The 57,671-nt window shown below is 54.8% G+C and carries 54 protein-coding genes and 2 tRNA genes (2 of these 56 cut by a window edge); 30 read left to right on the forward strand and 26 right to left on the reverse strand.

Going from position 1 to position 57,671, the window contains the following annotated elements; all coding sequences use genetic code 11:
* The 7 genes from M495_RS15375 to pdxR form a co-directional block, all read left to right on the forward strand.
* A protein-coding gene (locus tag M495_RS15375; protein ID WP_020827602.1) for a 3-hydroxyacyl-CoA dehydrogenase crosses the window boundary here: on the forward strand, positions 1 to 490 show its 3' portion. 1,031 nt of this gene lie to the left of the window's left edge; the window shows 490 of its 1,521 coding nt (coding positions 1,032–1,521); its start codon lies beyond the left edge, outside the window; the stop codon is at positions 488 to 490.
* A complete protein-coding gene (gene paaI / locus M495_RS15380) occupies positions 490 to 930 on the forward strand; it encodes a hydroxyphenylacetyl-CoA thioesterase PaaI (protein WP_020827603.1) in 441 nt (146 codons plus the stop codon). The genes M495_RS15375 and paaI overlap by 1 nt, the downstream gene beginning before the upstream one ends.
* Positions 927 to 2,132 carry a 3-oxoadipyl-CoA thiolase gene (gene pcaF, locus M495_RS15385; RefSeq protein WP_020827604.1) on the forward strand — a complete coding sequence of 402 codons (1,206 nt, stop codon included), beginning with the start codon at positions 927 to 929 and terminating at the stop codon, positions 2,130 to 2,132. Before paaI ends, pcaF begins: the two co-directional genes overlap by 4 nt.
* 14 nt (positions 2,133 to 2,146) lie before the next feature.
* A complete protein-coding gene (paaK, locus tag M495_RS15390; protein WP_041414726.1) occupies positions 2,147 to 3,454 on the forward strand; it encodes a phenylacetate--CoA ligase PaaK in 1,308 nt (435 codons plus the stop codon).
* Positions 3,455 to 3,532: 78 nt separating this feature from the next.
* Entirely contained in the window at positions 3,533 to 4,471 is a 939-nt protein-coding gene (gene paaX / locus M495_RS15395; RefSeq protein WP_020827606.1) for a phenylacetic acid degradation operon negative regulatory protein PaaX, read from the forward strand.
* Positions 4,472 to 4,483: 12 nt separating this feature from the next.
* Complete coding sequence (gene paaY / locus M495_RS15400; RefSeq protein ID WP_020827607.1) at positions 4,484 to 5,080, forward strand: phenylacetic acid degradation protein PaaY; 597 nt, start codon at positions 4,484 to 4,486, stop codon at positions 5,078 to 5,080.
* An 81-nt stretch (positions 5,081 to 5,161) separates the two neighbouring features.
* A complete protein-coding gene (pdxR, locus tag M495_RS15405) occupies positions 5,162 to 6,643 on the forward strand; it encodes a MocR-like pyridoxine biosynthesis transcription factor PdxR (RefSeq protein WP_020827608.1) in 1,482 nt (493 codons plus the stop codon).
* Positions 6,644 to 6,668: 25 nt separating this feature from the next.
* Here the strand turns inward: pdxR and M495_RS15410 are convergent, their stop codons facing one another.
* The 6 genes from M495_RS15410 to M495_RS15435 all read right to left on the reverse strand — a co-directional run bounded on the left by M495_RS15410 (position 6,669) and on the right by M495_RS15435 (position 12,577).
* Positions 6,669 to 7,541, reverse strand: coding sequence for a DMT family transporter (locus tag M495_RS15410; protein WP_046375019.1), 873 nt, complete (start codon positions 7,539 to 7,541; stop codon positions 6,669 to 6,671).
* A 140-nt stretch (positions 7,542 to 7,681) separates the two neighbouring features.
* Positions 7,682 to 9,082, reverse strand: coding sequence for an amino acid permease (locus M495_RS15415; RefSeq protein ID WP_020827610.1), 1,401 nt, complete (start codon positions 9,080 to 9,082; stop codon positions 7,682 to 7,684).
* A 17-nt stretch (positions 9,083 to 9,099) separates the two neighbouring features.
* Entirely contained in the window at positions 9,100 to 10,287 is a 1,188-nt protein-coding gene (locus M495_RS15420) for an amino acid aminotransferase (protein WP_020827611.1), read from the reverse strand.
* Between the two features lie 59 nt (positions 10,288 to 10,346).
* Positions 10,347 to 10,718 carry a RidA family protein gene (locus tag M495_RS15425; protein WP_020827612.1) on the reverse strand — a complete coding sequence of 124 codons (372 nt, stop codon included), beginning with the start codon at positions 10,716 to 10,718 and terminating at the stop codon, positions 10,347 to 10,349.
* Between the two features lie 3 nt (positions 10,719 to 10,721).
* Entirely contained in the window at positions 10,722 to 11,516 is a 795-nt protein-coding gene (locus tag M495_RS15430) for an alpha/beta hydrolase (protein WP_020827613.1), read from the reverse strand.
* A gap of 161 nt (positions 11,517 to 11,677) precedes the next feature.
* On the reverse strand, positions 11,678 to 12,577 hold the full coding sequence (locus tag M495_RS15435) for a LysR family transcriptional regulator (RefSeq protein WP_020827614.1): 900 nt from the start codon (positions 12,575 to 12,577) through the stop codon (positions 11,678 to 11,680).
* A gap of 98 nt (positions 12,578 to 12,675) precedes the next feature.
* On the opposite strand from M495_RS15435, the gene M495_RS15440 reads away from it, so the two are divergent.
* Together M495_RS15440 and M495_RS15445 are read left to right on the forward strand one after the other, a co-directional pair.
* Positions 12,676 to 13,293 carry a glutathione S-transferase family protein gene (locus tag M495_RS15440; protein WP_020827615.1) on the forward strand — a complete coding sequence of 206 codons (618 nt, stop codon included), beginning with the start codon at positions 12,676 to 12,678 and terminating at the stop codon, positions 13,291 to 13,293.
* A 5-nt stretch (positions 13,294 to 13,298) separates the two neighbouring features.
* Positions 13,299 to 14,219, forward strand: a complete 921-nt coding sequence (locus tag M495_RS15445) for a PNPOx family protein (protein ID WP_020827616.1) — start codon at positions 13,299 to 13,301, stop codon at positions 14,217 to 14,219.
* Between the two features lie 30 nt (positions 14,220 to 14,249).
* Here M495_RS15445 and M495_RS15450 read toward each other — a convergent pair whose 3' ends face one another.
* On the reverse strand, positions 14,250 to 14,465 hold the full coding sequence (locus M495_RS15450; protein WP_020827617.1) for a glycogen synthase: 216 nt from the start codon (positions 14,463 to 14,465) through the stop codon (positions 14,250 to 14,252).
* Between the two features lie 228 nt (positions 14,466 to 14,693).
* Between M495_RS15450 and gabD the strand changes: the two genes are divergently transcribed.
* The gene (gabD, locus tag M495_RS15455; protein ID WP_020827618.1) at positions 14,694 to 16,169 is read left to right on the forward strand and encodes an NADP-dependent succinate-semialdehyde dehydrogenase; all 1,476 of its coding nucleotides are present in this window, start codon (positions 14,694 to 14,696) and stop codon (positions 16,167 to 16,169) included.
* Positions 16,170 to 16,251: 82 nt separating this feature from the next.
* Positions 16,252 to 16,620: a glyoxalase superfamily protein gene (locus M495_RS15460; RefSeq protein WP_020827619.1), complete on the forward strand. Its 369-nt coding sequence runs from the start codon at positions 16,252 to 16,254 to the stop codon at positions 16,618 to 16,620.
* 12 nt (positions 16,621 to 16,632) lie between these two features.
* On the opposite strand, the gene M495_RS15465 is transcribed toward M495_RS15460, so the two are convergent.
* Both M495_RS15465 and M495_RS15470 read right to left on the reverse strand, forming a co-directional pair.
* Positions 16,633 to 17,043 carry a (R)-mandelonitrile lyase gene (locus tag M495_RS15465; RefSeq protein WP_041415485.1) on the reverse strand — a complete coding sequence of 137 codons (411 nt, stop codon included), beginning with the start codon at positions 17,041 to 17,043 and terminating at the stop codon, positions 16,633 to 16,635.
* A 120-nt stretch (positions 17,044 to 17,163) separates the two neighbouring features.
* On the reverse strand, positions 17,164 to 18,153 hold the full coding sequence (locus M495_RS15470; protein WP_020827621.1) for an aldo/keto reductase: 990 nt from the start codon (positions 18,151 to 18,153) through the stop codon (positions 17,164 to 17,166).
* Positions 18,154 to 18,612: 459 nt separating this feature from the next.
* Between M495_RS15470 and M495_RS15475 the strand changes: the two genes are divergently transcribed.
* A complete protein-coding gene (locus M495_RS15475; RefSeq protein ID WP_020827622.1) occupies positions 18,613 to 20,988 on the forward strand; it encodes a glucose/quinate/shikimate family membrane-bound PQQ-dependent dehydrogenase in 2,376 nt (791 codons plus the stop codon).
* A gap of 321 nt (positions 20,989 to 21,309) precedes the next feature.
* The gene (locus M495_RS15480) at positions 21,310 to 21,504 is read left to right on the forward strand and encodes a hypothetical protein (protein ID WP_020827623.1); all 195 of its coding nucleotides are present in this window, start codon (positions 21,310 to 21,312) and stop codon (positions 21,502 to 21,504) included.
* 12 nt (positions 21,505 to 21,516) lie between these two features.
* Here the strand turns inward: M495_RS15480 and M495_RS15485 are convergent, their stop codons facing one another.
* Together M495_RS15485 and melA are read right to left on the reverse strand one after the other, a co-directional pair.
* Positions 21,517 to 22,773, reverse strand: a complete 1,257-nt coding sequence (locus M495_RS15485; protein WP_020827624.1) for an MFS transporter — start codon at positions 22,771 to 22,773, stop codon at positions 21,517 to 21,519.
* Between the two features lie 81 nt (positions 22,774 to 22,854).
* Complete coding sequence (melA, locus tag M495_RS15490; protein WP_020827625.1) at positions 22,855 to 24,162, reverse strand: alpha-glucosidase/alpha-galactosidase; 1,308 nt, start codon at positions 24,160 to 24,162, stop codon at positions 22,855 to 22,857.
* A gap of 200 nt (positions 24,163 to 24,362) precedes the next feature.
* Here melA and M495_RS15495 point away from each other — a divergent pair, with 200 nt between their 5' ends.
* A complete protein-coding gene (locus M495_RS15495) occupies positions 24,363 to 25,220 on the forward strand; it encodes an AraC family transcriptional regulator (protein WP_020827626.1) in 858 nt (285 codons plus the stop codon).
* Between the two features lie 3 nt (positions 25,221 to 25,223).
* On the opposite strand, the gene M495_RS15500 is transcribed toward M495_RS15495, so the two are convergent.
* From M495_RS15500 to M495_RS15510, 3 genes are all read right to left on the reverse strand, one after another.
* Entirely contained in the window at positions 25,224 to 26,687 is a 1,464-nt protein-coding gene (locus tag M495_RS15500; RefSeq protein WP_020827627.1) for an EmmdR/YeeO family multidrug/toxin efflux MATE transporter, read from the reverse strand.
* A 145-nt stretch (positions 26,688 to 26,832) separates the two neighbouring features.
* On the reverse strand, positions 26,833 to 27,195 hold the full coding sequence (locus tag M495_RS15505; RefSeq protein ID WP_020827628.1) for a diacylglycerol kinase: 363 nt from the start codon (positions 27,193 to 27,195) through the stop codon (positions 26,833 to 26,835).
* A gap of 228 nt (positions 27,196 to 27,423) precedes the next feature.
* Positions 27,424 to 28,548, reverse strand: a complete 1,125-nt coding sequence (locus M495_RS15510) for a hypothetical protein (protein WP_020827629.1) — start codon at positions 28,546 to 28,548, stop codon at positions 27,424 to 27,426.
* A 790-nt stretch (positions 28,549 to 29,338) separates the two neighbouring features.
* On the opposite strand from M495_RS15510, the gene M495_RS15515 reads away from it, so the two are divergent.
* The 4 genes from M495_RS15515 to spt are packed head-to-tail and all read left to right on the forward strand — an operon-like array spanning position 29,339 to position 33,441.
* Positions 29,339 to 31,078, forward strand: a complete 1,740-nt coding sequence (locus M495_RS15515) for a fatty acyl-AMP ligase (RefSeq protein ID WP_230090323.1) — start codon at positions 29,339 to 29,341, stop codon at positions 31,076 to 31,078.
* Entirely contained in the window at positions 31,075 to 31,989 is a 915-nt protein-coding gene (locus M495_RS15520; RefSeq protein WP_020827631.1) for an NAD-dependent epimerase/dehydratase family protein, read from the forward strand. The genes M495_RS15515 and M495_RS15520 overlap by 4 nt, the downstream gene beginning before the upstream one ends.
* 32 nt (positions 31,990 to 32,021) lie before the next feature.
* Entirely contained in the window at positions 32,022 to 32,282 is a 261-nt protein-coding gene (locus tag M495_RS15525) for an acyl carrier protein (RefSeq protein ID WP_020827632.1), read from the forward strand.
* A complete protein-coding gene (gene spt / locus M495_RS15530) occupies positions 32,269 to 33,441 on the forward strand; it encodes a serine palmitoyltransferase (protein WP_020827633.1) in 1,173 nt (390 codons plus the stop codon). Before M495_RS15525 ends, spt begins: the two co-directional genes overlap by 14 nt.
* 127 nt (positions 33,442 to 33,568) lie before the next feature.
* Here the strand turns inward: spt and M495_RS15535 are convergent, their stop codons facing one another.
* Positions 33,569 to 34,300, reverse strand: a complete 732-nt coding sequence (locus M495_RS15535) for a nucleoside/nucleotide kinase family protein (RefSeq protein ID WP_020827634.1) — start codon at positions 34,298 to 34,300, stop codon at positions 33,569 to 33,571.
* Positions 34,301 to 34,673: 373 nt separating this feature from the next.
* Here M495_RS15535 and M495_RS15540 point away from each other — a divergent pair, with 373 nt between their 5' ends.
* The 7 genes from M495_RS15540 (at position 34,674) to lptG (ending at position 41,634) form a co-directional block, all read left to right on the forward strand.
* A complete protein-coding gene (locus M495_RS15540) occupies positions 34,674 to 35,384 on the forward strand; it encodes a nucleoside/nucleotide kinase family protein (protein WP_232807852.1) in 711 nt (236 codons plus the stop codon).
* Positions 35,385 to 35,414: 30 nt separating this feature from the next.
* A complete protein-coding gene (locus M495_RS15545) occupies positions 35,415 to 36,170 on the forward strand; it encodes a nucleoside/nucleotide kinase family protein (RefSeq protein ID WP_020827636.1) in 756 nt (251 codons plus the stop codon).
* Between the two features lie 445 nt (positions 36,171 to 36,615).
* Complete coding sequence (locus tag M495_RS15550; protein WP_041415487.1) at positions 36,616 to 37,953, forward strand: lipopolysaccharide biosynthesis protein; 1,338 nt, start codon at positions 36,616 to 36,618, stop codon at positions 37,951 to 37,953.
* The gene (locus tag M495_RS15555) at positions 37,950 to 38,786 is read left to right on the forward strand and encodes a hypothetical protein (RefSeq protein WP_020827638.1); all 837 of its coding nucleotides are present in this window, start codon (positions 37,950 to 37,952) and stop codon (positions 38,784 to 38,786) included. The genes M495_RS15550 and M495_RS15555 overlap by 4 nt, the downstream gene beginning before the upstream one ends.
* A 64-nt stretch (positions 38,787 to 38,850) precedes the next feature.
* Positions 38,851 to 39,417 (forward strand): YtfJ family protein, encoded by a 567-nt coding sequence (locus M495_RS15560; RefSeq protein WP_041414735.1) that lies wholly within the window; start codon positions 38,851 to 38,853, stop codon positions 39,415 to 39,417.
* A gap of 70 nt (positions 39,418 to 39,487) precedes the next feature.
* On the forward strand, positions 39,488 to 40,558 hold the full coding sequence (lptF, locus tag M495_RS15565; RefSeq protein ID WP_020827640.1) for an LPS export ABC transporter permease LptF: 1,071 nt from the start codon (positions 39,488 to 39,490) through the stop codon (positions 40,556 to 40,558).
* Complete coding sequence (gene lptG / locus M495_RS15570) at positions 40,555 to 41,634, forward strand: LPS export ABC transporter permease LptG (RefSeq protein WP_020827641.1); 1,080 nt, start codon at positions 40,555 to 40,557, stop codon at positions 41,632 to 41,634. The genes lptF and lptG overlap by 4 nt, the downstream gene beginning before the upstream one ends.
* Positions 41,635 to 41,693: 59 nt before the next feature.
* Here the strand turns inward: lptG and M495_RS15575 are convergent, their stop codons facing one another.
* The 6 genes from M495_RS15575 to M495_RS15600 form a co-directional block, all read right to left on the reverse strand.
* A complete protein-coding gene (locus M495_RS15575) occupies positions 41,694 to 42,563 on the reverse strand; it encodes a MipA/OmpV family protein (protein ID WP_020827642.1) in 870 nt (289 codons plus the stop codon).
* 436 nt (positions 42,564 to 42,999) lie between these two features.
* Entirely contained in the window at positions 43,000 to 43,584 is a 585-nt protein-coding gene (locus tag M495_RS15580) for a hypothetical protein (protein ID WP_230090324.1), read from the reverse strand.
* A gap of 229 nt (positions 43,585 to 43,813) precedes the next feature.
* A complete protein-coding gene (locus tag M495_RS15585) occupies positions 43,814 to 44,641 on the reverse strand; it encodes an acid phosphatase (RefSeq protein WP_020827644.1) in 828 nt (275 codons plus the stop codon).
* A gap of 218 nt (positions 44,642 to 44,859) precedes the next feature.
* Complete coding sequence (locus tag M495_RS15590) at positions 44,860 to 45,873, reverse strand: DUF1254 domain-containing protein (protein WP_020827645.1); 1,014 nt, start codon at positions 45,871 to 45,873, stop codon at positions 44,860 to 44,862.
* 331 nt (positions 45,874 to 46,204) lie between these two features.
* A complete protein-coding gene (locus M495_RS15595; RefSeq protein ID WP_041414736.1) occupies positions 46,205 to 47,185 on the reverse strand; it encodes an AraC family transcriptional regulator in 981 nt (326 codons plus the stop codon).
* 270 nt (positions 47,186 to 47,455) lie between these two features.
* Positions 47,456 to 48,142: a cysteine hydrolase family protein gene (locus M495_RS15600; protein WP_020827647.1), complete on the reverse strand. Its 687-nt coding sequence runs from the start codon at positions 48,140 to 48,142 to the stop codon at positions 47,456 to 47,458.
* Positions 48,143 to 48,304: 162 nt separating this feature from the next.
* Between M495_RS15600 and M495_RS15605 the strand changes: the two genes are divergently transcribed.
* Positions 48,305 to 49,267 carry a GlxA family transcriptional regulator gene (locus tag M495_RS15605; RefSeq protein WP_020827648.1) on the forward strand — a complete coding sequence of 321 codons (963 nt, stop codon included), beginning with the start codon at positions 48,305 to 48,307 and terminating at the stop codon, positions 49,265 to 49,267.
* Positions 49,268 to 49,352: 85 nt separating this feature from the next.
* Here M495_RS15605 and M495_RS15610 read toward each other — a convergent pair.
* Positions 49,353 to 49,442, reverse strand: a tRNA-Ser gene (locus M495_RS15610).
* Positions 49,443 to 49,534: 92 nt separating this feature from the next.
* Between M495_RS15610 and mtfA the strand changes: the two genes are divergently transcribed.
* The gene (mtfA, locus tag M495_RS15615; protein ID WP_020827649.1) at positions 49,535 to 50,323 is read left to right on the forward strand and encodes a DgsA anti-repressor MtfA; all 789 of its coding nucleotides are present in this window, start codon (positions 49,535 to 49,537) and stop codon (positions 50,321 to 50,323) included.
* 101 nt (positions 50,324 to 50,424) lie between these two features.
* Positions 50,425 to 50,500: transfer RNA gene (locus M495_RS15620), tRNA-Asn, on the forward strand.
* 193 nt (positions 50,501 to 50,693) lie between these two features.
* Here M495_RS15620 and M495_RS15625 read toward each other — a convergent pair.
* The gene (locus M495_RS15625; protein WP_020827650.1) at positions 50,694 to 51,311 is read right to left on the reverse strand and encodes a dTMP kinase; all 618 of its coding nucleotides are present in this window, start codon (positions 51,309 to 51,311) and stop codon (positions 50,694 to 50,696) included.
* A 408-nt stretch (positions 51,312 to 51,719) separates the two neighbouring features.
* Positions 51,720 to 52,637, reverse strand: coding sequence for a LysR family transcriptional regulator (locus M495_RS15630; RefSeq protein WP_020827651.1), 918 nt, complete (start codon positions 52,635 to 52,637; stop codon positions 51,720 to 51,722).
* 103 nt (positions 52,638 to 52,740) lie between these two features.
* Between M495_RS15630 and M495_RS15635 the strand changes: the two genes are divergently transcribed.
* Positions 52,741 to 53,937 carry an MFS transporter gene (locus M495_RS15635; protein ID WP_041414739.1) on the forward strand — a complete coding sequence of 399 codons (1,197 nt, stop codon included), beginning with the start codon at positions 52,741 to 52,743 and terminating at the stop codon, positions 53,935 to 53,937.
* Between the two features lie 224 nt (positions 53,938 to 54,161).
* Here M495_RS15635 and M495_RS15640 read toward each other — a convergent pair whose 3' ends face one another.
* Positions 54,162 to 55,355, reverse strand: a complete 1,194-nt coding sequence (locus tag M495_RS15640; RefSeq protein WP_041415494.1) for an MFS transporter — start codon at positions 55,353 to 55,355, stop codon at positions 54,162 to 54,164.
* Between the two features lie 143 nt (positions 55,356 to 55,498).
* Positions 55,499 to 56,635, reverse strand: a complete 1,137-nt coding sequence (locus tag M495_RS15645; RefSeq protein WP_041414741.1) for an alpha/beta hydrolase — start codon at positions 56,633 to 56,635, stop codon at positions 55,499 to 55,501.
* Positions 56,636 to 56,809: 174 nt separating this feature from the next.
* Here M495_RS15645 and M495_RS15650 point away from each other — a divergent pair, with 174 nt between their 5' ends.
* Positions 56,810 to 57,671, forward strand: partial view of a LysR family transcriptional regulator gene (locus M495_RS15650; protein WP_020827655.1) — the 5' portion only. 23 nt of this gene lie beyond the right edge of the window; 862 of the gene's 885 nt are visible here — the first part of the coding sequence; it begins with the start codon at positions 56,810 to 56,812; its stop codon lies off the right edge, out of view.

Consider the following 57,671-nt stretch of genomic DNA (forward strand, 5'->3'; position numbering starts at 1 on the left):
GATCGATGAAGTTACATTTATGTTAACAAATGGTAAAACAGCCAGCCAGGTCGCCGATGAAACCGGAACCCCCGTGGTGCTGTTTGATCTGTCCGCCCAGTATGCCCAGGCCTCCACCGTCGCCATCAGCTGCGCGGCGCAAAACGATGCCAGACACAACGCCACTGTGGTACGTCTGCTGCAATCCCTTGGCAAGAAAGTGATCCTGTTGCCGGACTACCCGGGCCTGCTGGTGATGCGCACCCTCGCCATGTTGGCGAATGAAGCGCTCGACGTGGTGAACAAGGGCGTCGCCAGCGCCGCCGATACCGACCACGCCATGCGCTGCGGGGTTAACTACCCGCGCGGCCCGCTGGAATGGGGTGCGTCATTAGGCTGGCGACACATCCTGACCACGCTGGAAAATCTGCAACGCTTCTACGGCGAACCCCGCTATCGCCCGATGCCGTTGCTGCGCCACTACGCATCCCTTTATTCAGGAGCCCAATGATGAATGCCAATACGCCCCACGCGCTGGCGCAACGCTGCGCCGAACAGATGTTTCAGCAGGACACCTGCGCCCAGGCGATGGGCATGCGGGTGGATGCCGTCGACGCCGGGTTCGCAAAAGTCAGCATGACCGTCGGGCCGCAGATGCTCAACGGACACCAGACCTGCCACGGCGGGCAACTGTTCAGCCTGGCGGACACCGCTTTCGCCTACGCCTGCAACAGCCAGGGGCTGGCGGCGGTAGCGTCCGGCTGCAGCATAGACTTTATCCGCCCGGCGCTGGCCGGCGATCGCCTGACGGCCAGCGCTGAGGTGCGCCATCAGGGCAAAACCACCGGTCTGTATGACGTGGAGATTGTCAATCAACTGGGCAAGACCGTCGCCTGGTTCCGCGGCCGCGCACATCGGCTCGGTCACGCCATTTTAGGGGAGCAAGCATGAACCAGGCTTTTATCTGCGACGGCGTCCGCACGCCGATTGGCCGTTACGGCGGCGCCCTGGCCAACGTCCGCGCCGATGACTTGGCTGCACTGCCGCTGCGCGCCCTGTTGGCCCGCCACTCGCAGGTGGACTGGTCGAGGGTTGACGACGTGATCCTCGGCTGCGCCAATCAGGCCGGGGAAGACAACCGCAATTTGGCCCGCATGGCGGCATTGCTGGCGGGCCTGCCGGTTAACGTTTCCGGCACCACGCTCAACCGCCTGTGCGGCTCGGGATTGGACGCGCTGGCGACGGCGGCCCGCAGCATCAAGGCCGGTGAAGCCGGTTTGGTATTGGCCGGCGGCGCAGAATCGATGACCCGGGCCCCGTTGGTGATGGGTAAGGCCGACAGCGCCTTCAGCCGTCAGACGCAGCTGTATGACACCACGCTCGGCTGGCGGTTTATCAACCCGCTGATGCAGGCGCAATACGGCACCGAATCCATGCCCGAAACCGCCGAAAACGTAGCGGAAAAATTCAACGTCAGCCGCGCCGATCAGGACGCCTTCGCTCTGCGCAGCCAGCAACGGGCCGCGCGAGCGCAAGCGTTGGGGATATTCACGCAGGAGATCGTGCCGGTCAGCCTCAGCGGCAAGAAAGGCGCGGTCACCCTGTTTGACCAGGACGAACACCCGCGTGCAGATACGCGGCTGGAACAGCTGCAGGCGCTGAAAACCCCGTTCCGCCAACCCGGCACGGTGACCGCCGGCAACGCTTCCGGCCTGAACGACGGCGCAGCGGCGCTGATCGTCGCCTCGGAGGCAATGGCAGTGAGTCAGGGATTAACACCGCGTGCGCGTATCGTCGCGACGGCAACCTGCGGCGTCGAACCCGGTTTAATGGGCATAGGTCCGCTACCGGCCACCCGTAAAGTGCTGGAACTGGCCGGGCTGAGCCTGGCGCAAATGGATGTCATTGAACTGAACGAGGCTTTTGCCGCCCAGGCGCTGGCAGTATTGCGCCAGCTTGGGTTGCCTGACGACGCCCCGCAGGTGAACCCCAACGGCGGCGCGATCGCCCTTGGCCATCCGCTGGGCATGAGCGGCGCGCGTCTGGCGTTAGCTGCCCTGTTCGAACTGGAACGGCGTTCCGGCCGCTACGCGCTTTGCACCATGTGCATCGGCGTCGGCCAGGGCATCGCCATGATTATTGAGCGAGTCTGACCCCGAGGCTAACTATGACAATGAATCCACAGCCACTCGACGCCATTGAGTTCGCCTCGCGCGATGAGATTGAGGCGCTGCAACTGGAGCGCCTTAAATGGACGCTGCACCACGCCTACAACAATGTGCCGATGTACCGACGCAAGTTCGATCAGGCGGGCGTCCATCCCGACGATCTCAAACAGCTGAGCGATCTGGCTCGTTTCCCTTATACCACCAAGCAGGACCTGCGCGACAACTACCCGTTCGACACCTTCGCCGTGCCGATGGAACAGGTGGTGCGTATTCATGCCTCGTCAGGGACCACCGGCCGACCGACGGTGGTCGGCTACACCCAGCGGGATATCGATAATTGGGCCGATATCGTCGCGCGCAGCCTGCGTGCCGCCGGCGCTACCGCCAAAGACAAGGTACACGTGGCATACGGCTATGGCCTGTTCACCGGCGGGCTGGGGGCTCATTACGGCGCGGAGCGACTCGGGGCGACGGTGATCCCGATGTCCGGTGGGCAAACCGAAAGGCAGGCGCAGCTGATCCTGGATTTCAAACCCGATGTGATCATGGTGACACCGTCCTACTGCCTGACGCTGATCGACGAGCTGGAACGCAAAATGGGCGGCGACGCCCGTGGCTGCTCGCTGCGCCTCGGCGTCTTTGGTGCCGAACCCTGGACCGAAGCGCTGCGGCATGAAATTGAAAGCCGCATGGGCATCAAGGCGCTGGATATTTACGGCCTGTCCGAAGTGATGGGGCCGGGCGTGGCGATGGAATGCGCCGAAAGCGGCGGCGGCCCGACCATCTGGGAAGACCATTTCCTGCCGGAAATCATCTGTCCGGAAACCGGCGTGACGCTGCAGGACGGCCAACACGGCGAGCTGGTGTTTACCACGCTGACCAAAGAAGCGCTGCCGGTGATCCGCTACCGTACCCGCGACCTCACCCGCCTGCTGCCGGGCGACGCGCGCCAGATGCGTCGCATGGGGAAAATTACCGGCCGCTCCGACGACATGCTGATCATCCGCGGCGTCAACGTGTTCCCGTCGCAGGTGGAAGAGCAAATCATGCAGTTCGAACAGCTGTCGCCACACTATCAGCTGCAGGTCAGCCGCAGCGGGCACCTGGATACCCTGGCGGTGCGCGTTGAATTGAAGGAAGCGGCGCTCAGCCTCAGCCACCAGCAACGCTGTGAGATTTGCCACCAGTTACGCCACCATATCAAGTCGATTATCGGCGTCAGCACCGACGTCAGCATCGCCAACTGCGGCGACATCCCGCGTTCAGAAGGCAAGGCCCAGCGCGTGGTCGATCTGCGGCCTCGCTGATTGCCCCGGCGTCACGGATGACGCCCGAATGATTTGTGGTAATGTTGTGCTTCACCGTCGGCTAACCCATGGAAAAATATGGAACATAAACTGGATGAGTTTATCCGCCATGCTATAGAGGCTCAGCCGATCAGCGGCACCTCGCTGATTATCTCCCTCTACGGCGATGCGCTGAGCCACCGGGGCGGCGAAGTCTGGCTTGGCAGCCTGAGCGCGCTGCTGGAGGCCCTGGGTTTTGGTGACCGCTTCGTGCGCACCTCGGTATTTCGCCTGCAGAAAGAGGGCTGGCTGGAGGTTGAAAAAATCGGCCGTCGCAGCTTCTATCGGGTGACCGATCAGGGTATGCGTCAGTTCCGCCATGCCGAGTCGAAAATCTATCTCAGCGAACCGCCCGCCTGGGACGGGAAATGGGATTTGCTGTTGCTGGAAAGCGCGGAAAAGGAGGAGCGGGCACGGTTGAAAAAAGAGCTGGGTTGGCTGGGCTTCGGCCAAATAGCCAGCAATCTGATGGCGGCCCCCACCCACGCGCAAACCGACGTCACCGCCCTGCTCGGCGAACTTAACGCCAGCGAACAGGTGATCTACTTCCGCGCCGACTATCCCTATAACCGCTCGGAGAAAACCCTGCAACAGCTGGTGGCCAACTGCTGGGCGCTGGCTGACGTCGCTGCCGATTATCACGAATTTATCGTCTCTTTCCGCCCGCTGATGGCGCTGCTGCGCGAAGCCGATGAAGCGCTGCTGACGCCCCAGCGCTGTTTCCAGATTAAGCTATTATTGATCCACTTCTTCCGGCGCGTGGTGCTCAAAGATCCTCTGCTGCCGGACGCCCTGCTGCCGGCGCAGTGGGAAGGACAGATTGCCCGTAACCTGTGCATCAATATTTATCAGCGGGTAGACCGCGCAGCGACCGAGTATGTCAGCGCCATGGCCGAGACCACTATCGGTGCTCTGCCTGCCCCGGCAGCTGGCTATTATCGACGTTTCGGCGGCCTGCCGCGCGACCCTACAGTATAAGGAAACTTTGCTATGCCCGTGTATCAGATTGACGGCCTGACGCCAGTGATCGATCCCAGCAGTTACGTACACCCTACCGCCGTACTGATTGGCGATGTGATCGTCGGCAAACGGGTTTATATCGGCCCCAACGCCAGCCTGCGCGGCGACTTTGGCCGGCTGGTGATTAGCGATGGCGCCAATATTCAGGACAACTGCGTGATGCACGGTTTTCCGCAGCAGGACACCGTGGTGGAGCAGGACGGGCACATCGGCCACGGCGCCATCTTGCACGGTTGCCGCATCCGCCGTAACGCCATGGTCGGCATGAATGCGGTGATCATGGACGGTGCAGAGATCGGCGAAAACACCATCGTCGGTGCCATGGCATTCGTCAAGGCCGCCGCGGTGATCGAGGCCAATAAGCTGGTGGTCGGCAGCCCGGCGCGGGTATTGCGTGACCTGACCGAACAGGAGTTGGCGTGGAAAGTCGCCGGTACGCGCGAATACCACGATCTGGTTGAACGCTGTAAATCCTCGCTGCAGGAGGTTGCGCCACTGACCGCCATTGAACCGGGCCGTCAACGCCTGAGCTTTGGCGACCACCTGATCCCGAAAAGCCAGCTTTAATCCTGTCGAAAACCGCTATTCAGGCCAAAAGTGGTTTACAGTAAACACCCTGTTAACCCACTTTTATCTGGACCGGAATAGATGCCCAGAACGGCCAAAACGGTTGAAGTCCCCGCTATCGGCGAGCTTGATCGCCATGCGGGGCAGCTTAGCCTGCAACTTGCCCAGGCGCTGCGCGCTGCCATAGGCAAAGGCGAACTTAAACCGGGCGATCTGCTGCCCTCAACCCGCGTACTGGCGGGCGCATTACAGCTTGCCAGAGGAACGGTGCTGGCCGCCTTCGAGCAACTGACGGCGGAAGGATTTCTCGAAGCGCAGCCCGGTTCGGGCACTCGGGTGGCGTTGTCGCTCACCCGCCCGGCCCCCGCGCCGGTCAAACACCCGGACGCCGGCGACATGCCGCTTTCCGATCAGGCGCTGGCCCTGGAGCACTTTGCCGCCCAGTTGCGCCCTCTGCCACCGGTCCCCTTCACCGTCTCGGTACCGATCAACGATACCGCGCCCGACGACGTTTGGCGCAGGCTCGGCAACCGTATCCGCGCCAGAGGCCCCGGCGCCCCCGCCGGTTATGGCGAACCGCAGGGCGCATTGCCGCTGCGTGAGGCGATATGCGAATACGTTCGCAAGTCCCGTTCGGTGCACTGCACGCCGGAACAGGTGATCATCACCTCCGGCACACAGCAGGGGCTCTATCTCGCCACGCAGATTCTGCTGGATGCCTGTGAGACCGCCTGGGTTGAAGATCCCGCTTATCACGGCATTACCGCCATTTTTAATACCGTCTTCAGAGACCGGAAAATGGCCAGAGTGCCGGTGGACAGCGAAGGCATAGCGGTCGCGGCAGGCAGGAAAATCGCGCCGCAGGCCAGAGCCGCCTTTGTCACTCCCTCTCATCAGTACCCCTTGTGTATGCCCATGAGCATGTCGCGCCGGCTTGAGCTGCTGGCATGGGCCAAAGCGCAGCAGGCCTGGATCGTCGAAGACGATTACGACAGTGAAATGCGTTATTCCGGCCACCCGTTTCCTTCGTTGCAGGGGTTGGATCCGGCCAGGGTTATCTACCTGGGAACCTTCAGCAAGGTGCTGTTCCCTTCGCTGCGTCTGGGCTACGCCATCGTTCCTCAGCCCCTGGTGAATGCCTTCTGCGGTGCGCGAGTGCTGATGGATCGCCACCCCCCCAGCGCCGATCAATACGTTCTGGCCAGTTTTATGGCGCAGGGACATCTGGATCGCCACATTCGTAAAATGCGCGGCGTGTATGCGGAAAAAAGGCGAGTGCTGACCGACGCCATCAACGCGCAGGTTTCTGCCGAGCTGGCCACTCTGCACCACAGCGATCAGGGCATGCATATGCTGCTGTGGTTAAAAGCGGATTTGGACGATCGGCAGGTTGCCCGCAAAGCCGCCGAGGCCGGGATAGCCGTCGGTGCACTTTCGCCGATGTATAGCCCCGGCAGCGGGAAAAACGGATTGATACTCGGGCTGGGGGGCTACACGGAACAGCAGATCCACCAGGCGGCCCAAAAGCTGAACCGGGTGCTGGCGGCCTTGGCTACGGGGTAAGGCAGGCCTTACCCCGTCTTATTACTTACCGCGAAAAACGCTTGGCGCCGTACACGCACACCAATACGCCGACCATTACCGCAATCATTGAAGGTTGAATGCTTTCATGCAGCACCAGCCCGGCCAGCGCCAGACCAAAAAACGGCTGCAGCAATTGCAGCTGTCCCACGGCGGCGATGCCCCCCTGCGCCAAACCGCGATACCAAAAGATAAAGCCAATCCACATGCTGAACAGCGAAATGTAGCCCAGAGAACACCAGGCGCCGACGCTGACCTGTGGCCAGGCTGGCGGGGCCGTCACCACGGCCGCCGCTGCCGTCAACGGCAAAGCCACCACCAGCGCCCAGGAGATCACCTGCCAGCCGCCAAGCTTGCGCGTCAGCACGGCGCCTTCCGCATAGCCCAGGCCACAAAGCAGCACTGCGGCCACCATCAGCAGATCGCCAAGCCAGGAGCCAGTCGCCCCCTGGCTTAACGCAAAAGCGCCAACCAGCAGGCTCCCCAACACCGAAAACAGCCAGAAAGCGGCTTTGGGCCGCTCACCGCCCCGCAGTACACCGAAGCAGGCGGTAGCCAGCGGCAACAGCCCGATATACACCAGCGCATGCGCCGAGGTGGTGTGCTGCAAGGCTAGCGCCGTGAGCAAAGGAAAACCGATCACCACCCCGAGCGCGGTGAGTGCCAACGGCGCCAGGTCGCGGCGCTGCGGCCAACGCTGGCGCATCAGCGTCAATGCACTCAGAGCCAGCAAGGCCGCTAGCACCGCGCGCATCGCGGTGAGAAACATGGGATCAAACTCTTGCACCGCCACGCGAGTGGCAGGCAAAGAACCGCTGAAAATCAACATGCCCAGAAAGCCGTTGATCCATCCCTGCGCCGAATGCCTGGCCACCGGCATACTGTTGCTACAGCCAATAAGGCGCCGTTTTTCTGTCCCACTGCTCATTGCAAACCACTCCATAACCCCAGAAAAGGCTTATTCTCCGGATAAAGTGGTTTATCACCAGAGCCACATATTCACATTTTCAGTGAACCGGTTTACTCCACGCTCGGTGTTTCCATTACCGCGGGTACGGGCTGATGACGGCTGTAGAAGAAGTAGATAGCCACCAACAGCAGGGTAAACGGAATGCCAAACCACAGCGTCATCCTGAAAAATTCGGTGAACGCCGTCGAGATCAGCAACGCGGCCATCAAACCGGCACCGGCCAGCGTGGTGTAAGGAAAGCCCCACATGCGAAATTTAAGGTGGGTTTGCCGGTGCTGACGGCGGAAAAACAGGTGCGTGACAAAAATCATCAGCCAGGTAAAGCAGGCACCGTACACCGAAATAGACATCATGGCGGCAAAAGATTTTTGCGGGTAGACCAGACTCAACACGATCGACACCACGATGCCGATGCAGGACATCGCCAGCGCGCTTACCGGGATACCGCGTTTACTGACCCGGCCCAGCGCAGCCGGAGCTTGCCCAGCGCGTGACAGCGAGAACATCATGCGGGTGGTGATATACAGTTGGCTGTTCATCGCCGACAGCGCGGCCACCAGAACGATAAAGTTGAAGATACCGGCGGCGGCAGGCAGGTGGATGACGTTCATCGCCACCAGGAACGGACTTTCGCCGGTACCGGACTGCCGCCAAGGAACGATTGCCAGCATCAGCGCAATCGACAGCATGTAGAAAATGAACAGTCGTAAAATGGTGCCCTTGAACGCGGTTTTTACCGCAATCACCGGGTTCTTGGCCTCACCGGCGGCGACGGCGATCATCTCGATGCTCAGGTAGCTGAAAATCGACACGATCACCGCAAACCACATGCCTTTCACGCCAAACGGGAAGAAGCCACCGTTGGCAGTAAAGTTTTGCAGACCAAAGGCCGGGTTGGCAGAAAACATCAGAATACCGATGCCGATGGCGATAAAGGCGGCAATGGCCACCACCTTGATGGTCGACAGCGCATATTCCACCTGACCGAACGATTTAACGCCAATCACGTTAATCAGGATCACCGCCGCAGAGAACAACAGCACCCAGGGCCAGATTGGCGTGGTCGGGAACCAGAACTGCATATACATGCCGATGGCTGTCACCTCGGTCCCCACCGCCAATACCACGCAGGACCAGTAAGAATAACGCACCAGAAAACCAAACAGCGGACTGATGTAAAATTCGGCATAGTCGCCAAACGAGCCCGGCGTCGGGTGTTCTGAGGTCATTTCCGCCAGGCATCCCATCAGTAATAACGCCACGATGCCGCCGATAAAATAGCTCAGCAATACGCTGGGCCCGGCCATCTGAATGGCATAGGCACTGCCGAGAAACAGCCCGGTACCGATAGCGCCGCCGATCGCCAGCATCGACATCTGCCCGGCGGTGAGCTGTTTCTGCAACCCGCCTTGCCGCCGGGCGATTTCGTCAAAACCTTTTATCTGTTTCATAGCAGTCTCCTACCTTTTCATGCAGTGCGGGTGACGTCCAGAATGGCGGCAGTAACGTAGTCGACATTGTTTTGGTTCAGGCCCGGCAGGCACATGCGGCCAGGCGCCACCAGATAGATGGCGTAATGTTGCCGCAGTCGTTCAAGCTGCTGGGGGTTCAGGCCGGTGTAGCTGAACATCCCTTTTTGGTCACGGATGCGACGGTAGTCCAGTTGCGATCCCCCCTGCTCCAAGCCGGCGGAAAGAATTTGGCGCATCTGTTGAATGCGTTGACGCATGTCCGCCAGTTCGCTCTCCCACTGTTGACGCAATTCGGGGTCCGTCAGCAGGGTTTCCACAATCTGGCTGCCATGGGTCGGCGGGCAGGAGTAACTGCGGCGGATCAGCGTTTTTAATGCGCCTTTGACGTTCTCCGCACTCTCTGGGCCGGCGCAACGAACCGAAAGCCCACCCAGCCGTTGACCATAGAGGGCGACATTTTTCGAAAATGAGTTGGCGACCATAAATTCCAGATCCGTTTTCAGCGCCTCACGCAGGGCAAAGCAGTCTTCATCCAACCCCTCGCCAAACCCTTGGTAGGCAATATCGAACAACGGCAACAGGCGGCGGCGCTGCAGCACTTCGAGGGTGGCACGCCACTGTGCCTGGCTGAGATCGGTGCCGGTCGGGTTATGGCAGCAGGGGTGCAGCAGCACCACGCTGCCTTCCGGCAGACTGCCTAACGTATCCAGCATCGCGTCAAAGCGCAGCCCGCCGTTGGCCTCATCGAAGTACGGATAGGTGTGCACCTTCAGCCCGGCCCCCTCAAAGATGGCCCAGTGATTGGCCCAGGTGGGATCAGAGACCCAGATGTCACGGCGCGACAGAAAGTGATGAATAAAATCCGCCGCCAGCTTCAGTGCACCGGAGCCGCCGACGGTTTGTACCGTAGCTATCGACGCTATTGCCGCCTCGCCAAACAACAATGCCTGCACCTGTTGGGCAAACAGCGCTGAACCTTCGATTGGCGGATAGCCGTGCGGGCTGCGCCGCTCAAGCAGGCGCTGCTCCGCCGCCTCCACCGCCTGCATCAGCGGGATCCTGCCCTGCCGATCGTAATAAAGGCCAATGCCCAGATTCACTTTCTGGCTATTTCCATCCTGTAAATAAGCTTCCATCAACGACATAATAGGATCGGCCGCCGAACGGCCAATGTGATTAAACATAGCGATTCCTTTATTCATTATTGAATGAATGAGCAGGTGGGAATTAAGTAATAGATAAATCAGACGGTGGCGCTAACGGTTATTTCTATTTTCATGCCGGGCACCACCAGTTTATCGACTATCACCGTTGAACGATTGGGATAAGGGAAGTTAAAGTATTTTTTATAAATTTCATCGAGTAATTTAACGTCATTGACATCGGTCAGATAAATAATGACCTGTAATACCTTATCGCTGTGGCTATTTGCCGCTTTCAGGGTTTGAGCCAAATTATCGAATGTCAGGGCGATCTGCTTTTCCGGCGCGCCGGTTTCAATACTGCCGTCGGCTCTGACCGGGCCATGGGCGGTGAACAACATGCCGCCGCCCTGGGTAGCCCAGGAGAAAGGTTGACCGATTTCCGGCAGGCCGGTGTCAATGATGGTGCGCATGGTTTATTTCCCCGTAGTGGTTAGCAGGTGAGTCAGGGCGCCATCCCAGGCGAACAAGGCATCCAGCACGTTATAATGGTTGGCGCCGTCGACGGCGACCAGGGTGACAGGCTGGCTTTTTTCCTTCAGCGCAGCGTAATAGTGCCTTGACTGACCAATCAATTCCGGCAGCTCATTGGCACCGTAAAACAGCGTCATCGGCTTGATACGCTGCGGAATATGCCGCACCGGACTCAGTTGGGTAATTTGTTGCTCGGTCAACTGCAGTCGTCGGTTAACGTAGGTGTTTAATAGCGGCTCCAGTTCGAAAATGCCGCTGATCGGTAAGGTCGCGTCGACCACCGGGTGATGCTGCCAGACGCTGGCCAGATGCCCGCCGGCAGAGTGGCCGCACAGGTACACTGGCGCCGGCTGACAGACGGAAAGCCGTTGTTGAATCGCGTCCAGCGCCGCTCCGGTTTGCCGGCAAATATCGTCAAGCCGGGCCTCGGGCGCCAACGTATATTCCACCAGCACGACGTCAATACCTAACGACAACGGCACCTGCGCAATAAAAGCAAAATCATCCTTACGACAAAACTGCCAATAGCCACCATGAATAAATATTAAGGTCCCTTTACCCGGTTTGTCGGAATATAACCAGTCAAAAACTTCTCGCGGTGAATTTCCATAGGCAATATTGCACTCATTGCGAGTTTTTTGATAAACCGCCTGACTGCGGATTTGAAATGAGTTGAGGATCTCATCTTCATTATCCACCGTGCTACCGTTGTCGTAACTCCCCGCAACAAGTTTCATATATTAAACTTCGTTTATTATTTAAGATATGCGTTAACTATTAGCAGTCGTCAAAATATTGTCAAGAGAGGCGTTACAGCAATGCGCGCCCGGTAATATAAATCTTTTTCCGCGCCAAATAAGTTTCACTGGTTAAACTTATTTGGCGCCAATACCTATTTTTATCGCGCCTGAATTTGCGCTAATTGGCTTAATTCCTGCCAGGCATAATCCCAGAAGGTGCGTACCTTGAGCGGCATGCGCTGCATGTTTTGCGCCACCAACTGCACCGGCATCGGCAAAGGTTCAAACGCCGGTAACAGGCGTACCAACGTCCCCGCGGCCAAATCGTCTGCCACCTGGTACGACAATAGCCGGGCGATGCCCTTGCCCGCTCGCACCGCCAGTAACTGCGTTTCGACGTCATTGAGCAACAAACGTGGCGTTAGCCTCACCCGCTCGCCATTCTCCTGCGGGCCAAAGCGCCATTCGCGCAGCGATGCCCGTTGGGTACCCACGATGGTGTCATGCTCCGCCAGTTGCGCCGGCTCCTGCGGTTCGCCGCGCCGCGCCAGATAGTCCGGGCTGGCGACGGTCACCCGGGACACCTGCCCCAACCGGCGCGCCACCCGCGAAGAATCCTGCAAATGACCAATGCGCACCGCAACGTCCAGCCCCTCGTCAATCAAGTCCAGGTTGCGATCGTTGAGGACCATTTCAATCTGCATCTGCGGATACCGGTCAAGAAACGCCATCACCACCGGTGCCACATGCTTGCGTCCGAACTGCACCGGCGAGGTAATACGCAATAATCCGGTGAGCTGAGTGTCCGCCGTGTCCAGCACCGCGGCCTGATAGTCAGTAAGCAGCAAGTGCGCACGCTCCGCCAACCGCAACCCTGCCTCTGTCGGCGCTAACCTTCGGGTGGTGCGTTCGACCAATCGGGCACCAAAGCGCTGTTCCAGCGAAGCGATAGCCCGGGTGACGGCAGATGCGGAGCGTCGCAGCTTGCGCCCCGCCGCCGCCAGGCTGCCGTGCTGGACTACCGCCACAAAAATAGCCAATTCGTCCAGGCGATCCATAGACTGTTCCAAAAAGTGAAATTATCAATTTCTACATTGCCGGATTCCGCTCGCTGACTGCAAGAGTATGCTGGTAAAAATTCTTCAGGAGTCTGACCATGCACAAGCTCAAACTGTACGGCACCCCGCTTTCCGGCCACGTCCACCGCGTGGCATTACTGCTAAGCATGCTGGAGCTGCCCTACGAATTTATTGAATCCCCGGCCGAGGTTCGCCAAAGCGAAGCGTTTCGCCGCCTGAACCCTCTCGGCCAGATCCCGGTACTGGTGGACGGCGATTTAACGCTGGCCGACAGCAATGCCATTCTGGTTTATCTGGCGAAAAACTACGCGCCGGGCAGCCACTGGCTGCCGGAGACGCCACTGGCGGCTGCGCAGGTGCAGGCGTGGTTGTCCAAAGCGGCCGGAGAAGTACGCTACGGTCCGGCGTCCTGTCGCCTGATCGCCCAATTTTCCGTACCGGAGGACGACAGGGTTGCGTTGGCGATTAGCACGCGTTTCTTGCCGCAGATGGAGCTGCATCTGAGCGACCGTGATTACCTGGCGACAGAGCAGCCCACCATCGCCGATCTGGCCTGCTTCAGCTATGTGGCGGTGGCACCGGAGGGCGGTATCTCCCTGGCGCCCTATCCGGCCATCCGGCGCTGGGTGGCGCGCATCGCCGCACTGCCCGGTTTCTTTGCGATGCCCGCATTGCCGCACCCTGCGCAAAGGTAAATCCTATGACACAGCCGATGTTTCACCCTGACGAACTGCGCGCCCAGGTATTGGCCGGTTTTGACCGCGTCGGCGGCAACATTTACACCAGCATGCCCGAGCAGCACCGCGAATTTTTCGCCGCGCTGCCTTACCTGTTCGTCGCCACCCTGGACGAGCAGGGCTGGCCGGTGGCCACGCTGTTCAACGGCCCCCCTGGATTTTTACGCACGCCGGACAGCAACCACCTGCGCATCAGCGCCCCGCGTCGCCAGGACGACCCGGCGCAGGCAGCCTTGCAAACCGGGAGTCTGGTGGGAGCGTTAGGGCTGGACTTCAGCAACCGCCGACGCAATCGAGCCAACGGTCACATTACGCGCACCGATAAAAACCGCCTGGAAATTGCCGTCAGTCAGAGCTTCGGCAATTGTCCGCAGTATATCCAGCAACGCGAGCTGTATCCGGTAGCCACCCATCCCGCGCCGATTGAGCATCTCGCGACGCTGGACGCGGCGGCCCAGGCATTGATTCGCCAGGCGGATACCTGCTTCGTCGCCAGCTGCGCCCACAGCTCACTGGAACAAGGTGGCGTGGATATCTCACACCGGGGTGGCAAACCGGGATTTATCCATCTTCAGGATCACAGCCTGTGGATACCGGATTTTCGCGGCAACCGCTATATGAACACGCTGGGGAACCTGCTGGCGGAACCCAGGGCTGCGCTGCTGTTTATCGATTTTGAGCGCGGTGATGTTCTGCACTTGCAGGGAGAAACGCAGATCCTCTGGCAGGCGCAAATCGGCCAGGGAGTCACGGGGGCGGAACGTTATTGGCGCTTCGATATCCGCAGCGCGTGGCGTTTTTCACAGGCCCTGCCGTGGCGCGGGCGCAATCTGACGTATTCGCCGGCCACGCTGAGCACCGGCGTGTGGTCACAACCGGCATAAAAAACCCCGCAGAGGCGGGGTTAGCTAAATTTATACGCTGTGTTCCGCCGTCGCGGCGGCCTGATAAAGCTGGCGGAAATAACTCAGGCGTTCAAAGAACAAGCGGCTTTGCGCTTCGGACATGTTGCCCGCCACCTTGCCGGCGTCGATCTCACGCCCCTGCCACTCCATCAGCGCAATGCTGGAAGCCAAAAAATCCATGTTGCTGCTGTAGGCCGCAAGGTGCCGACTCACTGAAGTCATCATGCTGCACGCTCCTTTCAGGGTCTTAGGGTCATTTCGAAAAGGGTCATATGCCTGCTGATTTCAGTATCGGCCTGAGCGCGGGCATTTTTTGTACAGAAGGTGCGAATGGCGATAAATTGATCGGTTGCCAAGGATCGGGCAAATGAAGGCGGAAAAATTTGCTAGGGTAAAGGGTAGCCGTTTGGGGTAGGTCAACCCGTGTTGAATTCTGAAAAAGGAAGATAACCGATGAGCACTAACTTCTCCGCCCGCCTGAAAGATCCCACGCTGTTCCGCGAAGCCAACTACATCGATGGACAGTGGTTGGCGGCCAAAGGCGACCAAACTATCAAGATCCACAACCCCGCCACCGGCGAGCTGGTCGGTCAGGTGCCGGCTTTGGGTGCCAAAGAAACCGCGCAGGCGATCGCCGCCGCCAAAAAAGCCCAGCCTGGTTGGCGCGCGCTGACGGCCAAAGAGCGTGCCGGCAAGCTGCGCAAACTGTTCGAACTGATGATGGAAAACCAGGAGGATCTGGCCATTATCATGACCGCCGAGCAAGGCAAGCCGTTGGCAGAAAGCCGGGGTGAAATTGCCTACGCCGCCTCCTTCATCGAGTGGTTCGCCGAAGAAGGCAAGCGGGTTTACGGCGACACCATCCCGCAGAATCTGTCCGGTCGCCGCATTATCGTGCAGAAAGAGCCGATTGGCGTTTTCGCCGCCATTACGCCGTGGAATTTCCCGGCGGCAATGATCACCCGCAAGGCCGGTCCCGGCTGGGCGGCGGGCTGTACCGGGGTGATCCGTCCCGCCAGTCAGACCCCCTTCTCGGCGTTGGCGCTCGCCGTGCTGGCCGAACGTGCAGGTTTACCGGCCGGCGTGTGCAATGTGATCACCGGCCCAAGCCAGGCTATCGGTGGCGAACTGACCGCCAACCCGGACGTGCGCAAACTCTCCTTTACCGGCAGCACCGAAGTGGGTGCGCAACTGCTGGCGCAGTGTGCCCCGACCATCAAAAAAACCAGTATGGAACTGGGCGGCAATGCGCCGTTTATCGTGTTTGACGATGCCGATCTGGACGCCGCCGTCGCCGGTGCCGTCGCGTCCAAGTATCGCAACGCTGGCCAGACCTGCGTTTGCACCAACCGCTTCCTGGTACAGGACGGCATTTACGACGCCTTTGCCGAAAAGCTGAAGGTGGCAGTGGCCAAGCTGAAAGTCGGTAATGGCATGGATGATGGCGTCACCATCGGCCCGTTGATTAATCCGGCCGCCGTGGAAAAAGTCAGCGAGCATATCGCCGACGCGGTGCAGCACGGCGCCTCGATACTGCTGGGCGGCAAGCCCCATGAGCTGGGCAATAACTTCTTTACGCCGACCATTCTGACCAACGTGCCGCGGCAGGCCAAAATCTTCCATGAAGAAACCTTTGGCCCGGTAGCGCCGCTGATCCGCTTCGACAGCGAAGCCGAAGCCATTGAGTTGGCCAACGATACCCCTTTCGGTCTGGCTTCTTATTTCTACAGTCGCGACATTGGCCGGGTAATGCGGGTTGCCGAAGCGCTGGAATACGGCATCGTAGGCATCAATGAAGGGCTGATTTCCACCGAAGTGGCCCCCTTCGGCGGGGTTAAAAACTCCGGACTGGGGCGTGAAGGATCGAAGTACGGTATCGAAGATTATCTCGAGATAAAGTACCTGTGCCTGGGCGGATTAGGGATCTAGCCACCCGACGCTTTTATGCGGCCCGCTCACGCGGGCCGGTAAAGCCTGATTACCTTTAGCAGCCGCTTAAACGAGGTCAACAATGGAGTTATCCCCTGCCGTTCCCATTCTTCGCATCTTTTCGGTTGAAAAGGCCCGGGAGTTTTATCTGGATTTTCTCGGTTTCACGTTGGATTGGGAGCACCGTTTCAGTGAAGATCTGCCGCTGTACATGCAGATCACGCGTTCCGGTCTGAGATTGCATCTCAGTGAGCACTATGGTGACAGCACGCCGGGTTCCGCAGTGTTTATTCCCACCGAGGATATCGACGCGCTGCACCAGGAGCTATCAGCCAGGCAGTACCGCTATGCCCGGCCAGGCGTTGAAACCCTCGACTGGGGGAAAGAGCTTAACCTCACCGACCCCTTTGGCAACCGGCTGCGTTTTTGCCAGCAAATCGGCGACGCCTGACCCTTTTGGCGGCTAGCCGTTCAGGGCAGGCTTCTGGTACTGCGCGTCGCTGACCTTCTCCATCCAGTCTACCGGGCTGCCGTTTAACGATTCGGCGATGGCGATGTGGGTCATGGCGGTGTCCGGCGTCGCACCGTGCCAGTGTTTGACGTCTTCCGGGATCCATACAATATCGCCCTGGTTCATTTCCTGGATCTCTTCGCCCCACAGCTGGATCCAACCACGCCCCTGAGTCACGATCAGCGTCTGGCCGAGCGGATGGGTGTGCCAGGCGGTACGGGCTCCGGGCTCAAAGGTCACGGTGGCGCCGCCCACGCGGGCCGGTTCGCTACCGGCAAAAGGCGCATCGATGCGCACTTTACCGGTAAAGTACTCTTCTGGCCCCGGACGAGAAGGCTGGGAACCGCTGCGTTGAATTTTCACTTGTTTCTCCAGTTCGGCAGAGGCTGCCGACGTTAACATTGACAGGATAATTGTAGAGCGTGCGCGCCTTTTCGCCGGTCGGTGGCGGCGGTTCAAAAGCTCCCGCGGGCAACGGCCGCATCAACGTCCGACGTTTTGTTGCAAATGCGCCGGATAGCGATCGCCCTGAACCTCAATAACCGCGAGTGCCGCTTCAATGCTGCGCAGTTCTTCCGACGACAATGACAGCGACGCGGCCCCGAGATTTTCCTGCAGGCGATGCTGTTTGGTGGTCCCCGGGATTGGCACAATCCAGGGTTGCTGTGCCAGCAGCCAGGCCAGCGCTATCTGTGCCGGGGTGACCCCTTTTTGCTGAGCTATCTGCCCCAGCACGTCCACCAGCCCCTGGTTGGCTCTGCGCGCCTGCTCGCTGAAACGCGGCACCACATTGCGGAAATCGCTGCTGTCGAAGGTGGTATTTTCGTTGATCGCCCCGGTGAGAAAACCTTTCCCCAACGGGCTGAAAGGAACAAACCCAATGCCTAACTCTTGCAGCGTCGGCAAGATTTCCTGCTCGGGCTCCCGCCACCACAGCGAATATTCACTTTGCAACGCCGTCACCGGCTGCACCGCATGGGCACGGCGCAGCGTCTGTGCCCCCGCCTCGGACAGACCAAAGTGCTTCACCTTCCCTTCCTGGATCAGCGCCTTCACCGTACCAGCGACGTCTTCAATCGGCACATTGGGATCCACCCGGTGCTGATAAAGCAGATCGATCGTTTCGACGTTAAGACGCTTTAACGACCCTTCCACCGCCTGGCGGATATGTTCCGGCCGGCTGTTGAGCACCTGTTTGCCATCCGGCTGCGGCAGTTCAAAACCAAACTTGGTGGCTATGACGACCCGATCGCGTACCGGCGCCAGCGCCGCGCCCACCAGTGACTCATTGGTGAAGGGGCCATAAACTTCTGCGGTATCGAAAAAGGTCACGCCCTGATCCACAGCGGCTCGGATCAAGCCAATCGCCTGCTGTTTGTCGGTGGCTGGGCCATAGCCAAAGCTAAGCCCCATGCAGCCCAGTCCCAACGCTGATACCTCCAGCCCACTGTTACCCAGCTTACGTTTTTGCATTTTTCCTCCGATGTGTACGAATGGGTCACCGCTTGTGCGGGGCGACCAGGTGCGATCACTGTAAGAGGCAACCGGGCAAATAACTACGCGCTGAATATGCATGAGCTTATGAGCTCAATTCATAAACCCGCAACGCGCTAAAAAAAAAGCACAAGGTATTCAATAAAAGCAGAATAATTAGAGTAACCTAGCCGCGCTTTGGGCGGCGCCGTCACATCCGTGCAACATCATCGAAACGGCTACGCCTGATTCAGCCCGTTTGGGCTTTATCTCTGACGAGAGCGTTTATTCAACGTCCAAAACTGTCCGCCTTATTTTTGATTGCCGCTGCCTTTTAGCCTTGGCAACAGGGGGATATGCCAGACACCGGGGATGGATTTTTGGGGAGAAACCGCGTGTTTTTTTGGATATGGCTTAATCTCTAAATCGGGGACTTTTCATTTTGGTAAGGATAATACTATGCAAAATAAAGCGTCATCATCGCCGCTCATCATCATCACGGCACTGTTCGCCGCGTTGAGTGGGCTCTATCTGCTGGGAGGCGGCATCTGGCTGGCCAAGCTCGGCGGTTCGCTGTACTACATCATCGCCGGCCTGGTGCTGCTGATCACCGCCTGGTTACTGGTCCGCCGTCGTGCAACCGCTCTGTTGCTGTACGCGATCTTTTTACTCGGCACCACAATTTGGGCGCTGTGGGAAGTGGGACCCGACTTCTGGGCACTGACGCCGCGTCTGGACGTCACCTTCTTCTTCGGCCTGTGGCTGGTACTGCCTTTTATCTATCGCAAGCTGCACGCCAGGGGCAAGCTGGCTTACAGCGCGCTGAGCCTGGCGCTGGTCGTCACCGTGGTGGCGCTGGCCTATGCGGTGTTTAATGATCCACAAGAGATCAATGGCACCCTCGAACCTGCGCAGGTAAAAGTCGAACCTCAGGCGTCAGACGCCGACTGGCCGGCCTATGGCCGCACCCAGGAAGGCACGCGTTACTCTCCACTGAGCCAAATCAATGATAAGAACGTCGGCAAACTCAAGGAAGCCTGGACTTTCCAGACCGGCGACCTGAAAACCGCCAACGATCCGGGGGAAATCACCAACGAAGTGACCCCGATTAAAATCCGCGACACGCTCTATCTGTGCACCCCGCACCAGAAGCTGTTCGCACTGGACGCCGCCACCGGCAAGCAAAAGTGGCAGTTCGATCCTCAGTTGAAATTTAACCCGACCTTCCAGCACATCACCTGCCGTGGCGTCTCGTATCATGAAACGCCTGCCGCCACAGGTGCAGCCGCAGATGCCTCCCCGGCGCTGTGTGCACGACGCATTATCCTGCCGGTAAATGACGGTCGTTTGTTCGCTCTGGATGCCGATAGCGGCAAGCCTTGCGCCGACTTCGCCAATAACGGCGAGCTCAACCTGCAAAGCAATATGCCGTATGCGACGCCAGGCCATTATGAGCCAACGTCGCCGCCGGTGATCACCGACAAGGTGATTGTGATAGCCGGTGCAGTGACCGACAACTACTCCAACCGCGAGCCTTCGGGCGTGATCCGCGGTTTTGACGTCAACAGCGGCAAGCTGCTGTGGGCCTTCGATCCGGGCGCGAAAGATCCGAACGCCATTCCGGCGGACGAGCACCACTTCACCCCGAACTCCCCTAACTCCTGGGCCCCTTCAGCCTACGATGCCAAGCTGGATATCGTTTACCTGCCGATGGGCGTCACCACGCCGGACATCTGGGGTGGCGATCGCACGCCGGAAATGGAGCGTTATGCCAGCGGCCTGCTGGCACTGAACGCCACCACCGGCAAACTGGTCTGGTTCTATCAGACGGTGCACCATGACCTGTGGGATATGGACGTACCGGCACAACCGACGCTGGCGGACATTACCGATAAAAACGGTAACAAGGTGCCGGTGATTTATGTACCGACCAAAACCGGTAACATTTTCGTTCTGAACCGCACCAATGGCGAGTTGGTGGTTCCGGCGCCGGAAAAACCGGTTCCTCAGGGGCCAGCCAAGGGCGACCGTCTGTCACCGACCCAGCCTTTCTCTGAGCTGACTTTCCGTCCAGAGAAAAAACTGACCGGCGCGGACATGTGGGGTGCCACCATTTATGACCAACTGGTTTGCCGGGTGATGTTCCACAGCCTGCGTTACGAAGGCACCTTCACGCCGCCTTCCGAGCAGGGCACGCTGGTGTTCCCGGGTAACCTGGGCATGTTCGAATGGGGTGGTCTGTCTGTAGATACCGACCGTCAGGTGGCTATCGCCAACCCTATCGCCTTGCCGTTTGTTTCCAAACTGATCCCACGCGGTCCGGGCAACCCGATCGAGCCTGACGAAAATGACAAAGGCGGATCCGGCACCGAGTCCGGCGTTCAACCGCAGTATGGCGTACCGTTCGGCGTAACGCTGAATCCGTTCCTGTCGCCGTTTGGCCTGCCGTGCAAACAGCCGGCCTGGGGTTATATTTCCGCCGTGGACTTGAAAACCAACGACATCGTGTGGAAAAAACGTATCGGTACCGTACGCGACAGTTCTCCGCTGCCGTTACCGTTCAAAATGGGCATGCCGATGTTGGGCGGGCCGGTGTCCACCGCCGGTAACGTCTTCTTCATTGGCGCAACCGCGGACAACTATCTGCGCGCCTTCAGCGTGACCAACGGTGAAAAACTGTGGGAAGCGCGGCTGCCGGCCGGTGGCCAGGCAACGCCAATGACCTATGAGGTCAACGGCAAGCAGTACGTGGTGATTTCCGCCGGCGGTCATGGTTCGTTCGGCACCAAGCTGGGTGACTATATTGTCGCTTACGCCTTGCCAGACGAGAAATAATCGCAGAGGATAGTCTTGTGACAGAGCACGCTTGATGGCGTGCTCTGTCACTTTAAAACCACAGTAAAAGCTTTCCCACCGCCCATCCTCGTCCTGCAATAAAATTTCACGCCAAGTATTGATAATGATTATCATTCGCAATATTATATCTGCGTTGGCCCCGGCAGTGGCCGGCAATCATCTTCATATCGCAAGCAGTAACCGGCGGCCGCCTTCGGGCGGCCCTATTTGGAGGCACATGGTCGAGCACAAACATCGGAAACAAAGCAGCATCGCCCCCCTGCGGGCCCCCCCTGTCTACCTCAGCACGGAGACGCCAGAATGAGCCAACAGCCGTTAACCGCCATGCTGATGTTGATTTACGTGCTGCTGATGGTTCCGGCACTGTTCGCCATCGATAATCGTCTGAGCGCCACCCGCTGGGGCCACAGTCGCCTGATGCGCAAGACGCTGCAAACCGGGTTTATCATTGTCCTGACGCTGCTGTTTTTTAGCCTTATGACGCTGCTGTATTGAGTTGAGACGGCACTAATTCGCCGCAACCGGCAGTGTGCCCTCCTGCTTGACTACCGCGACCTTACCGCTAAGGGCAAAGGCTGAAATCAACGTGAACAGCAACGCAATGCAGCCGAGGATCAGGTAAGAGGTTTTGAAACCGTAATTGACGTACATCAGGCCTGCCGCATAGGACATACCGATGGCCGAGAGCTGCTTGAAGAAGCAAAAGCCCCACAGGTATATCGAGGCCGAAAGGTTAACGTTAAACTGGGTGGTGATGTATTTGAAAATGCCCACCAACAGGAACGGCACCTCAAACATATGCAGGGTTTTGAGAATAATGACCGCGGTGACCGAATCCGCCTGCGATGAACCAATAATCCGCACCGACATAATCACCCCAGCTATCAACAGCGCGTTCTTGCCGCCAATGCGATTAATGATCAACGGCGCAAAGAACATGATGAAAGCGTTAAGAAACTCGCCCAGCGTCGTTACATAACCAAACGCCTGCGTTCCCGCATGTCGGTCGCTGAAAAACGACGTAAAGAAGTTGGCGAACTGCTGATCAAAGACGTCATACACGCAGGCCACGCCCACGATATACATCACCAGACACCAGAATTTGCGCATTTTCAGCAGGTTCAACGCCGCCTTTAACTTGATGGGTTTGTGGTTTAACGCCAAGCCGTCCGCCACCGCCAGCGTGCTGTTCTGATCGGGTTTGAACAAATACAGCAAACCGGCCAGGATCAGCGCAAAGCTGGAAGCCAACCAAAACGCGAACTGGTTGTTGATGGTAAACATATAGCCGACGATCGAGGCGCAGATGGCCCAGCCGATACAGCCGAACAACCGGGCGCGGCCATACTCGAACTGACTGCGTCGGCTCACTTTTTCGATATAAGCTTCAATGGCCGGTGAACCGCCGCTGCACACCAGCCCCAGGTAAACCCCGCACAGCAAGGCCCCCCAAACAAAATGGCTTTGCAGCAGCGGCGAAAACACATAAATAAACAGCGGCGCCAGAAACAGCAGCAGGAAGATGATCATCCACAGCAGGTGTTTCTTCAGGCCAAATTTGTCGGTGACAAAACCGAAAATCGGCTGAAACACCAGGGCAAACAGCGCCATACAGGCAAACACCAACCCGGTTTGCTGCTGGTCAAGCTGGTTGACGTCATGCAGCCAGATAGGAAAGAACGGCAGCACCGCCCCCATGATGAAAAAGTAGAAAAAACAGAAGGCCCCAAAGATCCAAAAATTCTTGTTTCTCAAATAAAACATGGCTCACCACCCTATTTTTGATGGCGCAGGAAGCCCCGCGCCTTGTGCGTTTTGAGGAGGTAATACGGTTAAATTCGGCGATCAGTGATAGGCAGGGAGCCAGCTGCCGTGAGCCTCAATCAGCTCGTCGCACAGCTTACGTATATCATCAATGGAAAGTTCGGCGGAGGTATGTGGGTCCAACAGCGCCGCATGGTAAATCGCGTCGCGTTTGCCCGTCACTGCCGCTTCAATGGTCAATAGCTGGGTATTGATATTGGTGCGGTTCAGCGCCGCCAGTTGCTCAGGTAAATGGCCAACGTAACAAGGGCTGATCCCCTGCCCATCCACCAGACAAGGCACTTCTACGCAGGCCTCTGCCGGCAAGTTGGTGATGAGACCGGTGTTGAGCACGTTGCCGCCAATCTTGTACGGCCGGTCGGTCTCCATCGCTTCGATAATGTATGAGGCATATTCGTGGGTACGGGAATGCGTCAGGTTAGCGTCGTGGGTCAACGCCAGCTTGCGTTGCTGCCACTGGTCGATTTGCTCGATACAACGGCGCGGATACTCGTCGAGAGGAATATTGAAGCGCTCAATCAGTTCCGGATAATGACGTTTAATCCAATACGGCATGTATTCGGCATTATGCTCGGAAGATTCAGTGACGTAATAACCAAAGGTTTTCATGATTTCATGGCGTACCATGTCGTCATGCTTGCCCTGCAGCGCGTTGGCGCGACGCTTGATTTCCGGGTACAGATCCTCGCCGTGACGGCGAACGTCCAGCAGCCAGGCCATGTGATTGATGCCGGCAATGTGAAACTGAACGTCGTCGGTAGGCATATCGACGCTTTTCAGCAAGGTCTCCGCGCATACCTGAACGCTGTGACATAACCCCACCGTTTTCACCCCGGTATGGCGCAGCATGGCTCCGGTTAAGGCCGCCATTGGGTTGGTGTAGTTCAGCAACCAGGCATCCGGACAGACCGCCTCAATGTCCCGGGCAAAGTCAAACAGCACCGGAATGGTACGCAGCGCGCGGAAGATGCCGCCGATGCCCAGGGTATCGGCAATGGTCTGCTGCAGGCCGTACTTTCTGGCGATGGTGAAATCGGTAATGGTGCAAGGATCGTAGCCGCCGACCTGAATGGCATTCACCACGTAATTAGCGTTTTTCAGTGCCGCCCGGCGGTTTTCTACCCCGAGATAAGGGGTGATCTTCGCCCTGCCCGCATTAATATTGCGGTTGATATTGCTCAGCATGGCGAAAGATTCATTGAGACGAGCGCTGTCAATGTCGTACAGCGCAATATCCACCTCTTTCAGGGCCGGCGTTGCCATGATGTCGCCGAGAACGTTCTTGGCGAAAATGGTGCTGCCTGCCCCCATAAAAGTCACTTTAATCATCGTATTTCTCCGCTGCTGTGGTTTTCGATAAGCTGAAACTACGCGGCAACGCATTCGCAATATAGGGATAAATGTGACCTTGTTATGGCGAAAAATGACGCAGCATGAAAACTGTGAGCCAGGTCTGGATCTGAAGATCGCCCCACCGCCGTGCCACGACTACACTGCTACAGTAAGCGAAAACACAGGGGCCATGACTGATGCATAAGAGTTTTACTCTGAGTCGTACCGACAATATCGAGCTGAACCTGTACCAGTATGGCGAGGAGAACTGTGACAAGGGGCACAGCTTTGGACCGGCGGTACGCCAACACTATTTATTTCATTATGTGATAAGCGGTACCGGGGTACTGAGCAGCGAATATGGCTCTTTTCCGGTGGTGGCCGGAGAAGGTTTTTTGATCCACCCGCACGACGTGACTACCTACCGCGCCGACTCAAAAGATCCCTGGCATTATATGTGGCTGGAAGTCGACGGGCTGGTGGCCGGCAAGATTTTTGAAGAGTGCCGCCTGAGCCGCCAGTTGCCGATTTATCGTCCCCGCCAGAACGAAGACGCCCCTCTGGCGCTGCGCTATCTGCGGCAACTCATTAGCCATGGTGATGAACATCGGTTAAAAACGCTGGGCCTGAGCTATCTGTTTTTTTCTTCGCTGATTGATAACGCTTTGCAAAGCATCGCCGAGCCGCCAAGCGACAAGGCGCAGCATCTGCGCAAGGCGGTAAAACTCATTGAAAACCGCTACCATGAACCCCTCACCATTGAGCGCCTGGCCGCCTACTGCAACATCAACCGCAGTTACCTGTGTCGGCTGTTTAAAGGCACTTACGGCATTGGGCCAAAGGAATATCTGCTGAACTTCCGCATGAACATCGCCGCCAGCCTGCTGTGCAATAGCCAGACGTCAATCAAGGTGGTGGGAATTTCGGTGGGGTATGAAAACCAACTGCACTTCTCCAAGGCCTTTAAACAGGTCCACGGCCTCTCGCCGGCCAAATGGCGTCTGGAGAATAGTCAGGCATCATCGGTGCCGGGCGAAGTAACAGCGAACGCCTGATCCTTACTCGCCGCTTTTCTCTGCGCGGATATTTTCCGCCAGCGAGTTCGATTTTATGCGCGGGTATTTCCACAGCCACCGTCCGCTGACCATACGCCAGTAGAACAAGACACCGCGTACCGCCCAATCCATAAACATCCCCAGCCAGACGCCAACCACGCCCATGCCCAGCATGATGCCCAGTGTATAACCGGCAACCACGCGGCAACCCCACATGCCCAGCATCGAAACCCACATCGCAAAACGGGCGTCGCGCGCGCCCTTCAAACCGGCGGGCAACACCCATGACGCCGCCCAGATAGGCATAAAGGCGGCATTGAGCCAGAGCAACACCTTTACCACCTCCTTCACGTCGTCTTGTTGGGTATAAAACGAGGCGAATACCCCCGCCAGGGGCGCCGTGCCCCAGGCAATCACCGTCAACCCTATCGTTGCCAGCCAGAAAATGTGGCGCAATTGGCGCTCCGCCTGAGCTATTTGCCCTTTGCCCAGCCGTTTTCCCACAATAATGGTCGATGCCGACCCCAGAGCGTTGCCCGGAAGGTTAATCAACGACGCGACAGAAAAAGCGATGAAATTGCCGGCGATAACGTTGGTGCCCATGCCGGCAACAAACATTTGGGTCAATAACTTGCCGCCGTTGAACAACACCGATTCGATGCTGGCAGGAATACCTATCCCCAGCACTTCCCACAGGATGGTCAGCTTCAACGGGGTAAAGTAACTTTTCAGCGTGATGTGCAGCGCCGGATTAAAGCCGATCATCAGGACATAAACGATCGCGATGGCGCCAATATAGCGGGAAATGGTTAACCCCAGCCCGGCCCCGACAAACCCCAGCCCGTGCCAGCCCAGCATGCCGTAAATCAGTATGCTGCTGATGATGATATTCAGAATATTCATGCCGCCGTTGATCAACAGCGGGATTTTGGTGTTGCCTGCACCGCGCAACGCCCCGCTGCCAATCAACGCAATGGCGGCGGCCGGGTAGCTCCACACCGTGGTTTGCAGATAAGACAGCGCCAACGCCTTTACCTCCGGCGTGGCGGCACCGGCGATCACATCAATAATCTGTTCGCCCGCCAAATGAATGCCGATCGCCAAGGCAAAGGCCACCAGGGTCATTAGCACCAGCGACTGGCGTGCAGCCGCTCGCGCTCTTTTTCTGTCCCGCTTGCCGAGGCTAAAGGCCACCACCACCGTGGTGCCCAGATCCACCGCGGCGAAGAACGAGATGATTACCATGTTGAAGCTGTCCGCCAGCCCCACCCCGGCCATCGCCTCTTTGCCGATCCAGCTCACCAAAAAGGTGCTCAGCACCCCCATCAGCAGAACGCAGGCGTTCTCCATAAAGATCGGCACCGCCAGCGGCGTGATCTCACGCCAAAACAGCACGCGATAGCTTTTGCGTTTAGGATACCAGGGCGTATTTTCCACGCGCTGGCGCAGGGCGGCGTATAAGTTCAAGATCGGCTCATGAGATAAAAGTGAAACAACATTTCAAATAATGAGCGACAGAACGTTATCCTGCAAAGAATATTTTGCTTCCTTGATGAAGGCAGCTGAAAGCTGGCGTTTCTTCCGGAAAATCGGGGTGCCCCGAGGGTATTAATCAGCCCAACAAGACCACCAGCCAAAGCATTATCGTCATCACCACCGCAACCAACTGCGCAGCGCCGCCCAAATCCTTGGCCCGCTTGGATAAGGGATGTATCTCCAGAGAAATGCGATCGACAACGCTCTCAATGGCAGTATTAAGCAACTCAACAACCAGTAAAATGAAGCTGCTGGCAATCAATAACATCCTTTCTACTTTTGTAATATCTAAAGTAAATGTAACAACCAGTAATATTACGTTAATCACCAGCAATTGACGGAAAGCATCTTCGGTAAAAACGGCATCAACAAGGCCCGCCAGTGAGTTTTTTATGCTACTTATTAAGCGATTTATTCCTTTTTTCTTTTCAAAGGACATGCATCTTACTCTTATAAAAACCGGGTGATTTTTAATACCAATCAATAACGCACAGTAACTTATAACGAAATTGGTTAATGAAATTAAATAATCACCCGTGTGACATTGTTTTTCCGGCAACGTTGAATCGCCAACAACCAAAAGGCAATTTTGGCCATAGGTATTCTCTGAGCGCAGTGCGTTTTACATCCTGTGAAGGGCCGATAAAATCAGCGTCTTGCCGAGGGGTTAGAGTTGTTTTTCATATAAGCGATAACGCTTGTAAGGCACCGCGCCAATTCGCTCCAGGATGGTGCGCATGCCGGTATTCGACTCTAATATCCAGGACATCTCCAGCGCATCAATACCGCGTTTCTCGAAGGGGTCATGTAACGCTTCGATCAGCAATAGTGCAATAATCGGCCCTATTCGGCTGAATTGATATTCCTGGCGAACGCCCATCAGCGGCACCCTCGCGGTACGCACCCCGCTCACTTTCAAACGCCACAACAGCTTCGCCCAGCCAAAGGGAAATAAACTGCCGTTGAGATCGGCAATTGCCTCGTTGATATTGGGCAAACCGACGATGAAAGCGCAGGGTACTGAATCGACCTCGGCAATATAAATCATGTCATCAGGCACCAGGAACTTCAGCTGATCGCCCATGGTGGCAAACTCATGCTCGGTGAAAGGCACAAATCCCCAGTTATCCTGCCAACCGGAATTGAAAATTTCGCGCAGCACCTGCATTTCCTCGCTAAACCTTTTGCGATTGAGGCGGCGAAGGGTCACTTTTTTACGAACCTGACTCATCATTTTGGCCAGAGAAGGCGAAAAATGCAGGTCCGTGCGCTTCATCCAATAAGCCAACAAATCTATGCCCTGCGAATACCCCTGGCGCTCCAGATTGGCTGCGTAGTAGGGTTTGGCATGCGTCATCAGCGCCGACGGCGGCGTATCAAACCCTTCGACCAACAGGCCACTTTCCTGATTGATATTAAGACTGAAGGGACCGGTGATTTTTAATGCGCCCTTAGACCTCAGCCAAGCTTCTGCCGCGGCAAATAACGCGCTAAAAACCGCCGGATCCTCGATGGCATCGATCATGCCAAAGTGACCGGTATCCTCGCCGTAGCGTTCGCGGTGCAAAGCGTCAATTTGAGCGGTTATCCGCCCGACCACCTTGCCCTCTTTTTTGGCTACCCATGCCTGCCATTCTATATGGTCAGTCCCAGGATTCTTCTTAGAGAGATGTTCTTCGCGCTCTAAATACAAAGGGTCAATCCAATTAGGATCGTCACGAAACAGGGAGGAAGGAAAAGCGATAAATGCCTTAAGATCACGCTTATCGAGGACTTGCTCAATATGAATCATAAATAACCTTACAATTTAGTGACATGCTCAAAAAAAGAACGTTATAACGCCAGTGATATTTTCTGAAATGAGATCCGCTCTCGGTTATGACTTATCCCTTTAAGAGATAAGAAAAATCAATTAATACCTATTATCCTGCAGGATGTTACCCGAGCAGAGTTTCCACTGACACGTGCTGTTCTTTATCAAAAGTGATGCCAGACAGAGGCGTGAGTGATCTGAGCAAATTATGCTTTTTATTATTTCGTGCTATTTCCAGCAAAGAAAAACCAATCGTTTTTTAGTTTACTAATTCTGGTCTGGAGACGCATTGGCATATTTTAACATTAAATGCTTTTTCTATCCCTGGGGTTAAATGAGGCTTTCACTTTTGTCCGTCTTCCGGATACTGTTTAGGATATGTTTAAGTACGGAGATAGCCATGCGCAAGATCAGATCATATGAATCGCCGATTATTGCCTTCCGGAAATGTGTCGATAACAGGCACCCGGTCAAGGCTGTCGGGCAAAGGATGGAGATATCAGGAGCTGGCTGTGACAGCACCTATATCCGCCGTTCTTCTGTCATGGTCCTCACGTGAAAAAGACTAGGTAATATCCACGGCTAATCCCTCGCCTTTAGTTCTAAGTAGACATGCTGGTTATTAATTCCAGGGTGATCTGTTTGTGGAATGAAAGAAAATGATTGAATAACAAATATATTCAAAACATTTTCATTGTAAAAACATTAACTCTCTCGCCAATAGTCGTTTATCTCTTTTGGTGATTTTTACTCTATGGCTAATTTGTATATGTCTGAAACAAGCTCCACTCATTCTCTTCCAATGCGTTATGCAGATTTCCCCACTCTGGTGGAGGCATTAGATTATGCAGCGCAGGGCAGTACAGGAATGAACTTTTACGATCGTCGTAATCAGCTCGTGGCCGTACTGGAATATCGCACGCTGAAACAGCGCGCGATAGTGGGTGCGCGGCGCCTGTTATCCCTGAACCTCAATAAAGGCGATCGGGTTGCACTTATCGCGGAAACCAGCGCCGGTTTCGTTGAGGCTTTTTTTGCCTGCCAATATGCCGGTTTGGTTGCTGTCCCGCTGGCCATTCCTATGGGGGTCGGGCAACGGGACTCTTATACCATCAAGCTTCAGGGCCTGATCAACAGCTGTAAGCCTGCCGCCATTATCAGCAGCGAAGAATGGGTACCGCTGATCAGCTCTGCGACCCTGGATGCACCGCCAACCCATATTCTCAGCGACGCAGATTTTAACGCTCTGCCTGAGCGGGATGTGGAGCTGCAGACACCGTCGCCCAACGATATTGCCTATCTCCAATACACGTCGGGCAGCACTCGCTTTCCACGCGGGGTGATCATTACCCAGCGTGCGGTGATGTCTAACCTGCGCGTGATTAGCCATGATGGGATCAAACTGCGTGCGGGCGATCGCTGCGTTTCCTGGCTGCCCTTCTATCACGATATGGGCCTGGTCGGTTTCCTGCTTACCCCAGTGGCGACTCAGCTGTCCGTCGACTATTTGCGTACGCAAGATTTTGCCATGCGTCCAATGCAATGGTTAAAACTGATCGCCAAAAATCGCGGCACCGTGTCCGTCGCTCCGCCGTTTGGCTACGATTTATGCCTGCGCTACAGCAACAACAAAGAGATCACCGAGTTGGATCTCTCCAGTTGGCGCGTGGCCGGCGTAGGGGCTGAACCTATTCCGTCAGATTTACTCTCTCAGTTCGCTGAGCACTTCGGCCATCTTAACTTTGACCGCAAGGCGCTGATGCCCTGCTATGGTTTGGCCGAGAACACCCTGGCGGTCAGTTTCTATGACGAAGCTTCCGGTGCGCCCATCAACCTGGTCGACCGCGACATTTTGGAATACGAAGGTAAGGCGGTAGCCCCCGGCAAAAAAACGCGGGTCACATCGACCTTTGTCAATTGCGGCAAGCCACTGCCCGGTCACCGTATCGAAATTCGCAGCGAAACCGGGCTCCCGCTGCCAGAGCGGCAGGTCGGCCGTATTTGTATCTCCGGCCCCAGCCTGATGAATGGCTATTTCCGCGACGATGCGTCTCAACAGCAAATCCAGACAAGCGGCTGGATGGATACCGGTGACCTGGGCTATCTGCTGGACGGCTACCTGTACGTCACCGGCCGCAAGAAAGATTTGATCATCATTCGTGGCCGTAATATTTGGCCGCAGGATATTGAATATGTTGCGGAGTCCGAGCCGGAAATCCGCTCTGGCGACGCCATTGCCTTCGTGACCGAAGAGCACGGTGACGGCGCCAGAATCATTCTGCAAATCCAGTGCCGGGTCAGCTCTGAAGATCGTCGGGAGCAAATCGTCCACACGCTGAGCGCCCGAATTCAAAGCGAGTTCGGCATTGCGGTGGATATTGAGCTGTTGCCGCCCCACAGCATTCCCCGCACCTCTTCGGGGAAACCTGCCCGTGCGGAGGCCAAGAAGCGCTGGCTGACCACCTCCATCTGCCCGTCGATGCAGCAACTGGCAGGCTTTGCGCAATGACAGGCACCGTGGCAGTCACTGGCGTAACCGGCTTTATTGGCCGGCATATCGTTCAGAATCTGCTTTCCCGTGGTTTTACCGTGCGCGCCCTCACCCGGCGCGCAGGTCAAATCGCCCCCCCTAACCTGACCTGGATCCTGGGGGCGCTGGAGGATCAGGACTCGCTCATCGAGCTGGTTCGCGGGGCTGAATTCGTGGTGCATTGTGCGGGCCAGGTGCGGGGAGGCACGGAAGAAACCTTCACCCGGTGTAATGTCAGCGGCAGCCAACACCTGATGCAGGCGGCCAGACAAAGCGGCAGCTGCAAGCGCTTCCTGTTTATCTCTTCTCTTGCCGCTCGCCATCCGGAGCTGTCCTGGTATGCCAATTCAAAACACGTTGCTGAACAACGGCTAACCGCTATGGCTGCGGATATTTCACTGGGCATTTTTCGCCCCACCGCGGTTTACGGGCCCGGCGATAAAGAGCTTAAGCCGATATTCAGCTGGCTTCTGCGCGGCGTGCTTCCACGACTGGGCGCAGCGGAAGCAAAGCTGACGTTCCTTCACGTGAGCGATTTAGCCGAAGCCGTAAGCCAGTGGCTATTGGCCCCTGGCCCGCAGACGCAAACGTATGAACTTTGCGACGGGGTTGCCGGCGGTTATAGCTGGCAGCGATTACGGGAAATAGGGACCACCATACGCAATGGCCCGGTGAGGCTGGTGGGGATCCCGCTGCCCCTGCTGAAAATTTTGGCCGATGGCAGCATGTTGTTGAGCCGGTTGACCAACAAAGAACCGATGCTGACCCACAACAAAATACGGGAATTAACCTATCCGGACTGGTCTGCAAACAACCGAAGCCTGTCCGAAGATACTCATTGGGTCCCCAAGATCAGTTTGAAGCGCGCACTGCGTGAAGGTTTATTTTAATTATCTAAATTAGAGGTTTGCCAAAAATTTTTATGCGAAATCGCGACGCTGTTATGAATTATATTCTGACTTGCCTGCAAGGTCTGGTCGAAGGCGGATTAGAAATCAAACCTGATAGCGATCTCGTCAACGATCTTGGCCTGGAGTCCATCAGAGTCCTGGATCTGCTGATGATGTTAGAAGACGAATTCGATATTTCTATTCCTATCAATATATTGCTTGATGTCAGAACGCCAGAGCAGCTGCTTGACGCTCTACTCCCTCGCCTGGAGAAAACCAATGGGTCTTTATGATAAATTTTCGCGGCTTACCCAGGATCGTAAGCAATTCCAGGCCGATGGCCTGAACCCCTTTGGCACCTGTATCGATGAGGTTTATTCGGCAATCGAAGGGCGCATTGGCAATCAGAAAATTGTTCTGGCGGGGACCAATAACTACCTGGGCCTGACCTTCGATGCGCAGGCTATTGCCGAGGGTCAGGCGGCATTAGCCGCTCAGGGCACCGGCACAACCGGCTCACGCATGGCGAACGGCAGCTATGGCTCTCACTTGCAGTTGGAGCAAGAGCTGATGGCGTTCTTTGATCGCCCTACCGCCATCGTCTTTTCCACCGGCTATACCGCGAACCTGGCGGTCATCAGTACTCTGGCAACCCCCGGCTCGGTCGTGCTGATCGACGCGGACAGCCACGCCAGTATTTATGATGCCTGCGCCCTGGGCGGCGCTGAAATCATTCGCTTCCGCCACAACGATGCCAAAGATCTGGAACGTCGCATGGTGCGCCTTGGCGAACGTGCCCGAGACGCGATCATCATCGTCGAAGGCATTTACAGCATGCTGGGCGACGTTGCTCCGCTGGTTGAAATCGTCGACATCAAACGGCGGCTCGGCGGTTATTTGCTGGTAGACGAAGCGCATTCATTCGGCGTGATGGGGGCTCACGGGCGAGGTCTGGCTGAAGAGCTGGGCGTTGAGCAAGATGTTGATATTATTCTGGGCACGTTCAGTAAAAGCCTGGCCTCTATCGGCGGCTTTGCCGTGGGCGGCAAAGATATGGAAGTGCTGCGCTACAGCAGTCGTCCTTATATTTTTACCGCTTCGCCTTCGCCATCCAGTATCGCTTCGGTGCGCGCTTCTTTGAAAAAGATCGCGCAACATCCTGAACTGCGGGAAAAACTCTGGAGCAACGCGCATCGGCTCTATCAGGGACTGGCCAAGCTGGGCTACGACCTGGGGCCGCGCATCAGCCCAGTGGTACCGGTGATGATTGGTTCAAAAGAAGAGGGTTTGCAATTCTGGCGCGACCTGATCGCCAAAGGTGTTTATGTCAATCTGGTGTTACCTCCGGCAGCACCGGCCGGCATAACGCTCCTGCGATGCAGCGTTAACGCCGCGCACAGTGATGAAGAGATTGATAAGATCATTGGGGCTTTTGCCGCGCTAAAAAAATAATGACGTCCCGCTGCTCATAAAACTCATGGGCAGTGTTCCCATCGAAAACACTCTTCACCTTGCCTGCCAGTGCCGAAAAAGTTATCGGCACTGGAATCAAACTTTCTGATTTCGAGAACTGAAATAATCAGTGGGTCGCTACCGATTCGCCTTCGACTACAAAGCTATATCCCTGCGCTTGCATAAATTCCGCGACGGCTTTTTCAGCGGCGGATAACACTTCATCGAGCGGTTTATTGGCATCGACATCCGCAATTTCCGCACCTTCAAAAGTGAGCAGTGGCGTAACGGCAATCTTTTTGGCTAATGCTTCTTTGCGATGATCGGGTTTACGTGCGCAAGCGACGTCCAGATCCACATTCAACTTGATCACCAGGTCTGGCTTATTATCCGCCATCCATTGAAAAGCTTTGCGTTCGCGCCCCGCCAACCACCTGACAAAATGGCTGCCTTGAGTATTTTCGGGAAATACGGTGCCATCGTAGGCGCCGGGGATTTGTACCTGCGGGAAACGGTCGGTTAATACGATCAGACCTTGTCGACGAAAAGCCAACATCCGGCGAAAACGCAGCAGCCGACGCAAAACGAAAGTGATGATGACCAAACCCGGCAACAGCCCCACCCTGGATTTTTTGGATTTCACTTTTTTAGTATTGCGTTCGATGGCCTTGCCAACAGAATTTCCCATCAGCGGGAGTTGCGAAACCGCACGCCCGACATTTCCTGCCTGCTTACCCAGATGCACCTTCACTGCAGGACCGTATTTTTTCACATATTCAATGAGATATTCACAAACGGTAGACTTACCCGAGCCATCGCTGCCAATTACCGCAATAAGCGGCGGGAATTTTGAATTCATAATAAGATTCTCTTCTAAGACACCTGTAAAAATGTACCATTTCGAAAACAAAAAGTCGCTTAATGACGTTATCAAAGCCATGGGGAATAAATATTGCCACCCCCAGACCAAAGCACACAAAAGATTAAGAAAACAATGAAGAAACCTGTTCCATTACCCGGTGCGGCAACGCCTAATTAGCATTAAGAGCTATAAGAACAATCCCAGCTGTGGTTAGCACAAAAAAACAAGACGGACTCACCAAAACATAATCACAAATAATAAAGAAATTTGAATGGCACTGAGATAATACTCAATAAATATCTTGAACCCAAGGCTGGTTATAATACAATAGTTTCTTTGAGTTGGACCAATTATTGTGAGTCAACAGACAATGCCCATTGCTAATCATCCCCCCGTGCGCGTAATTGCAATAACGGGTTGTGATGGCTCGGGAAAATCGACCTTGGCTGCCAGTCTGGTCAATCATCTCTCATCGCAAGAACCGACAGAATTACTTTATCTCGGCCAGTCTTCGGGACGTATTGGGGAATGGATCAGCAACTTGCCGATTATTGGCGCACCCTTCGGTCGTTATTTACTGGCGAAGTCCGATCGCGTTCATGAACATCCTTCAACGCCGCCGGGTAATCTGACCACGCTGGTGATCTTTTTGTTGTCATATTGGCGCGTTTATAAGTTTCGCCGCATGCTGGCAAAAAGCCGCAGAGGGCAATTACTGGTCACCGATCGCTATCCGCAAGCGGAAGTGGCGGGTTTTCGTTTCGATGGGCCGCAGCTGGCAAAAACGGATGGCGGTAATCGCTGGGTACGCTGGTTGAGAAAACATGAGCAAAGGCTGTATCAGTGGATGGCATCATATCCGCCTTTCTTATTGATTCGTCTGGATATTGATGAAGAAACCGCATTCTCGCGCAAACCCGATCATAAACTTTCTGCGCTGCGCGAAAAGATTGCCGTCATTCCGCATCTTACTTTTAACGGCGCGAACATACTGGATTTAGATGGGCGAGAGCCGGCGGGTAAAATTCTTGATGAATCGCTGCGTGCCATTCGAACCTCCCTGGCGACACCCAAGGTTTAGTCTGCCGATAACTTATTAATACTGAAAAAAATGCAAACAGATAAATCAAATACCGCCAGCGATGCTTCATCGACCGTGATTACCGGCCTGATTGCGGTCGTGGGCAGTGACGGTACGGGGAAATCCACGCTTACCGCCGATTTGGTCAAAAACCTGCAAAAATACCGGACAACGGAACGGCGTTATTTAGGGCTGATCTCCGGTGAAGATGGCGACAAAATTAAGCGCCTGCCGGTTATTGGTGTCTGGCTTGAACGCCGCCTGGCCGCGAAGTCCGACAAGACTCAGCGCATGAGCAATAAACCGCCGGCACTCTGGGCAGCCCTGATTATGTATGGTTTTTCAGTGTGGCGTGCGGCTAATTTACGCAAAGTACAGCGTCTGGCAGAGAGCGGCGTGCTGGTGATTAGCGACCGTTTTCCGCAGGCCGAGATTTCCGGTTTTTATTATGACGGGCCGGGCATTGGCGTAGAGCGGGCAAAAGGCTGGTTAATGACTCGCTTAGCCGCACGCGAAAAACGTTTATATCAATCAATGGCCTTATGCCGCCCCGAACTTATCATTCGCCTCGATATTGATGTCGATACCGCCTTTTCACGTAAGCCCGATCACAGCTACGAAGAACTGAAGGACAAAATCTCTGCCATGGTTCGGCTGCAATATAATGGTTCCAGAATTATAGAGTTGGATGCTAAAGCGCCTTACGATGAAGTACTGGAAAAAGCGCTGAATGCAATATCCTCCGTCGCAATGATCCCTTCGCGTCCCCAGGCTTCTCTCGGATAGCGAATTCATTCATCTACAGACATGTCGATAATATCGTTCACTATTAAGATTCAGGGGTAAACAACGCTAATGTTTATTACCAAAAAATCAGGAAAACGCACTTTTTGATCATGTTTTAAAATGAATGCCAGTACCGGAAGGATGACTAAACAGCATTGAATGGTAAAATTTTATCAGCCTGGAAAAGTATTATCGGAGAGATTTTCATGATTATATTTCAGGTGTGAAAGTTTTACCCGAGCCTACCGCTCGCAATGTAAAATAGGGATTGAGCCGCTATCAATCCTGGTGAGAGTGTCGCCAAGCAAAACGGGCGATTCTTTACTTTTCACTCCATGAACGGATACATATCTCTGAGTTTCGTCGTACCGGATATGTATGCAAGGCCAGCTTATGTCCGCTGAGCTATTGATAACCTGAAGTGGTCAGTATGGCTGGTTTTACCATGAAGCATTGGTTTTCCGATGGCGCTTTTCGTTCCATCTTACGTAACGCCGCTTATTTAGGTTCCGGCAGTGTAGCCAGCGCCCTGCTCGGGCTGCTTGCGCTTTCTTGCGCCGGCAAAGGCATGTCGCCTGAAATGTTTGGTGTTCTGGTTGTTATTCAAGCCTATACCAAAGCAGTCAGCGACTTTATCAAGTTTCAGACGTGGCAATTCGTTGTCCAATTTGGGACTCCGGCGCTGGAACGCCAAAACATTCAACGCTTTCGTGACGTCATTTCATTTTCGTTCGGTCTGGATATTGCCAGCGGCACCATTGCGGTACTGGGCGGCATGTTGCTGCTCCCTTTCCTTTCGCACGCCTTAGGGTTGGATACGGAAAGTTTCTGGCTCGCGATCCTTTACTGCACCTTAATTCCGTCGATGACGTCGTCCACCCCTACGGGAATTTTACGCGCGTTTGATCGCTTCGACCTGATTGCCGTTCAGCAGGCCATCAAGCCCTTCCTGCAGGCCGTCGGCAGCGTGCTGTCCTATTATTTTGATTGGGGATTTCCAGGGTTCATCGTCACATGGTATGCCTCCAACTTGATCGGCGGCACGCTATTTTGGTGGTTCGCCGCGCGTGAACTGCACCGCAGAGATATCCATAACGCATTGAAACCACGCCTATTCAAAACCGCACGTCGTATCGAAGGCGCCTGGAATTTCGTCTGGACCACCAATTTTGCCCATACTATTTGGGCTACCCGTAACTCGTGCAGCACGGTGTTAGTCGGCGTCGTTTTGGGGCCGGCAGCCGCCGGGCTGTTCAAAATCGCGATGACCTTCTTTGACGCCACGGGGACCCCAGCCAAGCTGCTGGAAAAAAGCTTCTACCCTGAGATCATGCGTCTGGATCCCCGAACCAGCAAACCCTGGATGCTGGGCCTCAGATCGGCGTTGTTGGCTGGAGGCATAGGTCTCGCCGTGGCGCTGCTGGTCATCGTCGTAGGTAAGCCATTAATTTCCTTTGTGTTCGGCCAGCAGTATTTGCAAGCCTATGATTTAATCCAAATCATGCTGGGCGCCATTATCGTTTCCATGCTGGGCTTCCCGCAGGAATCCTTATTGTTCATGGCGGGCAAACAGCGGGCCTTCTTGATTGTGCAGACTTTTTCTGCGGTCGCCTATATAGCGCTGCTGGTGGGCATGTCTCATCTGTTTGGTGTGCAGGGTGCGGCCTTCGCTTATCTGGCAGGCCAATGTTTGGACGTTTTATTGACGCTCATACCGACGATAGGCGCTTACCGTAATCGCTATTTACTGGGATTCAATGTATCCAGAGAGAGTAATCAATGATGAATAGCAGCAACGGGAAAAAATTCTCTGCTGAAACTACGCAGTTACTGTTTATTGCCGTAGAGACGGATGACATTGTTGATGCAAATATCAGTTTGCCACAACATATTGATTTGCAATGTTCCTATGAGAGCATTCAGGATAATTACGCCCTGTGCCTGCAATTTTGGGAGGACGGTTTCACCCGACGAGAACTCCTGGGCTTAGTAAATGATTTTCTTAAGGATTCAGACTTACCCGCTGCGACGCGCATGCGCTACAAATACATTCGTGCGCGCTATAAACATTTACGCTTTGCCCAGCGTCTTTACAGCAAAAAGCACAGTGCCAGCCGCCTTTTTCACACCACCACCGTGGTGCTCGGCCATTTTCAGGACGCGTTTCGCAATGGCAACCAACAGAACCTGAAATTCTACGGCAATCTTCTTCGGCTGCTGCTCAGCAGGCCGGTCTGGTCGCTGGTGAATTATGCTTTGCGGCATATTCAGTTAGAAACCGAGAGTGACTTTATTGCCTACCGGCAGGAACAAATGCGCGCGCTCCAGGAGCTCATTGTCAACCCAGAGCTCACGGGAAAGCAGTTCCACGACGTGCGGAAAATCGTCAGCCAGCAAGTCTCTTTTTATGACACGCTGAGGTCGATAGATCCAGGTAACCGCGAGGCTCTGCAGATCTCCAGATTCCTGGCCGCGATTAACGGGCTAATGGGAGATCGCCACGATGTGATGGTGGCGGACAAGCTGGCGGGGGGGAAATCCTATGACGAACCCACAATGCTGGATGTCGATATCCGCCAACGCCTGGAGTTACTTCTCGAGCGCTATCCTATGTAACTGTTACTGGGGGGGGAATTACCGCTCCCCCAGCCGCAGCCATTGATAAATTAGGGTTATTTTCATGATGCTACGCAGGTTACTGCCCTTGTCACTGCTGCTGTTGCCGCTGATGGCATCCGCGCATAATTTTGTTCAGGGTAAGCCTGTCGTACCGGTTGTCATCGCCGATCGGGGTGAGTTGCTGCTTGAAAATGACACTTTCAGCTATAAGAAATGGGACAGTGCAGAATTGGCAGGCAAAGTGCGGGTGATCCAGTGCATCGCCGGCCGCACCTCGGCCAAAAAGAAGAACTCGATGCTGATTACCGCCGTCAAAGAGGCGAACTTTCCAAACGACCGTTTTCAGCCCACCACCATCGTCAATACTGACGATGCGATCCCCGGTACCGGTTTTTTCGTCCGCGGCAAAATTGAGAAAAACAAAAGGCATTATCCCTGGGCGCAATTTATCGTCGATAGCGATGGGCTGGTACGTCAAGCCTGGCATCTGCCAGAAGAGAGCTCAACCATTTTGGTGCTGGATAAACAAGGCCGCGTCCAATGGGCAAAAGACGGTGCTCTGACCCCTGATGAGGTTAACCAGGTCATCGCCCTGCTGCAAAAGCTGATTAACCATGATCAATCATGATGAAACACGGGCTGAAAGCCGGTCTTCTTCCGCAAAACATGCGTTTGATAATAAGGGACGTCTATAACTTATGGTGTTGATTGAGCGCTATATCATGGTTGAAATCCGCCGATTGGTGATGATCATCGTGGGTTTTCTGATTTTCATGTTTGCCAGTTATTCGGCCCAGCGCTATCTCACCGAGGCCGCCAACGGCACACTAGCGCTGCACATCGTATTCGACGTTGTCTGCTATAAAATATTGATTGCCCTGGAGATGCTGCTGCCGGTAGGCCTCTATGTTTCCGTCGCGGTGGCGCTGGGGCAGCTCTACAGCGATTCCGAAATCACCGCCATTCACGCCTCAGGCGCCAGCCCGTGGCGGCTGTACAAAGCGGTGTTGGTACTCGCCATTCCGCTGGCCCTGTTTGTTACCCTGCTGTCCCTGTATGGCAGACCCTGGGCGTATGGCAACATTTATCAGTTGGAACGCCAGTCGCAATCGGTGCTGGATGTCAGCCATCTGCAGGCGAACAAGTTTAACGTTAATGGCAGCGGCCGAATGATCATGGCCTCACGCATTGACCCGGCCTCAAATCACCTGACGGATGCATTGATTTATTCACGTTCGGCCAATAATACCAGCCTCTATCGGGCTCATTCCGTCGAGGTCATAGATCCTTCGCCTTCAAGCCCCTCCGTGATACTGAAAACGGGCACGGCCTATGTGCTGGAGCGCAAAGGTACCGACGACAACATGCAGAATTACAATAACTTCAAGATATCACTGAAGCCCTTTATCGAAAGCCTGGAAGTGAAGCGTAAATCAGCCTCGCTGGGGGAACTGTCGCGCTCATCGGATCCCGCGGACCGGGCTGAATTACAATGGCGAGAAAGCCGCGGCGTCACCACTCTGTTGATGGTGTTATTGGCTATCCCCTTTAGCCGCATCAAACCCCGTCAGGGGCGTTATGCCACCTTGCTGCCCCTGACCGTGCTGTTTACCGCCATTTTTTATGGCGGGAATATCTGTCGGACATTGGTCGCTAACGGGACCCTCCCCACCACGCCGGGCGTCTGGCTGGTGCCGATACTCATGCTGGCTGGGATGCTGATCCTGATTGCGCGCGATTTTTCCCTGCTGCGGAAGCCCTTGCGATGAACATCTTCAGCCGTTATTTGATCCGTAATCTTTTTATCGGCTTTGCCGCCGCGGCCGGATTGTTAATCCCGTTGTTTACCACCTTTAATCTGATCAATGAACTCGAGGACGTCACCCCTAACGGCTACCATTGGAACCAGGCATTACTGGTAGTGTTGATGACATTGCCCCGAAGCCTGGTGGATCTGGGGCCCTTTATCGCGCTGCTTGGCGGCATCATCGGGCTGGGCCAAATGTCGAAAAGCCTGGAATTAACGGCAATCCGCACCGCCGGTTTTTCAATTTTCCGCATTGCTCTGGTAACGCTCTACGCCGGCCTGTTTATCAACCTGTCGTTAGGCGCACTCGATGAATGGGTCGCTTCCCCTCTGCAACAACGCGCATTGCAGCTTAAAGACGGCGCCCTGGCAAAAACCGGCAATGCCACGGATGCGGGTAACGCCCTGTGGGCCCGAAAGGGCAATGAATTTGTTACCGTGAAATCTCTGGACGAGCATAGCCAACCCGTCGGGATTGAGATATTCCGCTACCAAGACGACCTCACGCTGGAGTCCTATGTGTATGCGGAGACGGCCACCACGGCCGATAACGGACTGTGGACGCTGCATAAAGTTATGCAGAAAAAATGGGACAACAAAAAAGAGAGCGTACAAACCCAGGATACTTTGCTCTGGCAATCCCTTTTTGCCGGAATGAACCTCAAAGGGCTGACCTTGCCTGCCGACAGCTTCTCCATCAAACAGCTGAAGCAGTACATCACCTACCTGCAAAGTTCGCAGCAACCCAGCACCGAGTACCGGATCGCGTTATGGCAAAAATTGGGCCGCCCTCTGTTGGTCTTGGCGATGATTTTATTGGCCATCCCCTTCACCTTCAGTATTCCTCGTGCCCCCGGGCTAGGCAGCCGTTTAGCCGTAGGGGTGATCGTGGGGTTGCTGACCTACATTATTTACCAGATTATCCTCAACCTCGGGCTGTTGTTTTCGCTCAATGTCCCACTCACGACGCTGGCCCCACCGCTGTTGCTGCTGCTGATAGCTTTAGCCTTGGTTTACCGCTTCGATAAACAACACTAGGGCCTGTCCCTCAGTACACCCTGAAGGTGGCGAGGGACAGGATTCAACCAGCGACAGAATCAGAATTGATACAGGGCATTCAGGTAAAAGCCTGCGCCGACGCTGTTATCGGTCAACGGGCTGCGGCGTGCCCCTGCGGTCAGGGCATAGAGCTTCATCCCGCCCTGCAACGCCAGGTGAGGCTGCAGTTGCCAGGTCAGACCGGTTTTGAGCGTCACATCCCGCATGCCCCCACCGGTGTGATACTCACGAAAATCGGTACGTGCCGCCTGTTCGCCTGTCACCCCGAAGTGAGCCATCATGTCGTCCTTATCACCCCAGGTGCCGTATAGCGCGGAGTCCAGCGTCAGCGCAGAAGACAGCGGCAATGCGCTGGAGGCCCCCGCTTCAAGATACGCCGTGTGCCCCAGATCCTCGCCACCGTATTCACGGCTGCGGGTCGCTTGCCAGCCGCGAACAAACAGTCGGCTGGCGGAGAGCCCCCAGTAGGCTTCCGCCCCCACCATCGCTGAGTTGTCCAGATCCCCCATCCCCTTCAGGTAGCTGTTGTGGCCCCCCAGGGTACGGATTTTTTCCTTGCGGCCAGGATCATAACCCACCAACAGTGCTACGCCGAACGTCGACAGGTTCGGCAGATCCCACCGCAGTCCTTCAGGAAATGCAGCCGTAAACGTGCCCCAGTTCTCCGTCGGCATCACGGCTTTCGCCACCAGTGAAGGGAAAACCGCGTAACGCGAGGAGCCTTCATACAGCGGGCTGACCACCACCCCGGCCCCCAACGCAAAGGTAGGGATCGCCTCGCTTGCAGCCGAATGTGGCGCAACAGAGGTACTGACCGCCTGCTCCACCGGCGCAGCTGCCTTTGCACACAGCGGTAGCGCAGCCATCAACCAAAAAGCATGGACCCGCTTTCTTTTGCTAATTGCCATAATGTCATTCTTCCTTAAATACTCGTCTGTTTCGCGGTCTGGTCGCCCTCTATTCCGGCAAGCGAAAATAAGCGCCGGACACGCCTCATCCGGTTATTGTTTTAAAAGTGGAAAATTAAAATCCGAGTTTACCCAACCCCATTAATAATGGTTTTCACCTTGCTAGCAGTTTCTTAAATACCCCCACTTATTATCTACCTGTAAATAGAAGCCAGCCCAAAAGCCACTAAACATGTGAAAGTGGCTTGCAAAACAATTCAATGATAAAAAATCACTCAAGCTGTTAATTTAAAATCACAACGTAATTCACGCTGCCAGTGGCACAGTGATATTATTTTTAAATTAAGGTTTTTTATTCCACTCTCTGAGCAGTATTAATTATTTTTGGCGGCACGCAGACTGACAAGCCTTTAGAGAGATCGTTATATTTCCCCTGTTAAAATCTGCCGCTCACCCCCAATATTGGCCCCTGTTGCACCACGTCATACACGAAGCCGTCATGACGATAGTCGACCCCCATCGCCCGGTAACCGGCCACCGCAGAGAAACCCGACATAAATTCCCACCCCACCAATCCTGCCACATCCCAGTCCAATCGGGACTGCCCGCCCCCGGCCAATCCCCAGGCCGACAGCCAGACTGTCGGCGTCAGCGCATAGTGCCCGCGCAATCCCGCGACCGCATCTATCCAGGTCGCTCGATCGCTACCCGATATCCCGCCGGCATCTCCCCCCTGGAAAGTTAACCGGGTGCTGCTGTACCAGACCCTGGCACCGCCCGCGGCATCAAGACGGCCACCGCCTTTTTCCAGCAGGGTATATCCCCCGCCCAGGAACCCTGACACCGTCCTGTTATCCACTTTCAGGCGATCTGCCGGCGCGCCATCGGGTAAATCGTTACGGGTCGTGGTATCGATGTACATCAAGTCCACCAGCAGGCTGTAACGCCCTTTACGCGCCTCCCCCATGCCCATCACCGCCACATCGAGATCGCGGGCGATGTCGGAGAAATCGGTTTTCATAAACTGCGTTCCGGTCGACCGGTGGCCAATATCTCCCCGGATCCCTGCGGCCCATACATAGGGCGCGAATGTGAACTGCCATTCGTCCGCCGCCTGGTAGCCCGCAGATAACGGTTGAACCGCCTCCGCCGGGAAGCTGATAACGCCAAAAGCTAATAACGCAGCGGGCAGGAAGCGTCCGGCACACCTGTTTGATCGATTGTCACCGTTCATCATGACCATGGCCCTCTCAATGCATACTCAGGGAGAGCGCAACACGTTCAGCCGCGCAGGATTCGGTAGGTTTCAGGCTCGCCCTGGTTGCCTCCTGCACCTCGCGCTTCGCGGCAGCCAAATCTGCCATAAAAGCGGGATTGCCATGCAGAACGGCTACCGTGGCGGCGCCCATGATGCGGCCCGCGTCCACGTCACTTTGCCAATGCGCATCACAAATCACACGGCTTTGGCCAAAGGCCAAACCACGGGCCAACAGCTCTGTCGCCCGTGCCGGCTGGATTTCGGCCAACACCAATCCCCACGCCCAGCCTGCCGCCGAGTGCCCGGACGGCCAGGAACCGTCATTTTTCAACAGGGGCTCCATGTCCTTGCGGCAAGTTCCCTCGTTGTGCTGCACAAACGGGCGAGTACGGTTATAGGCGTTCTTTCCGGCATAGGTTGAGCCACCGGCATCCGTCAATACGCGCTGCATCATAGAGTAGAGGTGCGGGGTATTTTTCTGGTTGATGTCAGTGCCCAGCGCGCACGAAAACGCCTGAGCCGGGGCCGGGAACATCAACTCGGCATCCGTCGCGGCCAGCTTTTCACGAGCGCTGCCGCGTAGAGCCAATGCGGCCCGCCTGGCTTCTTCATCGCGTGCGAAAGCCGCAGAGTCCGGTTTTGGCGGTGCCCCCAGCAAGGCTAAATGCACCGGTAGGCTGGCGGGTTCCAGGTAGCCTGGCGCCAGCTTAAAATGAGGGTCCGTAATCACCGGGCCCGTGTCATTCGCCGCCGCAATGCCGGAATACAACAGACCGGCTAACGGCGCGATCAGATATAAGGGATGACATGATTTTTTCATTGTTACCTCCAGATTCGGTTTGTGCCGCAGGGGGAATGGCACTCTCATTGCCTCGCATTAATTTCCCCACCGTGTTATTCGGTTCAGGACGGAATTCTCTGCCGCGCCAAAACAGCCAAATCATGAATATTTGCCACCGGCCACGTTATAAATCCAACGCTACCGGGGGCGATTATTTTAAGCCATGCAAGCTGGTCGCCTCGACTAAATAAAACGGATCACTGCGACTGTGGGAAATGCCATTTACCGTTAAGAATTTCGTTACCAGGCTGATAAAGCCTGACGGTATAATTCCAGCCTGGCATTGTCGGCAAACAGTTGGCAATCTTGCCGTCGCAGCCCCCAAATTGGATCATAATCGAGCCATCATCACTTTTTTTAGCGGTGAGGTTATTTAACGAATAAGCATCATAGGGGTTCTTTTCAAAATAACCGGCGGCGTTATAAACGCTTACAGACCAGAAACTTTTAACCGGAACCTGCCCGACCTTGAGCCGATAAACGGTTTTCCCATCATTTTTCGGCATCACGCCGCCGAGATAGATGGCGTCCTTGCTCGGATTGCCGCCCCAGCCGGAAGCTGTGGCAATCAAATGCTGAATAGGATCAACCGAGCTCTTGGTACCAAAAGCCTGGTTATAGTTAGGAAGCGTAGCACCGAGTACCAACAGGGCATCGCGCATCTTTTTCTGACTCACCGGATCCCATTTCGGTACGACGAATTCCCCTGCCCGTGCCTGACTGACCTTGATGGCATCCTGCAGTACATGTACCTGCTCAAGGTCTTTGCGATCGGAGGGATCGACCAGGGTACGGATCGCGACAAAAACATAGCGAGTACCGACCGCATCTTTGGTTAAAGTACGGCTGCCGGCGCCGTAAAAGACGGCGGGTACGTAGTGATCTTCATTGACCACCAGCATCGACATGAATCTTTTACCCGCTTCAGGCAAGCTGATGGTGACCGGGCCGGCATCAAGATCGAATACCGCACTCGAATAAAGCGTATCCCGATTCATGCGGATGACACTTTGCTCGTCAATGGCAACGGGTTCGCGACTATGCACAAACCGTCCCAGACCGCCCTCCTTCACCATATTGCCCATATAGAGATCGGACTCGGCACGGATAAAATTATCGACGCCCACCGGCATCACTTCGCCCGCAACGGATTGAGCGTTCGCACTTGCCAATGTGAGTGCGACCACGCTGGCCGTGGATAGATAAGTCATGTAACCCCCCTGATGGTATGAATTAATACAGTTTCCCAATGCCAATCCTTTCTTATTTTGCGATCTCTGAACACATCGCCAGCGACGCTAGGAATTGTCTTAGCGGACTGTATAAGAACGCCTCGAAAGAGACTTGCCATTTGACGCCAAAGATAAAGCCGGCAGGCATAAGGGACGCAAAATTCAGTGGAGATGGGCTTTATTGTTGCTGAGCGTTATCGATTGGGAGAAATTGCTGGTGACGCAAAGCACCCAGAGTCGGATGACCCCAGGAGGCATTAAAATGAGGGAGAAATCTTTGGCGTGTTTGTGGCTGCGAGTAAGTTGACGCTCACCCTTTCTTTGAGGCTGAGCGGTAAAACGACGGCGTGCTTCCGGTCCAGCGTTTAAAAGCGCGAGTAAAGTGCGCCTGATCGCTGTAACCGACCATATAGGCAATTTCAGTCGCCGAGTATTTGCCGCTGGCCATGAGCTGCAGAGCTTCGCAGCGACGGGTTTCATCACGCAGGGCTTCGAATTCGACACCGCAATACTTGAGACGACGCTGCAGGGTTCTCGGTGACAGCCTGATGCTTTTGGAAATAACGGTAAGTTTAGGCTGCTCCGGATCGGCGATCCGTTTGATTAACGCGCCTGCCGTTTCAACCGTCGTCCGCAAGGCTTCAGTGGTTTTCCAAGCCTCATCACGGATATTTTTCAGCGGGATCTCGAGCAAATCGCGGTCGAACTCAATCATGTTGTAGTTCGAATTCATCACCAGATTCGGCCCCAGGCACTCTTCAAGCGCGTCGTCCCCTCTTTCCCTCGAGGACTTGATGTGAACACGGATGGAAGAAGGCTCGCCGGACATCAGCGGAACTTTTCTGAGCACCGCCAAACTGCCGAGGATAAATTGCCGCGGATCGGCTTCATATTGCCCGGTGAATTGGTGGATGAGTTTCGTCGTACGGCCTTCGGTGACAATGTTTACTTCTCCCCCCTGATGCAGCATGGCCGCGTGGGTTGCCGCCAGCGCACAGGCCTGGGCGATATTCGTTGAGTTCATGATCATTTCGCCCCAAACGCCAAGCGAACGAATTTCGGTCAGGTGCCCCACATAGGCGCCACCAAAAGGATCCTGCGTGATGGCAGCCATTTCATTGGCAATACGAAAACAGGCCGATCGCGGGATCCAGATATCGGGGTTTTGGAAAATGTTTGGGGAAATGCCAAGGCGTTGAAAGAACTCCAACGACGATACCCCTCGCATGGCCAGATAAGGGGCCATCTGGAGAAAACTTCTCAGCTTGATGGAAGGCGTAATATTCGTCATCGGCGTTCGCACCTGTTATTAAGGCCTACGAAGAGAAACTGTTTGAGCGCACAGAGCAGCGTCGGAGCAAAAACATTGCCCAACCCAGGCTTCTGATCGCAGCGTTATGTACGACGGATAACCAATTTTGAGGAGTATATCTAACCTTGGAGAAAAAACTATATCTTCGCGTAACGCGTTTCATTCGTAGTCCCCCAGCTTCATTCCCCTCCCGCGCAGAAGCCGCAATGCCGCTGTCTGTTTGAGCACAGCGGCACTCCATTAAGCCGCTCAATTCACCGGCAGCGCCAATACCTGATCGGTGGTTTTGATTTCGGCAAACACATCGGCTACCCCGGCCAGCGCGGCACGTTGCAGCACGGCGTGGTCGACAATTTGGTTGTCCCAGGTAGCCAGATCGCGGGTGGCGGTGGCATCTTCAGGAATAATCACCGTATACCCCAGCGGTACCGCGTCGCGCGCCGTTGATGAAACACACATATGGGTCATCAAACCACCGATCACCAGCTGCTTGATACCGGCCTGCTTAAGTTGACGATCCAGATCGGTACCGACAAACGAGCTGGGGGTGGCTTTGGTAATAATACGATCGCTGCCAGAGGGTTGCAGGTCAGGATGGAATTCGGCGAACTTGCTCCCTTCGGCAAACAGAGGGCCATTCGCCGGGCCAAGATGACGCACAAAAAACACCGGCATCTTATGCTGATGGGCGAAACTGACTAAGCGCTGCGTATTTTTCAACGCCTTAACGCCGTCGGGGATCGGCATTTTGCCTATAAAATATTCATTTTGATAATCAATCACTAACAGCGCCGTGGCATTGGCTGATAAGGATTGCGTTGGCTGGGCACCACTCAGGGTACGAATGGTCGGTGCGGCTGGCGTGTCGGCGGAAAAAGCCAGGCTGGAAGCCACCATCGAGAGCGTCAATGCGCTGCAAGCCATCAGTTTTTTCATTCTCATTTATCCTTGTTAGAGCAGAAAACAGCAGGCAATATCCTGCCAGGGTCGGGATAAATTCTGTGGTTTTTGGGGGCGTGATAACAGATAGCGCAACACCCAAAAGCGATACCATCAGGCCAGATTTCCTGCCGGCGTTTAACCATCAAAGGAAGCCGTATGTCGCCACTTAAAGTGGGTATCGTGGTTTTTAACAATATCATCCCGTTTCACCTTTCGGTCCCCTGCGCGGTCTTTGAGAAGGCGTTAAACGGCAAAGGCGAACCGGCGTATCAATTATTGATTTGCGCCACTGAGCCTGGGCCATTGAAAACCAACGCCGGCTTCTCGATTATCGCGGAGTATGGGCTGGCGGCGCTGGCACAAGCCGATATGGTGATAGTGCCGAGCTGGAGCGATCCCGAAGTCCTGCCACCGACACCGTTAATCGATGCCTTACTTAGCGCCCATGCGCGCGGTGCTACTCTGGTCGGGTTGTGCATGGGGGCGTTTGTTCTGGCAGCAGCCGGCCTGCTCAATGGACGACCGGCAACCACCCATTGGCGCTGGATATCGGACTTCCTGCAGCGCTATCCGCAGGTCTCCGTAGACAAGAACGTGCTGTACGTGGATAACGACGATATCGTCACTTCGGCAGGAACCGCCGCCAGCATCGACTGCTGCCTGCATCTGGTACGCAAGCGTTGTGGCGCAGAGACAGCCAATGCGGTAGCCCGGCAGTTGGTGGTGCCGCCGCATCGACAAGGGGGCCAGGCGCAGTTTATCGAGCAGCCGGTGTATAACACCGCCGGAGGGGACAGATTTATGCAAACGCTGAATTGGGCTACAGAAAATCTGCAGCAGCCGCTGACGCTGGACCAACTGGCGGAAAGAGCCTGCATGAGCCGCCGCAGCTTTACCCGCCGTTTTCAGCAAACCACCGGCACCAGCGTGATGCAGTGGCTGTTGAACCAACGACTGGCGATGGCGCAGCGCTTCCTGGAGAAAACTGACCAGCCGGTTGAACGCATCGCACAGGCTGCAGGTTTCGCCACTGCGCTGTCAATGCGCAGGCATTTTCAACGGCAGTTCAAAACGTCCCCGTCCTTATATCGCAAAGAGTTTCGGGTGACGGATCATTAAGAATAACGGCAGCGGTGTTTTTTTATTGCGTGAGGACGGGTGAGGCGTGGATCACAGACAAAATCATCTGTAAGTGATTGAATAATGGCGGAGAGAGGGGGATTTGAACCCCCGGTAGAGTTGCCCCTACTCCAGTTTTCGAGACTGGTCCGTTCAGCCGCTCCGGCATCTCTCCTTCAAGTGCTTGCTATCATGCCCCTTTTTGCGGCATTTTTACAGAGTTAGCCTCCAGCCGAATGTTCAAGTGACGATTTTACGAGCAACGCGATGATTAAATGGCCGTGGAAAACGCAACAACCGCAGGCGGAAACGCTTGCCCAGTGGCAAGACGCGCTGGCAATCCCTCTGCTTTCTCCTTTGGATGAGCAGGAACAACAGCGGCTGATTGCCGTTGCCGGGCAGATTTTACAGCAAAAAAGCATCGTCCCCTTGCAAGGGCTGCAGTTGACGTCACAGATGCAGGCGCGCATCGCCCTGCTGTTCGCCCTGCCGGTGCTTGAGCTGGGTGCCGAATGCCTCGACGGTTTCAATGAGATCCTGCTCTACCCGACGCCCTTTGTGGTAGAGGACGAATGGCAGGACGACTTCGGCCTGGTGCACACCGGGCCGGTGGTGCAGTCCGGTCAAAGCTGGGAACAGGGGCCGATCGTGCTTAACTGGCAGGACGTGCAGGACTCGTTCGATCTTTCCGGCTTTAACCTGGTGATCCACGAAGCCGTCCACAAGCTGGATATGCGCAACGGCGGCAGCGCCACCGGTGTGCCCCCTCTTCCGCTGCGCGACATTGCCGCCTGGGAACATGACTTGCACGCAGCAATGGAAAATCTGCAGGACGAGATCGACATGGTGGGCGAAGAAGCCGCCAGCATGGACGCTTACGCCGCCACCGATCCGGCCGAGTGCTTCGCCGTACTCTCGGAGTATTTTTTCAGCGCACCCGAGCTGTTGGCCAACCGCTTTCCAGCGCTGTATCAACATTTCACCCGCTTCTATAAGCAAGATCCGCTGGCGCGTTTACAACGGCTTCAGGCCGATAGCGGTACGGAACGGCCTTAAGTCGGCCGCATTGCTCAGATGCTGAGCAGTCACACCGAATCGGCGAATTTAGCGTTGACACACTCCAGGTGGCTGGATATGATGCGCCCCGTTCAGACAATTCCTCTGTAGTTCAGTCGGTAGAACGGCGGACTGTTAATCCGTATGTCACTGGTTCGAGTCCAGTCAGAGGAGCCATATTAGAGAAGCCCGCTTAAGGAAACTTAAGCGGGCTTTTTGCTGTTCGGGTTTGCTGAATCTTTGACAGAATCCGATGTTATCCATAACGATGCCGCGTTAACGGTGTTCAGTGCTTTCGGCCAGGAAGCACTATAGCTTTTCTGAGGCTCACACAGAGTTGAAGAGTGGCGCAAGCTCTGCCCACCGATGACTATGGGCATCCAGACACTTTGTAGATCTCAGCAATCACCTGCATCGTTGCGTCTTCGAGCAGGCCTTCATTACGGCATAAAAACCAGCCGTGGTTTGCAATTTCTCTCTCGAACGCATGGGTACAAGCAACATGCTCTTCCAGCTTATGAATCACCGTACTGCTTAGCCCACGCGGCCGAGCCGCGGCCCTCGCCCATGAGATCTCAGGCGCAGTAACAACCCCGACATGCAGGTCTGGCGCTCGCACGTTTCGTTCAATGTTAAGTTGTAAAATCTCGGCAAATGGAAGCATCCGACGAAACGCGGCATCCGAGGGATACCAGCGATCCATCAAGATAATGCTGTCCGGTGGCTGTTTAGTCAGCACATGCCGGGAAATCCATGCACGGCTATCCGCAAAGCGCGCACAGACCTCCAGTTCCAAATCCAGAGTGGGATTTCTGGCGAGTTTGTTAACAAGGGCCATGGTTTCCGCCCTGTAGGGATCGCTTTTTTTCTCACAAAGTCGGATCACCTTCTTGTGGTCTGCCCTTAGTCTTTTCGTAATGGCTTCCAACAGTGTGGTTTTACCGGCGCCCTTGGGCCCATCCAGAGCAACAAACAGCTGACGACTCATTCTGCAAATGACGATTGATAAACGGTTTTTGTAAAGCTTGAATCTGGCAAAAACATCTTACTTCCTTGGTATGAATAGCTGCCCTCCCTCTTGGTTCGTCGGGGCACCTGGCGCGTCAGCGCGAATCGGATCGAGGGATTTTATCAACAGACACCGATGAACATTCCGGCAATGGCGCTAACTCACCCGTTTAAAAACCCAGAATTACGGCCGTGCATGGTCATAGCCCATAGGTTGTGACCTGCGCAAGGTAGTTTAAGGGATCCGCTGACAAAACGGAAAGCATCCCCCGCCAAGCCTGTTTTTAAAGCAGACGGACGTTGATGTGCAGCTTTGAGGGGAAGCAGGCGTTCTGTGTTTTGAGGCTCATTGCGCCAACGGGGCTCTCTGTGACTATTCAATGCTGCCTTATGTTGCGAAGGATATATTACTCAATTTCTGATGCATGAAATCAATGAGCGCTCTTGTTTTAGCGGGTAAGTAACGCCGATCTGAATAAAGTGCGAACAATTGCAATGGGGCTGCCGATTGTTCAAAATCAATCTCGATTAACCGTCCATCGTTGATGTAGGGTTGGCAGGCTTGTTTCGATAGAATGGCAAAGCCGACACCTGATATCGCCGCTCGTCCTGCCATCTCTCCGCTGTTTACCCGATAATGGCTTTTGACCTTAATAGTCTCGAATCCCCCCTTGTTATTAACAAACTGCCAGGGAGCACCTTTCAGTGCACTTACCGTTGTAATACAGGGTAATTCTTCAAATTGCTGTATACGCGAAGGGGTGCCATAACGCTCAATGACGGAGGGGGCTGCAACGATGCTGCAAGGGATAGTCACCAGATGACGGGCTATATAGTCACTGTCGTCCATCTGACCACGGCTGACAATGATAGCTAAATCCAGATCATCTCGCAGGGATTCAAAACCGGACAAATTTGTAACGCAGCTGATCTCCAGATCCGGGTACAGACAGGCGAAATCGGCAACAACAGAACCCAGCAATGCAGGACCTATTTCATTGGGAATACAGATGCGTAATGGACCCTTGAGTTGCATTTGCCGCAAGGTTAATTCTGTCTCAGTTTGCTCAAGCGCCTCCAGTAATGGCTTCGCTCGGGTATAGAGCAAGTGCCCCGCCTGGGTGAGTTTCATATGTCGGGTGCTGCGCTCAATGAGCTGAAGATTCAGTTTTTCTTCTAACTGAGAAATACAACGACTCACATTGGATGTCGGCATTTCAAGAACTTTCGCTGCCCCAACAAAACTTTCTCTTTCAACCACAGCAATGAACACTTTGAGGGTATTAAAATCAAGAGCCGACCGCATTAATTATCCCATATATGATAATAATAAATGCCATTTTTACCATCTAATGAGCACTATTGATAGCAGTTAAACTCGGATATCTTTCATCTATAGGTCGCTTGCTATGCTACTGCTCTCAAAGCCATTGAATCATAACACCCTCATACGGATAGCTATTGTAATGGCTTTTATCCAGTTCACTAATGCGCTGGAATATATGATGTTCAACCCTGTTTTTGCTTTTATGGCAGCAGATTTCTCAGTTCCTGTATCATTCTCAGGCTATGTATCTGGTATGTACACATCAGGGGCAGTCCTGTCGGGAATTATCGCCTTTTACTGGATTGGTGGTTTCAATAAGAAACGTTTTTTAATCGCCAATATGGCACTACTCGGCCTGCTGACACTTTTGACTACATTCACCTCCAATTTTAGTCTTCTGCTTACATTACGATTCTGTGCAGGATTGGTTGGAGGTACGACTATGGGGGTGGGTATCAGTATATTGATAAATCACGCACCGACTAACTTGCGCGGAAAAATGTTGGCAACGGTGATTGCGTCATTTTCGATGGTAAGCATTGTAGGAATGCCCACTATATTATTTTTGTGCACTCATTATGGTTGGCATGTCGCTTTGTGGTTAATCAGCACACTGTGTTTTTTGGCATTACCACTGATTGTCTCCATCATCCCTAAAGACCCAGTCTATTTCGACACACACCACGCGCTGCCTCTCGATGCGGATACTTTACTGTTTGCTTCCAGTAATGCGCTGGTACAGTTTAGTCCAATGCTGGTCATTCCCATTCTGGTACCATTAATGACACAGCAATTGGGCGCTTCTCAAGACCTGTTGCCTTGGCTGTTCTTCGGCGGAGGTGTTACAGGGTACCTGTCTACAAAAATGACAGGCGCGTTAACCTCCCGTGTTTCTACTTTGATTCTGGCTACAGGGTCAACCATCGTCTTTATACTGAGCTTGCTAATCCCCATCCTTGGCTATCCGCATGCGGCGCTATTTATCACTTTGTTTCTCGGCGCATCTTACAGTCGCCTGGTTTCATCTTCGGCGGTTACGATTCAGTTTCCTGATGACGGGCATCGAGCGGGATTCTCTTCATTACAGACATCAATAATGTATCTGATTACAACTGTCGCATTTTTCCTGTCCGCTTTTCTATTACCTGATCAAGGCATGACGCCACAAAATATAAACACGTTGCTGGCGATATGTGCAATTTCCGCATCAGGGTTCCCAATTATCGTTATCATTCTGCAAAAGAAACTGGCTAAACGCACGCTCCAACCTGATCATTGATTAGCATAATGTCCGCTGTTGGCACGCGGCAGACAAACACGTGACGCTGAAGGTCTGGTGAGAGCGAGGAGCAGACATTTAGATGATCATTATGTGGTTAACCACGCATATCGAAGCCGGATTTTTGAAAATCTCGATATAGCTCCGGGTTGGTGAAGACTGGGAATATTCGGCTCTCTGCCATATCACATGACAAAGAGCACGCCAGAAATAAATGGATTATGCTAGTACGCTTTACTGCTTTGACGGGATGTGACAAATGTCATCGCGACCGCCCCCAGAAGTAAAAAACCACTCAAACCAAAAGTACTTCGCCATCCCAGACTGTCGAATATCAGACCTCCAGCCGTTGAACCAAGCGCAATCGAGAACTGGATCACCGCAACCATGAGACCACCACCCGCCTCTGCATCTTCGGGCAACGCCCGTGCAATCCACGTCCACCATCCCGTTGGCGCAGCCGTCGCCAGCAGCCCCCACAGGCTTAGCAAAATGGCAACAGCCCAGATGCTGTGTCCAACCAACAGTAACGTACCGGCAGTCGCTGCCATAAGCAGGGGGATCATGATTAAGGTCTGATAAAACCTGGCGTTCAGGAACGTCGATACAAACATTGTACCGACAAAACCTGCTACGCCTATTGCGAGCAAAATCAGAGAGAGCCCGGAAGGACCTACGCGGGCTACGGTCTCAAGAAAGGGACGCACGTAGGTAAATAAGGCAAATTGTCCCATGAAAAACAGTCCGCAGGCCATCAGTCCCGTTGGTACGATAGAAACTCTGAACAGACGAAGCACAGATCTCTGTGGCTTTTGTTTTTTATCGATATCCATCATAGGTAGGCTGACCCATAGCCATATGAACGCGGCCATCGCAAGGGGGACGAGGCACAAAAAGGCCCCACGCCAACCGACGGTCGTCCCCAGGTAGCTACCAAGTGGGGCAGCCACAACGGTAGCCAGCGCGTTGCCGCCGTTAAAAATCGCCAGCGCGCGGGTAACCTGGTGCTGCGGCACGAGCCGAATGGCAGTTGCAGCCGACATTGACCAGAATCCACCGATGACGACGCCAATCAGAGCCCTCCCCAGCATATAAACCGGATAGTTAGGCGCCATGGCGATAACTATTCCCGATATGGCCATTAAGACCGTCAGCCCCAGCAGAAGATATTTTCGATTCAGATCTCCGGCAACATGGGAGATAGTCAGGCTGGTCAGTACCGCCAGCGCGCCAGATATGGCAATTCCTTGCCCTGCCAGCCCTTCAGTAATGTGTAAATCACTGGCAATGAGCGTAAGCAGACTGACCGGCATAAACTCGGAAGCGATCAGCACAAACACGCAAAGCGTCATGGCAAATACGCCCCCCCAGTATGCATCTGTTTTATTGGGTGATTTTTTCAGACTTACTATGGACATTATCAGCATCTCTTTATATCGCCCCGGCGAGATACAGCCGCAGCCGGGACAGACGTTATTCAGAGAATAACGACAAAAACGTGGTTAAGAATGAAGTGCGGGCGATGAACAGTCGCCTGCAAATATCAGACGGCTTCAGGCCATTATCTTAAGTTTGTTTTGAAAAAGTGCTCAAATTTAGCAAACGGGATCTTACCCGCAACGTTGTCGTACAGATCGACGTGGTTTGCCCCAGGGACAATCACTAACTCTTTCTCTTTGCTGCCGATCGCCTTAAAGGCATCTTCAGCAAAATAGCGTGAATGGGCTTTTTCGCCGGTCACGATGAGTGTAGGGATAGTGACTTCATTCGCATAACTCAGCAGCGGCATACTCATAAATGACAGCGGCATGGTTGCATTCCAGGCACCGGTTGAGTTGACCGAACGCGGATGAAAACCGCGAGGCATGCGATAATAATCGAAGAACTCTTTCAGAACAGGATTGGGATTGGCGGGTAACGTTTCCGGCAAAATACGATCCGACGCACTGACGCTGCCCTTCTCATCCACATAGATATCATGCCCGCCGGGCGCGAAAGCACCATTTTCCGCATCCTTCCAGCGCTGGGCGTTCAGGTATTGCAGAACGGCACGGCGATCGGCGGTGGTATAACGGTCTTTGCCATCGCCCACGCCATGCCCCATCGCGCGGCTCATGTCATACATCACGCTGGTAGCCACCGCTTTGACGCGGGTATCCATCACGGCATCGTTTAAGGCCATGCCGCCCCAGCCGCAAATACCTAGCAGCCCGATACGATGGCGATCCACCTCATTTTGCAGGCCTAAGAAATCAACCGCCGCGCTGAAATCCTCGGTGTTGATATCGGGAGACGCGACATTGCGCGGGTAGCCACCGCTCTCGCCCGTATAAGAAGGGTCGAACGCCAGGGTAACAAACCCCTGTTCCGCCAGCGTCTGCGCATACAGGCCGCTGGACTGCTCTTTCACCGCACCGAAGGGGCCGCTGACGGCAATAGCCGACAGCTTACGTTCGCCACGATCCTTCGGAATGTAGAGATCTCCGACCAAGGTGATCCCGTAGCGGTTCTGAAAGGTCACTTTACGGTGATCAACTTTCGTGCTTTCAGCAAAGGTTTTATCCCATTTAACGATCAGCGAAACAGGCGCGTTAGGATTAGTTGTATCGGCATAACTCATATTTGTGACTCCACTTAATGATGCGCATAGCAGCATGGCGGGTATCGCGGCTGTCAGTTTTTTGGTGAAAGCAGTCATCAAAATCCCCTCATAAAACGTAATAGATACAGGTGTCATACGGACAGCGCTGCTGTGCTTTGCTGCTAATGCGCACATTATAGTTAGCAGTAATAGTGCTGATTAGGGGGTGAAAAATGCTAAGATTAATACCATTTTGTTCTAAATATTAACGCCGGTAGCGAGGGAGGGATGATGGCTAAACGGGGAAACTATAACGATTTATACCTGTTCATGCAGGTGGTGCGGGAAGGGAGTTTTACCGCCGCGGCACAACGCCTTGGCCTGGCACAATCAGGAATCAGCCGCTCTGTACGCGAACTTGAAGAACGCCTGGGCGTTCAACTTCTGGTGCGCACCACGCGCAGATTATCGCTTACCCATGCCGGTGAACAACTCTACCGGACCCTTGAGTCAGGATTCGATGCTTTAGATATGGGACTCGCCACGCTGGCCAATTATCGCCAGTCCCTATCAGGTACGGTACGCATCAATGCCAGTCAGCACGCGATTGATAAGGTGCTCCTGCCGAAGCTTGCGATATTTAAGCAGCACTACCCCGACATCCGACTGGAACTCATTAGTGAAAGCCGGTTTGTCGATATTATCGCTGAGCGATTCGATGCCGGTGTACGTCTGGGGCCAGAAGTTGGGAGTGGCATGATTGCTGTTCGTATTTCCCCTGACATGGAGATGACCATTGTCGGTACGCCAGATCACTTTCGTCGCTATGGCTTTCCGCAAGTCCCCGCAGATTTAGTTGTTCATCCCTGTATAGCTTATCAGTTCGGCGACGGCAGCCTGTACGCATGGGAACTTAATCAGGGCGGCAAAAAAATCACGCATCGGCCGCAGGGTCAATGGGCGTTTTCTGACAGCTATATGGAAGCCAAAGCCGCCAGGCTGAGCTTGGGGCTGGCTTATGTCCCGGAAGAGTTAGTGTCAGACGATTTAGAACAGGGTTCACTCATCAGAGTTTTACAACGCTACAGTCAGCGACTGGAGGGCTCATTTCTCTATTATCCGCACCGCAATGTGTCGCCCGCTCTGCGAGCAG

Origin of the sequence: Serratia liquefaciens ATCC 27592 (assembly GCF_000422085.1) — a bacterium.
GTDB lineage: Bacteria > Pseudomonadota > Gammaproteobacteria > Enterobacterales > Enterobacteriaceae > Serratia > Serratia liquefaciens.

Coding starts and splice junctions, on each gene's coding strand:
- M495_RS15645 (WP_041414741.1), bottom strand. CDS start 56,635: ATGACTGCTTTCACCAAAAAACTGACAGCCGCGATACCCGCCATGCTG.
- M495_RS15425 (WP_020827612.1), bottom strand. CDS start 10,718: ATGCGCACCATCATTGACACCGGCCTGCCGGAAATCGGTCAACCTTTC.
- M495_RS15525 (WP_020827632.1), top strand. CDS start 32,022: ATGCGAAATCGCGACGCTGTTATGAATTATATTCTGACTTGCCTGCAA.
- M495_RS15510 (WP_020827629.1), bottom strand. CDS start 28,548: ATGATTCATATTGAGCAAGTCCTCGATAAGCGTGATCTTAAGGCATTT.
- lptG (WP_020827641.1), top strand. CDS start 40,555: ATGAACATCTTCAGCCGTTATTTGATCCGTAATCTTTTTATCGGCTTT.
- M495_RS15460 (WP_020827619.1), top strand. CDS start 16,252: ATGGAGTTATCCCCTGCCGTTCCCATTCTTCGCATCTTTTCGGTTGAA.
- M495_RS15430 (WP_020827613.1), bottom strand. CDS start 11,516: ATGAAACTTGTTGCGGGGAGTTACGACAACGGTAGCACGGTGGATAAT.
- lptF (WP_020827640.1), top strand. CDS start 39,488: ATGGTGTTGATTGAGCGCTATATCATGGTTGAAATCCGCCGATTGGTG.
- paaI (WP_020827603.1), top strand. CDS start 490: ATGAATGCCAATACGCCCCACGCGCTGGCGCAACGCTGCGCCGAACAG.
- M495_RS15550 (WP_041415487.1), top strand. CDS start 36,616: ATGAAGCATTGGTTTTCCGATGGCGCTTTTCGTTCCATCTTACGTAAC.
- M495_RS15580 (WP_230090324.1), bottom strand. CDS start 43,584: ATGAAAACCGATTTCTCCGACATCGCCCGCGATCTCGATGTGGCGGTG.
- paaY (WP_020827607.1), top strand. CDS start 4,484: ATGCCCGTGTATCAGATTGACGGCCTGACGCCAGTGATCGATCCCAGC.
- M495_RS15600 (WP_020827647.1), bottom strand. CDS start 48,142: ATGAAAAAACTGATGGCTTGCAGCGCATTGACGCTCTCGATGGTGGCT.
- M495_RS15410 (WP_046375019.1), bottom strand. CDS start 7,541: ATGCCGGTGGCCAGGCATTCGGCGCAGGGATGGATCAACGGCTTTCTG.
- M495_RS15555 (WP_020827638.1), top strand. CDS start 37,950: ATGATGAATAGCAGCAACGGGAAAAAATTCTCTGCTGAAACTACGCAG.
- mtfA (WP_020827649.1), top strand. CDS start 49,535: ATGATTAAATGGCCGTGGAAAACGCAACAACCGCAGGCGGAAACGCTT.
- M495_RS15470 (WP_020827621.1), bottom strand. CDS start 18,153: ATGCAAAAACGTAAGCTGGGTAACAGTGGGCTGGAGGTATCAGCGTTG.
- M495_RS15605 (WP_020827648.1), top strand. CDS start 48,305: ATGTCGCCACTTAAAGTGGGTATCGTGGTTTTTAACAATATCATCCCG.
- M495_RS15495 (WP_020827626.1), top strand. CDS start 24,363: ATGCATAAGAGTTTTACTCTGAGTCGTACCGACAATATCGAGCTGAAC.
- M495_RS15545 (WP_020827636.1), top strand. CDS start 35,415: ATGCAAACAGATAAATCAAATACCGCCAGCGATGCTTCATCGACCGTG.
- M495_RS15415 (WP_020827610.1), bottom strand. CDS start 9,082: ATGAAACAGATAAAAGGTTTTGACGAAATCGCCCGGCGGCAAGGCGGG.
- pdxR (WP_020827608.1), top strand. CDS start 5,162: ATGCCCAGAACGGCCAAAACGGTTGAAGTCCCCGCTATCGGCGAGCTT.
- spt (WP_020827633.1), top strand. CDS start 32,269: ATGGGTCTTTATGATAAATTTTCGCGGCTTACCCAGGATCGTAAGCAA.
- M495_RS15630 (WP_020827651.1), bottom strand. CDS start 52,637: ATGCGGTCGGCTCTTGATTTTAATACCCTCAAAGTGTTCATTGCTGTG.
- M495_RS15480 (WP_020827623.1), top strand. CDS start 21,310: ATGAGCCAACAGCCGTTAACCGCCATGCTGATGTTGATTTACGTGCTG.
- M495_RS15540 (WP_232807852.1), top strand. CDS start 34,674: ATGCCCATTGCTAATCATCCCCCCGTGCGCGTAATTGCAATAACGGGT.
- M495_RS15625 (WP_020827650.1), bottom strand. CDS start 51,311: ATGAGTCGTCAGCTGTTTGTTGCTCTGGATGGGCCCAAGGGCGCCGGT.
- M495_RS15440 (WP_020827615.1), top strand. CDS start 12,676: ATGCACAAGCTCAAACTGTACGGCACCCCGCTTTCCGGCCACGTCCAC.
- M495_RS15445 (WP_020827616.1), top strand. CDS start 13,299: ATGACACAGCCGATGTTTCACCCTGACGAACTGCGCGCCCAGGTATTG.
- M495_RS15535 (WP_020827634.1), bottom strand. CDS start 34,300: ATGAATTCAAAATTCCCGCCGCTTATTGCGGTAATTGGCAGCGATGGC.
- gabD (WP_020827618.1), top strand. CDS start 14,694: ATGAGCACTAACTTCTCCGCCCGCCTGAAAGATCCCACGCTGTTCCGC.
- M495_RS15520 (WP_020827631.1), top strand. CDS start 31,075: ATGACAGGCACCGTGGCAGTCACTGGCGTAACCGGCTTTATTGGCCGG.
- M495_RS15590 (WP_020827645.1), bottom strand. CDS start 45,873: ATGACTTATCTATCCACGGCCAGCGTGGTCGCACTCACATTGGCAAGT.
- M495_RS15635 (WP_041414739.1), top strand. CDS start 52,741: ATGCTACTGCTCTCAAAGCCATTGAATCATAACACCCTCATACGGATA.
- M495_RS15485 (WP_020827624.1), bottom strand. CDS start 22,773: ATGTTTTATTTGAGAAACAAGAATTTTTGGATCTTTGGGGCCTTCTGT.
- melA (WP_020827625.1), bottom strand. CDS start 24,162: ATGATTAAAGTGACTTTTATGGGGGCAGGCAGCACCATTTTCGCCAAG.
- M495_RS15515 (WP_230090323.1), top strand. CDS start 29,339: ATGTCTGAAACAAGCTCCACTCATTCTCTTCCAATGCGTTATGCAGAT.
- paaX (WP_020827606.1), top strand. CDS start 3,533: ATGGAACATAAACTGGATGAGTTTATCCGCCATGCTATAGAGGCTCAG.
- pcaF (WP_020827604.1), top strand. CDS start 927: ATGAACCAGGCTTTTATCTGCGACGGCGTCCGCACGCCGATTGGCCGT.
- M495_RS15505 (WP_020827628.1), bottom strand. CDS start 27,195: ATGTCCTTTGAAAAGAAAAAAGGAATAAATCGCTTAATAAGTAGCATA.
- M495_RS15420 (WP_020827611.1), bottom strand. CDS start 10,287: ATGTTTAATCACATTGGCCGTTCGGCGGCCGATCCTATTATGTCGTTG.
- M495_RS15575 (WP_020827642.1), bottom strand. CDS start 42,563: ATGGCAATTAGCAAAAGAAAGCGGGTCCATGCTTTTTGGTTGATGGCT.
- M495_RS15560 (WP_041414735.1), top strand. CDS start 38,851: ATGATGCTACGCAGGTTACTGCCCTTGTCACTGCTGCTGTTGCCGCTG.
- M495_RS15475 (WP_020827622.1), top strand. CDS start 18,613: ATGCAAAATAAAGCGTCATCATCGCCGCTCATCATCATCACGGCACTG.
- M495_RS15595 (WP_041414736.1), bottom strand. CDS start 47,185: ATGACGAATATTACGCCTTCCATCAAGCTGAGAAGTTTTCTCCAGATG.
- M495_RS15435 (WP_020827614.1), bottom strand. CDS start 12,577: ATGGATCGCCTGGACGAATTGGCTATTTTTGTGGCGGTAGTCCAGCAC.
- M495_RS15640 (WP_041415494.1), bottom strand. CDS start 55,355: ATGTCCATAGTAAGTCTGAAAAAATCACCCAATAAAACAGATGCATAC.
- M495_RS15450 (WP_020827617.1), bottom strand. CDS start 14,465: ATGATGACTTCAGTGAGTCGGCACCTTGCGGCCTACAGCAGCAACATG.
- paaK (WP_041414726.1), top strand. CDS start 2,147: ATGACAATGAATCCACAGCCACTCGACGCCATTGAGTTCGCCTCGCGC.
- M495_RS15585 (WP_020827644.1), bottom strand. CDS start 44,641: ATGAAAAAATCATGTCATCCCTTATATCTGATCGCGCCGTTAGCCGGT.